The 45,674-nt window shown below is 41.7% G+C and carries 56 protein-coding genes; 19 read left to right on the top strand and 37 right to left on the bottom strand.

Features of this window, described 5'->3' with window-relative positions; genetic code table 11:
* The 4 genes from ACWIUE_RS09515 to pflB form a co-directional block, all read left to right on the top strand.
* Positions 1-235 (top strand): hypothetical protein (locus ACWIUE_RS09515; RefSeq protein WP_454136509.1); only part of this gene is annotated, 235 nt, incomplete at its 5' end.
* Positions 236-412: 177 nt separating this feature from the next.
* Positions 413-964, top strand: a complete 552-nt coding sequence (locus ACWIUE_RS09520) for an ankyrin repeat domain-containing protein (RefSeq protein ID WP_454136510.1) — start codon at positions 413-415, stop codon at positions 962-964.
* Positions 965-1,000: 36 nt separating this feature from the next.
* Positions 1,001-1,168, top strand: coding sequence for a hypothetical protein (locus ACWIUE_RS09525; protein ID WP_454136511.1), 168 nt, complete (start codon positions 1,001-1,003; stop codon positions 1,166-1,168).
* A 223-nt stretch (positions 1,169-1,391) separates the two neighbouring features.
* Positions 1,392-3,641 (top strand): formate C-acetyltransferase, encoded by a 2,250-nt coding sequence (gene pflB / locus ACWIUE_RS09530; RefSeq protein ID WP_454136512.1) that lies wholly within the window; start codon positions 1,392-1,394, stop codon positions 3,639-3,641.
* Positions 3,642-3,717: 76 nt separating this feature from the next.
* Here pflB and ACWIUE_RS09535 read toward each other — a convergent pair whose 3' ends face one another.
* From ACWIUE_RS09535 to ACWIUE_RS09625, 19 genes are all read right to left on the bottom strand, one after another.
* Entirely contained in the window at positions 3,718-3,909 is a 192-nt protein-coding gene (locus ACWIUE_RS09535; protein WP_454136513.1) for a hypothetical protein, read from the bottom strand.
* Positions 3,910-3,950: 41 nt separating this feature from the next.
* Positions 3,951-4,160, bottom strand: a complete 210-nt coding sequence (locus ACWIUE_RS09540; RefSeq protein WP_454136514.1) for a hypothetical protein — start codon at positions 4,158-4,160, stop codon at positions 3,951-3,953.
* Between the two features lie 180 nt (positions 4,161-4,340).
* On the bottom strand, positions 4,341-4,964 hold the full coding sequence (locus ACWIUE_RS09545; RefSeq protein WP_454136515.1) for a hypothetical protein: 624 nt from the start codon (positions 4,962-4,964) through the stop codon (positions 4,341-4,343).
* Positions 4,961-6,568 carry a restriction endonuclease subunit S gene (locus ACWIUE_RS09550; RefSeq protein ID WP_454136516.1) on the bottom strand — a complete coding sequence of 536 codons (1,608 nt, stop codon included), beginning with the start codon at positions 6,566-6,568 and terminating at the stop codon, positions 4,961-4,963. Before ACWIUE_RS09550 ends, ACWIUE_RS09545 begins: the two co-directional genes overlap by 4 nt.
* Before the next feature lie 133 nt (positions 6,569-6,701).
* Positions 6,702-7,217 (bottom strand): hypothetical protein, encoded by a 516-nt coding sequence (locus ACWIUE_RS09555; RefSeq protein WP_454136517.1) that lies wholly within the window; start codon positions 7,215-7,217, stop codon positions 6,702-6,704.
* A 3-nt stretch (positions 7,218-7,220) separates the two neighbouring features.
* Positions 7,221-7,952, bottom strand: coding sequence for a DUF3800 domain-containing protein (locus tag ACWIUE_RS09560; protein ID WP_454136518.1), 732 nt, complete (start codon positions 7,950-7,952; stop codon positions 7,221-7,223).
* 60 nt (positions 7,953-8,012) lie between these two features.
* Complete coding sequence (locus ACWIUE_RS09565) at positions 8,013-10,019, bottom strand: N-6 DNA methylase (protein WP_454136519.1); 2,007 nt, start codon at positions 10,017-10,019, stop codon at positions 8,013-8,015.
* A gap of 43 nt (positions 10,020-10,062) precedes the next feature.
* Positions 10,063-10,290 carry a hypothetical protein gene (locus ACWIUE_RS09570; RefSeq protein WP_454136520.1) on the bottom strand — a complete coding sequence of 76 codons (228 nt, stop codon included), beginning with the start codon at positions 10,288-10,290 and terminating at the stop codon, positions 10,063-10,065.
* 19 nt (positions 10,291-10,309) lie between these two features.
* The gene (locus ACWIUE_RS09575) at positions 10,310-10,522 is read right to left on the bottom strand and encodes a hypothetical protein (RefSeq protein WP_454136521.1); all 213 of its coding nucleotides are present in this window, start codon (positions 10,520-10,522) and stop codon (positions 10,310-10,312) included.
* A gap of 30 nt (positions 10,523-10,552) precedes the next feature.
* Positions 10,553-10,795, bottom strand: a complete 243-nt coding sequence (locus tag ACWIUE_RS09580; protein ID WP_454136522.1) for a hypothetical protein — start codon at positions 10,793-10,795, stop codon at positions 10,553-10,555.
* A gap of 23 nt (positions 10,796-10,818) precedes the next feature.
* Positions 10,819-12,336 (bottom strand): 2-isopropylmalate synthase, encoded by a 1,518-nt coding sequence (locus ACWIUE_RS09585; protein ID WP_454136524.1) that lies wholly within the window; start codon positions 12,334-12,336, stop codon positions 10,819-10,821.
* Positions 12,333-13,052: a CDP-diacylglycerol--serine O-phosphatidyltransferase gene (gene pssA / locus ACWIUE_RS09590; RefSeq protein WP_454136525.1), complete on the bottom strand. Its 720-nt coding sequence runs from the start codon at positions 13,050-13,052 to the stop codon at positions 12,333-12,335. Before pssA ends, ACWIUE_RS09585 begins: the two co-directional genes overlap by 4 nt.
* A 32-nt stretch (positions 13,053-13,084) precedes the next feature.
* The gene (locus tag ACWIUE_RS09595; protein ID WP_454136526.1) at positions 13,085-13,972 is read right to left on the bottom strand and encodes a hypothetical protein; all 888 of its coding nucleotides are present in this window, start codon (positions 13,970-13,972) and stop codon (positions 13,085-13,087) included.
* Between the two features lie 21 nt (positions 13,973-13,993).
* Positions 13,994-15,904, bottom strand: a complete 1,911-nt coding sequence (ftsH, locus tag ACWIUE_RS09600; protein ID WP_454136527.1) for an ATP-dependent zinc metalloprotease FtsH — start codon at positions 15,902-15,904, stop codon at positions 13,994-13,996.
* A gap of 78 nt (positions 15,905-15,982) precedes the next feature.
* Positions 15,983-17,827: a 50S ribosomal protein L11 methyltransferase gene (locus ACWIUE_RS09605; RefSeq protein WP_454136528.1), complete on the bottom strand. Its 1,845-nt coding sequence runs from the start codon at positions 17,825-17,827 to the stop codon at positions 15,983-15,985.
* Positions 17,814-18,194 (bottom strand): chemotaxis response regulator CheY, encoded by a 381-nt coding sequence (locus tag ACWIUE_RS09610; RefSeq protein WP_454136529.1) that lies wholly within the window; start codon positions 18,192-18,194, stop codon positions 17,814-17,816. The genes ACWIUE_RS09605 and ACWIUE_RS09610 overlap by 14 nt, the downstream gene beginning before the upstream one ends.
* 40 nt (positions 18,195-18,234) lie before the next feature.
* Entirely contained in the window at positions 18,235-18,948 is a 714-nt protein-coding gene (gene hisA, locus ACWIUE_RS09615; protein WP_454136566.1) for a 1-(5-phosphoribosyl)-5-[(5-phosphoribosylamino)methylideneamino]imidazole-4-carboxamide isomerase, read from the bottom strand.
* A gap of 21 nt (positions 18,949-18,969) precedes the next feature.
* Positions 18,970-19,578 carry an imidazole glycerol phosphate synthase subunit HisH gene (hisH, locus tag ACWIUE_RS09620; protein WP_454136530.1) on the bottom strand — a complete coding sequence of 203 codons (609 nt, stop codon included), beginning with the start codon at positions 19,576-19,578 and terminating at the stop codon, positions 18,970-18,972.
* A 42-nt stretch (positions 19,579-19,620) separates the two neighbouring features.
* A complete protein-coding gene (locus ACWIUE_RS09625; RefSeq protein WP_454136531.1) occupies positions 19,621-20,529 on the bottom strand; it encodes a 3'-5' exonuclease in 909 nt (302 codons plus the stop codon).
* A 77-nt stretch (positions 20,530-20,606) separates the two neighbouring features.
* Here ACWIUE_RS09625 and ACWIUE_RS09630 point away from each other — a divergent pair, with 77 nt between their 5' ends.
* Positions 20,607-21,116, top strand: a complete 510-nt coding sequence (locus ACWIUE_RS09630) for a hypothetical protein (protein ID WP_454136532.1) — start codon at positions 20,607-20,609, stop codon at positions 21,114-21,116.
* 295 nt (positions 21,117-21,411) lie between these two features.
* Here ACWIUE_RS09630 and ACWIUE_RS09635 read toward each other — a convergent pair whose 3' ends face one another.
* The 4 genes from ACWIUE_RS09635 to fumC form a co-directional block, all read right to left on the bottom strand.
* A complete protein-coding gene (locus ACWIUE_RS09635) occupies positions 21,412-21,561 on the bottom strand; it encodes a hypothetical protein (protein WP_454136533.1) in 150 nt (49 codons plus the stop codon).
* 58 nt (positions 21,562-21,619) lie between these two features.
* Positions 21,620-22,423 carry a hypothetical protein gene (locus ACWIUE_RS09640; protein ID WP_454136534.1) on the bottom strand — a complete coding sequence of 268 codons (804 nt, stop codon included), beginning with the start codon at positions 22,421-22,423 and terminating at the stop codon, positions 21,620-21,622.
* An 86-nt stretch (positions 22,424-22,509) separates the two neighbouring features.
* Positions 22,510-22,677 (bottom strand): hypothetical protein, encoded by a 168-nt coding sequence (locus ACWIUE_RS09645; protein ID WP_454136535.1) that lies wholly within the window; start codon positions 22,675-22,677, stop codon positions 22,510-22,512.
* 151 nt (positions 22,678-22,828) lie between these two features.
* Entirely contained in the window at positions 22,829-24,229 is a 1,401-nt protein-coding gene (gene fumC / locus ACWIUE_RS09650) for a class II fumarate hydratase (protein ID WP_454136536.1), read from the bottom strand.
* 307 nt (positions 24,230-24,536) lie between these two features.
* Here fumC and ACWIUE_RS09655 point away from each other — a divergent pair, with 307 nt between their 5' ends.
* Complete coding sequence (locus tag ACWIUE_RS09655; protein WP_454136537.1) at positions 24,537-24,788, top strand: hypothetical protein; 252 nt, start codon at positions 24,537-24,539, stop codon at positions 24,786-24,788.
* Positions 24,789-24,882: 94 nt separating this feature from the next.
* Here the strand turns inward: ACWIUE_RS09655 and ACWIUE_RS09660 are convergent, their stop codons facing one another.
* Both ACWIUE_RS09660 and ACWIUE_RS09665 read right to left on the bottom strand, forming a co-directional pair.
* Positions 24,883-25,092: a hypothetical protein gene (locus ACWIUE_RS09660; protein ID WP_454136538.1), complete on the bottom strand. Its 210-nt coding sequence runs from the start codon at positions 25,090-25,092 to the stop codon at positions 24,883-24,885.
* Between the two features lies 1 nt (position 25,093).
* Positions 25,094-25,264, bottom strand: coding sequence for a hypothetical protein (locus ACWIUE_RS09665; protein WP_454136539.1), 171 nt, complete (start codon positions 25,262-25,264; stop codon positions 25,094-25,096).
* A 139-nt stretch (positions 25,265-25,403) separates the two neighbouring features.
* On the opposite strand from ACWIUE_RS09665, the gene ACWIUE_RS09670 reads away from it, so the two are divergent.
* Positions 25,404-25,556: a hypothetical protein gene (locus tag ACWIUE_RS09670; protein ID WP_454136540.1), complete on the top strand. Its 153-nt coding sequence runs from the start codon at positions 25,404-25,406 to the stop codon at positions 25,554-25,556.
* On the opposite strand, the gene ACWIUE_RS09675 is transcribed toward ACWIUE_RS09670, so the two are convergent.
* The 3 genes from ACWIUE_RS09675 to ACWIUE_RS09685 form a co-directional block, all read right to left on the bottom strand.
* Positions 25,550-27,925 (bottom strand): ribonucleoside-diphosphate reductase subunit alpha, encoded by a 2,376-nt coding sequence (locus ACWIUE_RS09675; protein WP_454136542.1) that lies wholly within the window; start codon positions 27,923-27,925, stop codon positions 25,550-25,552. The genes ACWIUE_RS09670 and ACWIUE_RS09675 overlap by 7 nt on opposite strands.
* An 11-nt stretch (positions 27,926-27,936) precedes the next feature.
* Complete coding sequence (locus tag ACWIUE_RS09680; protein WP_454136543.1) at positions 27,937-28,560, bottom strand: NAD(P)H-dependent oxidoreductase; 624 nt, start codon at positions 28,558-28,560, stop codon at positions 27,937-27,939.
* 88 nt (positions 28,561-28,648) lie between these two features.
* The gene (locus ACWIUE_RS09685) at positions 28,649-28,783 is read right to left on the bottom strand and encodes a hypothetical protein (RefSeq protein ID WP_454136544.1); all 135 of its coding nucleotides are present in this window, start codon (positions 28,781-28,783) and stop codon (positions 28,649-28,651) included.
* A 107-nt stretch (positions 28,784-28,890) separates the two neighbouring features.
* Here ACWIUE_RS09685 and ACWIUE_RS09690 point away from each other — a divergent pair, with 107 nt between their 5' ends.
* Entirely contained in the window at positions 28,891-29,064 is a 174-nt protein-coding gene (locus ACWIUE_RS09690) for a hypothetical protein (RefSeq protein WP_454136545.1), read from the top strand.
* On the opposite strand, the gene ACWIUE_RS09695 is transcribed toward ACWIUE_RS09690, so the two are convergent.
* The 4 genes from ACWIUE_RS09695 to ACWIUE_RS09710 form a co-directional block, all read right to left on the bottom strand.
* Positions 29,033-30,055, bottom strand: a complete 1,023-nt coding sequence (locus tag ACWIUE_RS09695; RefSeq protein WP_454136567.1) for a cytochrome-c peroxidase — start codon at positions 30,053-30,055, stop codon at positions 29,033-29,035. The genes ACWIUE_RS09690 and ACWIUE_RS09695 overlap by 32 nt on opposite strands.
* Positions 30,056-30,446: 391 nt before the next feature.
* On the bottom strand, positions 30,447-32,729 hold the full coding sequence (locus ACWIUE_RS09700; protein ID WP_454136547.1) for a heavy metal translocating P-type ATPase: 2,283 nt from the start codon (positions 32,727-32,729) through the stop codon (positions 30,447-30,449).
* Between the two features lie 12 nt (positions 32,730-32,741).
* The gene (locus ACWIUE_RS09705) at positions 32,742-33,518 is read right to left on the bottom strand and encodes a hypothetical protein (protein ID WP_454136548.1); all 777 of its coding nucleotides are present in this window, start codon (positions 33,516-33,518) and stop codon (positions 32,742-32,744) included.
* A 6-nt stretch (positions 33,519-33,524) separates the two neighbouring features.
* On the bottom strand, positions 33,525-34,361 hold the full coding sequence (locus tag ACWIUE_RS09710) for a pilus assembly FimT family protein (RefSeq protein WP_454136549.1): 837 nt from the start codon (positions 34,359-34,361) through the stop codon (positions 33,525-33,527).
* Positions 34,362-34,471: 110 nt separating this feature from the next.
* On the opposite strand from ACWIUE_RS09710, the gene lysA reads away from it, so the two are divergent.
* From lysA to ACWIUE_RS09725, 3 genes are read left to right on the top strand one after another with little or no spacing between them, the layout of a single operon-like run.
* The gene (gene lysA / locus ACWIUE_RS09715) at positions 34,472-35,761 is read left to right on the top strand and encodes a diaminopimelate decarboxylase (protein ID WP_454136550.1); all 1,290 of its coding nucleotides are present in this window, start codon (positions 34,472-34,474) and stop codon (positions 35,759-35,761) included.
* On the top strand, positions 35,745-36,830 hold the full coding sequence (locus ACWIUE_RS09720) for a bifunctional chorismate mutase/prephenate dehydratase (RefSeq protein ID WP_454136551.1): 1,086 nt from the start codon (positions 35,745-35,747) through the stop codon (positions 36,828-36,830). The genes lysA and ACWIUE_RS09720 overlap by 17 nt, the downstream gene beginning before the upstream one ends.
* Positions 36,811-36,939, top strand: a complete 129-nt coding sequence (locus ACWIUE_RS09725; protein WP_454136552.1) for a hypothetical protein — start codon at positions 36,811-36,813, stop codon at positions 36,937-36,939. Before ACWIUE_RS09720 ends, ACWIUE_RS09725 begins: the two co-directional genes overlap by 20 nt.
* A gap of 72 nt (positions 36,940-37,011) precedes the next feature.
* Here ACWIUE_RS09725 and ACWIUE_RS09730 read toward each other — a convergent pair whose 3' ends face one another.
* The 3 genes from ACWIUE_RS09730 to ACWIUE_RS09740 form a co-directional block, all read right to left on the bottom strand.
* Complete coding sequence (locus ACWIUE_RS09730; RefSeq protein WP_454136553.1) at positions 37,012-37,551, bottom strand: DUF502 domain-containing protein; 540 nt, start codon at positions 37,549-37,551, stop codon at positions 37,012-37,014.
* A gap of 133 nt (positions 37,552-37,684) precedes the next feature.
* Positions 37,685-38,197: a class I SAM-dependent methyltransferase gene (locus ACWIUE_RS09735; RefSeq protein ID WP_454136554.1), complete on the bottom strand. Its 513-nt coding sequence runs from the start codon at positions 38,195-38,197 to the stop codon at positions 37,685-37,687.
* Positions 38,136-38,591 carry a hypothetical protein gene (locus ACWIUE_RS09740; protein ID WP_454136555.1) on the bottom strand — a complete coding sequence of 152 codons (456 nt, stop codon included), beginning with the start codon at positions 38,589-38,591 and terminating at the stop codon, positions 38,136-38,138. Before ACWIUE_RS09740 ends, ACWIUE_RS09735 begins: the two co-directional genes overlap by 62 nt.
* Before the next feature lie 90 nt (positions 38,592-38,681).
* On the opposite strand from ACWIUE_RS09740, the gene mqnP reads away from it, so the two are divergent.
* The 8 genes from mqnP (at position 38,682) to ACWIUE_RS09780 (ending at position 44,148) form a co-directional block, all read left to right on the top strand.
* Positions 38,682-39,575, top strand: coding sequence for a menaquinone biosynthesis prenyltransferase MqnP (mqnP, locus tag ACWIUE_RS09745; RefSeq protein WP_454136556.1), 894 nt, complete (start codon positions 38,682-38,684; stop codon positions 39,573-39,575).
* Positions 39,572-40,093, top strand: a complete 522-nt coding sequence (locus tag ACWIUE_RS09750) for a hypothetical protein (protein ID WP_454136557.1) — start codon at positions 39,572-39,574, stop codon at positions 40,091-40,093. The genes mqnP and ACWIUE_RS09750 overlap by 4 nt, the downstream gene beginning before the upstream one ends.
* The gene (locus tag ACWIUE_RS09755; RefSeq protein WP_454136558.1) at positions 40,090-40,905 is read left to right on the top strand and encodes a hypothetical protein; all 816 of its coding nucleotides are present in this window, start codon (positions 40,090-40,092) and stop codon (positions 40,903-40,905) included. Before ACWIUE_RS09750 ends, ACWIUE_RS09755 begins: the two co-directional genes overlap by 4 nt.
* A 15-nt stretch (positions 40,906-40,920) precedes the next feature.
* Complete coding sequence (locus tag ACWIUE_RS09760; protein ID WP_454136559.1) at positions 40,921-41,850, top strand: hypothetical protein; 930 nt, start codon at positions 40,921-40,923, stop codon at positions 41,848-41,850.
* Positions 41,851-41,871: 21 nt separating this feature from the next.
* Entirely contained in the window at positions 41,872-42,324 is a 453-nt protein-coding gene (locus ACWIUE_RS09765; protein WP_454136560.1) for a hypothetical protein, read from the top strand.
* A gap of 82 nt (positions 42,325-42,406) precedes the next feature.
* Positions 42,407-42,583 (top strand): hypothetical protein, encoded by a 177-nt coding sequence (locus ACWIUE_RS09770; RefSeq protein ID WP_454136561.1) that lies wholly within the window; start codon positions 42,407-42,409, stop codon positions 42,581-42,583.
* On the top strand, positions 42,571-43,110 hold the full coding sequence (locus ACWIUE_RS09775; protein ID WP_454136562.1) for a queuosine precursor transporter: 540 nt from the start codon (positions 42,571-42,573) through the stop codon (positions 43,108-43,110). Before ACWIUE_RS09770 ends, ACWIUE_RS09775 begins: the two co-directional genes overlap by 13 nt.
* Before the next feature lie 39 nt (positions 43,111-43,149).
* A complete protein-coding gene (locus ACWIUE_RS09780) occupies positions 43,150-44,148 on the top strand; it encodes a methionine ABC transporter ATP-binding protein (protein WP_454136563.1) in 999 nt (332 codons plus the stop codon).
* A gap of 67 nt (positions 44,149-44,215) precedes the next feature.
* On the opposite strand, the gene ACWIUE_RS09785 is transcribed toward ACWIUE_RS09780, so the two are convergent.
* Complete coding sequence (locus tag ACWIUE_RS09785) at positions 44,216-44,353, bottom strand: hypothetical protein (RefSeq protein ID WP_454136564.1); 138 nt, start codon at positions 44,351-44,353, stop codon at positions 44,216-44,218.
* A 12-nt stretch (positions 44,354-44,365) separates the two neighbouring features.
* Positions 44,366-45,595, bottom strand: a complete 1,230-nt coding sequence (locus ACWIUE_RS09790; protein WP_454136565.1) for an ABC transporter permease — start codon at positions 45,593-45,595, stop codon at positions 44,366-44,368.
* Positions 45,596-45,674: the final 79 nt, after the last annotated feature.

The raw sequence follows: 45,674 nt of genomic DNA on the forward strand, positions 1-45,674 counted from the left end.
CTATAAAGATGAGGAATATTGCCAAACGCCACATTACAGCTTTTATGGATTTAGAGATGATTTAGATTACAGCTTTGGGTATTTTATATCAAATCTATTAGAGTTTTTAAAGATAAGGCGGACGGGCAAGGAATTTGACGATGATGAAATAAGGCGATTTTACCCCATCAGTGGCGGTGGTAAGGAAATATACAGAATTGAATCTTGCGAGATTGGTTTGGGAAATGGGAGGTAAGAGATGTATGTTTTACTTAATGCTATAAACGACAACAACTTAGATGAGGTTAAGCGTATGTTGAAAAGTGATAGATGTGTTAATACTACTATTGACTCTACAAATATAGTTCTCGATTACGACAATAATAAGTGGTTAGTAAAATGGATATTTAAATCTGAAGTTGTTACGAGAGATATGGGCTTTATCCTTTTATCGTTTGCTTGTTTTACGGAGCATATTGAGATTGCTAAATATTTATTAGACAATTTAAAAATAGACTTTGACTATGCCATTGTAAAAGAAATGGCAGTGCGTGGCAAGTTTGAGGCACTAAAATTTTTAATAGAATATGCTGGTGCAGAAATTACTCGTGTTTTTGGTTTAGATACAATAAACGGCAGTTATAATTTAAACTTGATATTCGATGATTGTATGAGGAAATATGTAATAATTAAAAATAAAGAGTGCGAAATGCTAAAATGTATTAGCTCTAATAATGACGATTCTATCAATAAAGTCAGAGAATACATTACAAACGGCATAAGTCCAAACGCCCATCTAGCACACATAACAGCTTTAATGAGAGCCTGCAAAAGTGGCAATTTTGAAGTGGTATTAACCCTAATCTCCGCAGGGGCAGATATAAACGCCAAAGATAAAAACGGCAAATCAGTGCTAAACTACGCCGCAGAGGGTGGCAATACAAAGATTATGGAGCTACTTTTAGCACAAGGCGCAAAGGGGTAATGCAAAGGGCACATAGATTTACAAAAACGCATAAAATTGCATTTAGATTCTGCGAATTTTGCGCGAAAAACGCAGAATCTGCTTTTATTTTTTCATAGATTCTGCACTTTTGGCAAATTTTCGTTGCCTTTCGCAGAATCTAAAACGAAAAAATCGCAGAATCTCGCACATTTGTTTGCTAAAAAAATCGCAGAATCTTGCTAATTTTTGGCGTTTAAAATAGCATAATTTTATTTTCTTAAAAGTCAATAAATTTTCGCCAAATTTCGCAGAATCTACCAAAAATTTTCATAATTTTAAGTTTTAGTTAAGAATTTACACAATTTTTGCAAAAATTTTCAAAAATCTTACATTTTTAAGCATTTTTTAAGCAACATAAAATTTGCAATATTCTATAATTACGATACTTTAACATTAAGGAGTAAAAATGAGCAATGTAGAAAGTAGTAAAATCGCCTTTGGTAGCGAGTTTGAAGATGGATTGTGGAGTGATGAAATCAATGTCCGTGATTTCATCGTGAAAAATTACACGCCCTATGATGGCGATAGTAGCTTTTTGAGCGAACCTACAAGCGCGACAAAGGCACTTTGGCAAAAGGTGTGCGATTTGATGAAAGTCGAGCGCGAGAGAGGCGGTGTGTATGATGTTAGCACGGATATCATCTCTACGATTACCGCGCACAAGGCGGGTTATATCGATAAGGATTTGGAGGCGATAGTGGGGCTTCAAACTGATGAGCCGCTAAAACGCTCCATTATGCCATTTGGCGGATATCGAATGGTGAAAACTTCGCTAAAAGCCTACAACAAGGCGGAGGATGCAAATGTGGCAAATGTCTTTAAATACCGCAAGACGCATAATGATGGCGTTTTTGACGCATATACCGATGAAATGCTTTTGGCGCGAAAGGTAGGCATTATCACAGGACTGCCCGATGCTTATGGACGGGGGCGAATCATCGGCGATTATCGCCGTGTGGCACTCTATGGCGTGGATAAGCTAATTGAGATGAAAACAAAAGCAAAAAAAGAAATGATACCTGATGTGATGGATTCACACACAATACGCGCACGAGAGGAGTTAAGCGAACAAATCAAGGCACTAAATGAGCTAAAAACTATGGCGCAAAGCTATGGATTTGACATTTCACGCCCTGCGGTAGATGTCAAAGAGGCGATTCAGTGGCTTTACTTCGCGTATTTGGCAGCGACAAAAGAGCAAAACGGCGCAGCGATGAGTATCGGGCGAATCTCGACATTTTTGGATATTTACGCGGAGCGCGATTTAGAGCGTGGCAAATACAGCGAGGCGCAGATTCAAGAGATGATAGACCATTTTGTGATGAAACTGCGAATGATTCGCTTTCTCCGCACACCTGAATATGATGAGCTTTTCAGCGGGGACCCCACTTGGGTGACTGAGTGTATCGGCGGAATGTGCCTTGATGGACGGCATTTGGTGACTAAAATGAGCTATCGCTTTTTGCATACGCTTTATAATCTAGGACCTGCGCCAGAGCCGAATATGACGATTTTGTGGAATACGAGATTACCCGAAAACTTCAAAAGATTCTGCGCTGAGGTGAGTATCAAAACTTCATCGGTGCAATATGAAAGCGATGAGATTATGCTAGAAGAGTTTGGCGATGACTATGCGATTGCGTGCTGTGTGAGCCCGATGAAAGTCGGCAAGCAAATGCAATTTTTTGGTGCGCGGTGCAACTTGGCAAAGGCACTACTTTATGCGATAAATGAGGGTAAAGATGAAAATAGCGGATTGCAAGTGGGACCAAATATTGCCGCAGTGGAGGGCGAATATTTAGACTATGATGAAGTGCGCGAAAAGCTAGATATCGTGCTAGATTGGCTTGCGCGACTTTACATAAATACGCTAAATGTGATTCATTATATGCACGATAAATACTGCTATGAGCGCATTCAAATGGCATTGCACGATGAAAAAGTAATGCGAACGATGGCAGGTGGTATCGCTGGGCTTAGCGTGATTGCCGATTCGCTATCAGCCATAAAATATGCCAAAGTTAAGCCAATCCGCAACGAAGCGGGGCTGATTGTGGATTTTGAAATAAAAGGCGAGTATCCAAAATACGGCAACAACGATGAGCGCGTAGATGAAATCGCCGTAGAGCTCGTCAAAAGCTTCTCGCAACGGCTAAATTTGCACGACACCTACCGCGAATCTGTGCCTACGATGAGCGTTTTGACAATCACTTCAAATGTCGTCTATGGCAAGAAAACAGGCACTACACCCGATGGACGCAAGGCAGGCGAGCCCTTTGCACCGGGCGCAAATCCTATGCACGGGCGCGATACAAGCGGGTGCGTGGCGAGCTTCTGCTCTGTGGCAAAAATCCCGTTTCAATACTCAAAAGACGGCATTTCAAATACATTCTCAATCGTGCCTAGCGCGTTAGGTAGCGATGATGGCGCACAAAAGGGCAATTTGGTGCAACTTATGGATGGATATTTCGCTGATAATGGCTATCATTTGAATGTCAATGTGTTGCAACGCGAAATGCTAAAAGACGCAATGGAGAACCCTGAAAAATACCCACAGCTAACGATTCGCGTAAGTGGCTATGCGGTGAATTTCATAAAACTCACAAAAGAACAGCAATTAGATGTCATATCCCGCACATTTCACGAGAAAATGTAAGGTAGCGTTTGTGAAAATGGGGTAGATTTTGTGAAAATATCCACATTCTCCCCCTCCCTTGCAAAGGCGATTTTTCTCATTCTCTCCCCCTCCCTTGCGGAGGGGGATTAAGGGGGTGGGTTAAAAGCGCAAAAAAATAGTGGCGCAAATTTTCAAATAGTGAATCTACCCCCCCTAGCCCCCTCCGCAAGGGAGGGGGGATAAAATGCAAATCCTGCGGATTGAGCGTAGCGAAATATCTCAAAAACAAAAGAGATTTTTCGCTCATTTTATTCGCTCAAAATGACAAAGTTATGGATTGCCACGATTTTACTTCGTAAAATCTCGCAATGACGAAGAAAGAGTGGATTGCTTCGTTGCACTCGTTTCGCTTCGTGCGTCTCGCAATGACGAGAATTTTACCCACCCCCTGCGCCACCCTAGCGCAAGGGAGGGGGGATAAGTTGATTCGGCCTCCGCAAGGGAGGAGGGATAAAAGGCAAATTCTGTGAAATTTTTGTTAGATTCTGTGAATCGCAAAATCTAAAAATACTTGTCATATTGAGCGTAGCGAAATATCTCAAAAACAAAAGAGATTTTTCGCTCATTTTATTCGCTCAAAATGACAAAACTATGGATTGCCACGATTTTACTTCGTAAAATCTCGCAATGACAAAAAACATACGAGATTCAGCGAATCGTAGAATCTAGCAAGAATTTTCACACTGCGGGGAGAATGTAGAGTGGTTCGCATTTGGTGCTAAAAATGCTTGAATCTAGCACTTTTGGCAATGAAAATGAATTTGGCATTTTTGATTCAAGTGTGATTGTGCGAATCTCGCCTTGATTTAAACCCAAATTCACACCTTGATTCACGCAAAATTTGCCTTGTTTTAAACCTTGATTCACACCTTGAATCCCGCAATTTTCATTTTGATTCACGCCCAAATTCGCCCCAAAATTCACGCCTAAATTCTCCCCCACAATCCCGCCGTAGTCCTTATAAAAGTGCATTTTCCCATACGCATTTATAAACTCACTATCGCTAAAAGCAAAGGCGTCCGTGCAAAAAAGGCGTATTTTGCGCGTATTTGTCGCATTTAGCGCGATTACAAGCGATTGCAAAAAAATGTGCGTGAGCTTTATCGCGCTAAAATTGCCCGGTCCATTTGCGTAGTAAATATCAAAATGCGCGTTTGATTCACCGCGCAAAATCTCGCCAAAAAGTTCAGGCAAAACATCGCTAAATTTCCCCGCCTTGCAAACATCGCGCACAAGCCTTTTGCCCCTATAAATCCCAAGCAACACAGGCGAATCCACGCTAATTAGTAGCAAATCCATCATTTTACGCCCCCATCTATCGCGCTCTCGACTTTGATTTTGGCGGATTCTAGCAAGGATTTTGATTTTGCACGCAGGGCGAAACTTTTTTGGATTTTGGAGGCGATTTGCTCTTGCGTGGCGGTGGCTATCTTTGGGATTAGGATATTTTGCAATTCATCTTTTGAAATCGCCGTTAAAATCGTGCCACTTGAAAATTTGCGCAAATACTCTTGAAAAAATGCGCATTTAAACAAAACTAGCAAAGTTTCGCTGTTTAATTTCACCGAATCTAACACATAAAAGCCCGTTGAAACAAGGCAATTATCAAATTCAGGCGTGATTATCGCGCAACTTGCCAAACTCCCTTCGATTGACGACATTATGAAATCGCCCGTTTTTACCTTGCGCCTCGCCCTCGTGGGTAGATTTTCGCCTAAATCCTCCAAAGGCTCGCTTATGTTGCCGTTGTTGCCTATGTTTGCAAGCTCGATATAGCGGTATTTTTCTTGCGCTTTTGGTGTGAAGTTAGAATCCTTTATTTCGCTAGATTGCAACCGAAAATACCCGCCTTGATAGCCCCGAATTTTGCGCTCGATGGCATCATATTTGGTTTGATAGTATTCGCTATCAAGGCGTCCGCTTATGCCGTAGCTTTGCGATAGTGTGCGGATAGAAATATTTAAATGCGGGTATTTGCACGCTATGTTGTCATTCTGAGCGAGTGAAACGAGCGAAGAATCCAAATCGCTAGACATTGAATCGCCTGAATCGCAATGTTTTAAATGTGAATTTAATTTATTGATTCGCTTTTCTATCATTGATTCGTTTTGCCTTTTAGATTCGCGTGTTTTGGATACTTCGCTACGCTCAGTATGACAAAATAAAGATTCAAGCGGATTGTGCGAATCTAACCCCAAAGATTCATATAAAAGATTCTCCGCTTCTTTGTAAAGAGCCTTTGAATCCTCCAACGCCTTATGCGAATCTTGGACTAAATTTTGGATTTCTAATTGAAAATCTTGCGAAAATTTGGGGATTTGACATTTAAAAATATCGCTATCAATTACCGCTGGATAAAGTGAAGCGGTGTTTGCTCTCATCATTTTTGTAATAAAAAACTTTGTTTTGCAAAATATGTATAAAACTTCGGGCAAAATCTCACTTGTTTCTTTGAGTCGCAACACGCAAAAACCACTTGTGCCAACAAGCCTTTTAGAATCTTTGATTAAAGCCACAGCATTTCGGTTTGGGCGCACGGTGGATACGCAAATGTCGTTATGTTGCAAGATATAAGTTGCTCTATCTGGTATTTGAGCGAAATCTGTTTCTGTCGTTGTGTATTCAAGTCCGTTATTTGTGTCAATATCGCTAATTTGTAAATAAGCAAAATTCTTATTTAGATTCAGTGTTTTAATGTTTTTGATTCTAGATTCAAGAAAATCTTTGATTTTGGTTTGTGAAATGATGATTTTTTCATTTTCCAAATACTCTTTTTTGAAATACTCGCTATCAATGCGCTTAGATTCATTATCCTTTTGCACTTGGGAGAGCGAAAGGACGGATAACTCCAAATGCGGATATTTGGCTTGCAAGGATTCGTTTAGATTGAGTGTTTGTTTTTGCATTTTTTACATAATTTATTTCAATTTTGTCGATTTAAGCTAAATATTAGGTTGTTTGAATTAAAATAACTGCGCTCAACTACCGATGGTAGAAAGAGGTGGCTTTGGAGTTGCCGTAACACTCCACCAAATCTTGCTAAAACCATTCACAACCCCCTAACCTTAAATCTACTTTGTTTATATAGTCGCTATATTTGTGCGCAAATGATTGCCTTTTTCTATCATTGTCTATGTAAAAACTTGTAACAATAAAAGCTGTGTTATTTTTTGTGATAATTTTTTCTAAAATAACGACAAAGTCGTGGGCATATAGCCACAGATAAAGTCTTATTTTGCCGTCAGTTTCATAAAAATAAAACATTTTAATATGTGGCTTGTCATAATCGTTTATAATGCACTTTACCCATTGGATTCTTTTTGCTCTTTGCTCATCAAAAAGCCTTAAATTGCCATTTTTTCTACTTATGATATGCCAAAACGATTCTTCTATTTCTAAATTTTCTTTTTGTAATTTGTTATGACACTTTGGGTCAATTAAGATTGTATTTAAAAAGCATTGAGATTGTATAAAATCTTGGCAAAAAATTTCATAAGCAAGGGCTATTTTATCTTTTTGGCAGGTGCATTGTGCAAAATCTAGGCAGGGATACATCGGCTATTTTCCTTTGCCTAATTCTATTTTAAAGATGTTAAATTTGCTTTCCCAAGGTGGCGTGCTTAATTTAAGGCTTTTATTATATAGCTTTGATTCAAGGGTATTGACTATATAATTTTTGATTTCACTTTTATGCTCCAAGTCCTCTCTTGCTTGATATGCGATAGCCCCTATCAATAAATCAACAAGTTGAATAATGTTTGATTCGTGTGATTTGGCTGTAAAGACTTCCACATTTAAGTTATCTTTATATTTGCTTTGTAGAACTTCTTTTAATTGTTGCATTCTTGCACCACATCTTGAATCTTTGTAGTCTAAATAAATTTTTGCGTCAATTTTCTCGCCTACATTGACTTCTGCTTCAAATAAATTTCTAAAAACATAATAAAACATTTTGTAATAAAACAAATCTGCGCTTCCGTCATTATAAATATCGTGCTTTAAATTCTTTTTGCTTGGTATTAAAAGGGCTTGAAACTTTAAGCATACTTCGCTAAAAAAGAAATCTAATAAGTCATCATAAAAGGGCTTTTGAGAAATATTTAATTTTGTCCATTTTAATTCTTTGTGGTAGTTATGTTTATGCTTTAAATATTTTATATGTTTGTTGATTTGCTCTACTTCTACTTCTGCTATACGAATCGCACCTAAAACCATAATATTAGATTTTAGCGTGGGATTATCTTTGTAGTTCAAATGGTTGCTTTCATCGCAAAAGATTTTATATTTCATTATTCACTCCAAAAAAGCATTTAGCACACAATTTTACCTAAAATTCTCTTGTATTTGATTTTATTTTGATTCTCTCCAAAAGCTTAGATTCTCAGCTTTTGCAAAGTCGATAAAGGCTTCGGCGATGCCGTCATTTGTCAGTCCATCGTGGTTAAATAAATCGTGGTCAATGATTTTATGCCCGTGCGAGTCAAGCAAAAATCCGCCCTGCGCGTCTTTTAGGTAGATTTTCTCACCTGAATTATCCTTGCTAGGTTTGCTCATTGTGGCAAAGAAAATGTTGTAATCGCTAGTTTTGGGGCAAATTTCGTTGCCATTTTCATCTACCCCGCCCCATTTTTGCAAAAGTAGCACGCTTGTTTTTGTGCCTGTGTGAGGTTTGAATACATTGTTATGAAGCCCTATCACAGCTAAAATCCGCGCTTTGTCCGCGATAAATTCTCGTATATATTTATCGCTAGAATTATTAAACCTGCCTTGTGGTAGCACAATAGCCATTCGCCCGCCATCTTTTAGCATATTTAGATTTCGCTCGATAAATAAAATATCCCTCCCCACTTTGCTTTGTGCCTTGCCATTTGCGTTTTTGCCTAGCTCGTAGCGCGCTAAAATCCTGCTCTCTTTAATGTCCCCTGCAAAAGGCGGATTTGCCATCAAAATATCAAAGTTAAAATCTCTATTGGCGTCCTTTTCGGTGCGAAGTTGTCTTAGTCGTTTCCAGCCATCGTGATAAATATCCCCCCATTCCTCGTTTTTTGTCCATTCCTCCCAATGCTCATAATCGATAGAATTTAAATACAGCACATTTGTGTGCCCATCGCCTGCGATTAAGTTTAGCATTTTTGAGACGCGCACGGATTTGTCATCAAAGTCGATTCCAAAGATTTTTTCTTTGACATAGTCGGTGCATTCGGGGATTTTAGCCTCTGCGGTGAAAAGGTGGCTTGGCTCTAAGCCTTTGTCCCTATAAAGTCGCTCCCACACATAAAAGCAAGTGTGAATGGGAAATCCACAGCTCCCGCTTGCAGGGTCTATCATTGATTCGCTTGGCTTTGGGTTTAGCATTTTCACGCACATATCGATGACATAGCGCGGGGTGAAATACTGCCCTTTTTCGCCTTTGGCGGATTTATTTACTAAGTATTCAAAGGCTTCATCGATGACTTCTAAGTTTGAGTTAAAGAGTTTGACATTTTCTAGTGAGCCTACGCATACGCTTAAATGCGATGGGGAGAGCTTGATTTTATCATCTTTACTAAATACGCCATCCCATTTGTCCTTTGCCTTGCTAAAAATCTTTTCGATTTTGGCTTTTAGCTCAGAATCTGATTCGCCGTAGTTTTTAAATTCTAAATTCCTGCTAGGATTTCGCGCACTTTCTAGCTCATCATAAAGTTTGATAAAAATGAGCTTAAAAACTTCTTCAAACACATCTACGCCCGCATTTGCTAGCACTTCATCTTCCATATCTAAAATGATATTTTTTAGGCTTGTTTTTTGCGTGCGGAGAATGTCCTTTTCTCTCAAATCGCTAAATCTAAAATCCTCTTGCAAAATGTCTTTTAGGCTTTTTTCCTGTGTGGGGATATTTGGGATTGGCTCAAAATAATTTGGGTCTTTGCGGTGGTAGTAGCTGATAGCAGAGCCATTGCACCATACCGCCATAGTCGCGCCTGTGGCGTTGCAATAGCTTTTTAGCTGCTCTTTGCCCTCTTTTAACTTTGGCTTTTTAACCTCGATAATGATATATGGCGTGGTAGTTTGGAGCTTATCCATAATGATAATATCTGCGCGCTTAACCTCGCGCCCAAAATGCACGGAGTATTCGACTTGAATGCGCGATTTTGGGTAGTTGTATTCGTTTATGAGTTTGTCTAAATAAAGCTGGCGGATAATCTCTTCTGGGGTTAGCTTAATCTCTTTTTGGCGAATTAAACAAGTGGCATAATAATTTGGCGCGGTTTTGCCTTCTTTTGTGCTAATCCTTGCTTCTAAATTTGCGATAGAATCCTCGCTAAAAAGCTCTAATCTATACTCGCTATCTTTTAAAATCTCAGTAATTTTCATAGTAATTTCCTCTAAATCGCGCTTACGATGATGACGAAGTTTATTAATTGTGGGAGTTTTGTGCGCTGCAAAAATGTCCTTTGTAAAAAAATAAAGGCGCATTATAGCAAAAAATTAGATTCTGCGAAAAATGAGACGGCAGATTCTGCGAAAAATGCGTAAAATTGCAGAATCTAGCGCAGAATCTGCCTTTTTTCACGCACGAGATTCTGCGATTTTGCAGAATCTGCGCTAGATTCGTCATTGCGAGGCGCGTGAGTGAAACGAACACAACGAAGCAATCCATAGATTTAAATATATATTGCCACGATTTTGCGAATCGCAAAATCTCGCAATGACGAAGAAAGAGTGGATTGCTTCGTTGCACTCGCTTCGCTTCGTGCATCTTGCAATGACGGATTATTTTTTATTTTACCCACCCCCTTAATCCCCCTCCGCAAGGGAGTGGGAGAAGTTTGGAGATTTTTCGCTCGTTTCACTCGCTCAAAATGACAAATAAGCACACTAGATTCTGCGATTCGTAGAATCTAAATTTAAATTGCTTCGGCGAATCTACGATTCGCCTCGCAATGACGGATTATTCTATTTTTGATTCGCGACAGCGAATCACAATCCGCAGGATTTGCGAGCGAAGCGAAGCAACCATCGAAGTAGTTGCGGTGGAGGTTTTGTGGTTTTTTAGGATTTTTCAAAGAAACTTCGTTTTGAGAGACGAAGCTAGACTTGGAGTCTGTGAGCCTCCCAAAAATCCCAAAATCCGCGAAAAATGCACCCAAATACAAATTGCCAAACCGCCAAACTACAAAAACTCCCGCATACTCAAATAGTTATTTAACGCACTAATATACGCCTTCGCTGTCGCGCTCATCGTGTCAATATCCAACCCGTGCCCAATTAGCACACTTTTGTCAAACTCCACTTTTACGATGACTTTTGCAAGGGCGTCTTTGCCACTCGTTACGCTCTCCACGCGGTATTCTTTGAGATTGCCCTTAATCCCGCTAATCCTATCCACGCTTTTTAGCACACTATCCACCGCGCCATTGCCTAGCGCAGAGTCGCTAATCTCCGCGCCGTCCTTTGTCATACTCATCGCAGCGCAAAACTGCCCCGCACTACACGCGCTAACTTGAAGCATATTTAGGCTAAAAATCTGCGGGATTCCGCGCCCTTGTTCGCCCAAAATCGCGCGTAAATCATCATCAAAAATCTCTTTTTTGCTATCGCAAAGCACCTTAAACTTCGCAAACGCCGCTTCAATCTCGCTATCTTGCAGGTTGAATCCCAAAGCCTTTGCCTTATTTTTAAAGGCAGCGCGCCCAGAGTGTTTGCCTAGCACCAAATTTGAATCCAAATCCACGCCTATATCAGCGGGATTTATGATTTCATAAGTCTCTCTATGCTTCAAAATGCCATCTTGGTGGATTCCGCTTTCGTGCGCAAAGGCGTTTTTGCCGACAATAGCTTTGTTTGGCTGTGGGCGAATCCCCGTAATATCGGCGATTAGCTTACTTGTGGGGTAAATCTCTTTTGTGTTGATATTGCTTTTTAGCCCCTTAAATAAGTCGCCACGCGTTTTTATAATCATCGCAATTTCTTCTAGCGCGGTGTTTCCTGCGCGTTCGCCCAAACCATTTACCGCGCATTCCACTTGCCTTGCGCCATTTTTGATGGCTTCGATAGAATTTGCCACCGCAAGTCCCAAATCATTATGACAATGCACTGATAAAATGGCGCGATTCGCGGTGATTTTGTGAATTTCGCTAAAAATCTCCGCGATTTCGCTAGGCAATCGGTAGCCCACGGTATCTGGGATATTGATTGTCCCTGCGCCCACTTCTAGCACCGCGCTAATGATTTCTTTTAAAAAGCCAATGTCGCTTCGACAGGCATCTTCGCAAGAAAATTCCACATCGCTTACCAAACTTTTGGCATAGCTGACAGATTCGACAGCGCGTTTTATGACAGATTCGGGTTTCATTTTTAGCTTGTATTCCATATGAATGGGGCTAGTTGCGATAAAAGTGTGAATGCGCTTGATTTTGGCGGGTTTGATTGCCTCAAAGGCTGCTTTTATATCGCCATCCAATGCCCTTGCAAGTGAGCAAACGCAGGATTTTTTGATGCTTTGTGCGATTTTGTGAATCGCCTCAAAATCCCCCGGACTACTTGCCGCAAATCCCGCTTCGATAATATCTACGCCTAGTTTTTCAAGTTGCAAGGCAATGCGAATCTTTTCCTCAATATTCATCGATGCGCCCGGGCTTTGCTCCCCGTCTCGCAATGTTGTATCAAAAATTTTTATCGTTTCACTCATTTTGTGCCTCCATTTTTGCGTTTAAAAATTACCCTTGCGATGATTAAATAAAAATATCGCAGAATCCCATACAAAATATACGCGCTAATTGCGCTAAAAATGCCCTCAATAGGGCGAATAAATAGCACGGAGAGTAGCACGATTAAGGTTATCATCTTAAAGAGATTCCACCGAATGTGCTTAAAATTTGGGTAGCGGATATTGCTAACCATTAGGATTCCTACGATAAAAGTAAAAATTAGCAACCAAAAATTGTGCGTGGATAGCACATTGTATCGCTTTTCTAAAATCAGCATAGTTACCACAAATATCGCAGCAGAGGGGATTGGCAAACCGATAAAAAAGTGGCTAGTTTCATTGCCTGTGATAATGTTAAATCTTGCCAAGCGAATCGCCCCAAACACCACAAAAAGACAGCTCACAACAAGCCCAAATCGCCCAAAATTATGCCCAAACGCCACATAAATCAAAATCGCAGGGGCGCACCCAAACGCCACCAAATCGCATAGCGAATCAAACTCCACGCCAAACTTACTCGCCGTATTTGTGATTCGCGCCACGCGCCCATCTAATCCGTCCAAAATCATTGAGATGATGACTAGCCAGCACGCAAATTCAATACGCCCATTTATCGCGTAAATAATGCTTGAAACGCCCAAAAACGCACTTGCTGCGGTGAAAAGATTTGGCACGATATAAAGTGGATTTATTTTCATAGCTCCGCCCTTTTGTTTAAAATTACGGGATTTTAGTATAAATTTGCTTGAAATTTGCCGATTAAACTCTCCCCCGCAAAAAGATTGTCGCCCCTTTGGGCTAATAACTTGCAAGGCGCGTGAATTTCAAGCAATAAATATCCGTATTTCATAAAACCTAATCTATCGCCGATGAAAATGGTAGAGTGGGTGGAGTTTGCGGTAGATTCGGTGCTTTTGTCTTTTTTGTCATTGCGAGATTCTGCGATTTTTGTGCGATTCGCAGAATCTGTATTTGAATCAATTATAGTATTTGCGGTAGTGCTTGTGGAGTTTTTGCGAAATTTTGGGGCTGAGACTAGACTAGCGGTCTGCGAAGCCCCGAAATTTTGCAAATCTACGCAATGATTACCCAAAGACGAATTGCGCGACTCCAAAGACGAATTGCTTACAGAATAAATATTTGCCTTATTCCACGCTTCTGGTAGTAGCGTGATTGTAAAAATCTGCGAATCGCCACAAAACCCGCTAACCTTATGCTTTGTGTTTAAAATACTTTGCAGATTTTTATCGCTTTTTATAAAAAGCCCAAATCGAAACGCGCTTTTTATTCGCGTGATATAGGCTGGGACGCGAAAGATTCCGCTATCAAAAATATTTATCTTAAACAAAATCGCAGTCGTTGAACCGCTCAAAGAAATATCCTTGATAATCCCATCGCAAGGGGCGATTATCGCATCATTGCCACGATATTGTGCGATTCGCTCGGTGTTGCGAAAGATAAAGGCGCAAAAAATAGCGCAAATCAGCGCGAAAATCGCCAAAAATTCAAAGTGCAAAAATATAAAAAGTAGCATTAGCGCAACGCAAACGCCCACAGGCTTAAAGCCCTCCCGCGCGATAATTTGCGTGGTGGTTTGCAACTCTTTTGGCTTATTCATAATGTTTTTGCGCCCAAATGCTTACGAATCTTCTTCGCTTTTGCGCTGAACTAGGCGCGAATCTAGCCCATTTTCTTTTTCAAAATTTGTCAAAATCTCTCTTACCCGCGCCCCATCAATCACTTCTTTTTCAAAAAGTTCTTTTACCATAACTTCGATTGCGTCCTTGTAGTCGGTAAGGATTTGTTTTACGGCGTTGTAGCGCGAATCAAGCGTAGATTTGATATGATTATCCATTGCCTCTGCGGTTTTTTCGCTAAACTCACGCGCAGAGCCAAATCCACCGCCTAAAAACGCGTTGCGTGGCTTTTCTAACACCATTAGTCCGCTAACTTCGCTCATTCCATAATAGCTAATCATCGCCTTTAAAATGTCCGTAGCGCGTTCTAAATCGTTGCTAGCACCTGTGGATATTTCGCCCAAAAAGACTTCCTCTGCCGCTCTACCGCCTAGCAAGGTATCGACTTCCGCCATAAGCTCGTGTTTTTGCATAAGGTAGCGGTTTTCTTCGGGCGTGTGTAGTGTGTAGCCAAGTGCCGCCATTCCGCGTGGGATAATGGAGACTTTGCTTACAGGGTGCGAACCCTCTGTCATTTCGGCGATTACGGCGTGTCCGCTCTCGTGGTAGGCTACGATTTTTTTCTCTTTGGGTGAGATTCGGCGCGATTTTTTCTCCAATCCCGCAATACTTCGCTCCACAGCCTCTCTAAAATGGCTTTGCGCCACTTCTTGCTTGTTTGCGCGTCCTGCCAAAAGGGCGGCTTCGTTTATGATATTTGCCAAATCCGCTCCAGCAAGCCCCGCAGTTAGCTTTGCAATCTCTTGCAAATCCACATCGCGCGCTAATTTTACGCTTTTGATATGCACTTTTAAAATCTCAACGCGCCCATTGAAGTCGGGTTTATCCACCAAAACCTGCCTATCAAATCGACCGGGTCGCAAAAGCGCAGGGTCAAGCACTTCGGGGCGGTTTGTCGCCGCTAGGACAATCACAGGCGAAGCATCAGAGCTAAATCCATCCATTTCGGCTAGTAGCTGATTTAGCGTTTGCTCTCTCTCATCATTGCCACCTACCATACTTCCTGCGGCACGGGATTTGCCTATCGCATCGATTTCATCGATAAATATTATGCTAGGCGCATCTTTCTTTGCCATCTCAAACAAATCCCTCACTCGACTTGCACCAAGCCCCACAAACATTTCAATAAAGCTACTTCCGCTCATCGAAAAAAACGGCACATTTGCTTCACCAGCCACTGCCTTTGCAAGTAGCGTTTTTCCCGTGCCGGGCGGTCCTACCAAAAGCACACCTTTTGGGATTTTCGCGCCCACCGCAGAATATCTATCGGGATATTTTAAAAAATCCACGATTTCGACAACTTCCTCTTTTGCCTCTTTATTCCCTGCCATATCATCGAATCGCACTTTGGGTTTTTCGGCATTTACAAGGCGTTTGGAGCTTCCCATTCCAAAGATTCCATTGCCCATATTGCGCTGCATTCGCCCCGCGATAAACATCCAAAGCCCCAAAATGATAAACACAGGGAGTAGCCACCCTAGCAAGTCGGTGAACCAATTTGATTCGCTAAAACCAGAATATGGGATTTTGTTTGTATCCAAAAGCGGGACAAGTGAGTTGTCGGCGACTTTGCGGACATTATAAGTTACGCGCTGTCCGTTTTGCTCGGCTATGGCGCGAATCATCGTCTGCCCTATGCTAACTTGGCTAATTTCCTTTGCTTCGATTTTTTGTTTTAGCTCATAATAGCTAATTGTTTGAATGCTACTATTGCCAAAAACGCCCTCGCTACCGCCATTTGAGAGTGCTTTAAAAAGCAAAATCGCAGCGATTGTAAAAATCGCAAAAATTAGCAGTGGATTGCCACCCATCGGGCTATTTGGCTTTGGTTGATTGGGGTTGTTTTGATTCATCATTTTTCCTTTTTTAAAATGAAAATTTTTGCTTTTAGATTCGCGCCAAAATAAACTCGCAAATTTACTATAAATTTGTTAAAATTTCCGCAACATTATGCAAATCCACTCATCTTTTTGGGCGATATTTAGCACTTCAAAGTCGCCAAATCGCGCCAAAACTTCATCTTTGTAAATATCTAAAATGCCAGAGAGAATGGCAATCCCCCCGTATTTTAGGGCAGAAGCGATATTTTCTTTTTGCTCTACCAACACAGAAGCGATAATATTTGCGGTGATAATGTCGTATTTTGCGCTCTTTTGCGCTATGTCGCCTTTGGATTCGCGGTGGATTTCGCCCTGCCAAATGTGCGAAATGGTGGCGTTATTGTTGCGAAAATTTTTCTTTGATTCGGCTATGGCAAGTTCGTCAATGTCGCACAAATCGACTTTTGCGCCAAGTTTGTAGGCGCAGAGTGCAAGGATTCCGCTACCGCAACCAAAATCTAAAAGCATTTTGTTTTTTAAATCGCCATTTTCGCCAAGCGATTCGATGGCTTGAATACACATAAAAGTCGATGAATGATGCCCTGTGCCGAAGGCAAGAGACGGCTCTAAAATGATATTTATCAATTTTGCATCTTGCAATTCGCTCTTGGGTGCACCTTTCGCACTTGTAAAAAATTTTGGGGTATTCGCGGACTCTAGTCCAGTCTCAACCCCAAAATTTTTTACAAATACAAAACAAGGCAAAGCCGAAGTTTCTTTATCCAAATTTCCACCGCAATCCCTTCGATTGTTTGATTGCAAATTGTGCGCTGTGTGAGATTCTGCGTTTAGATTCTGCAAAATTAAATTAGATTCTGCGATTTTTATGCGATTTGCAGAATCTGCCTTTTGTTCCACCACCCTTGCGCGTAGCGATACCACAGATTCCCCCTCCATTGCGGAGGGGGCTAGGGGGTGGGTATTTTTTGTATTAGATTCTGCGCTTGTTTTGTCATTGCGAGAATTGCGAAACAATTCGTGGCAATCCATAGGATTTGTGAGCGAAGCGAAACAACCATCTAAATTTAGATTCTGCGATTCTATGTTAGATTCTGCGTTTTTCGCGCGAATCGCAGAATCTGCGATATTTTCGCCATTTTTTGGATTTGATTCGCTAGTTTTTTTTCGCAAAAAGGGCTGCACCCCCCGCCCCGCTCCCCCTACGCGCCAAAAAGCAGCCGCTTTTTCGCTTTTAGGGGGAGAGCCTCGCTTTTCCGCTTCTAGCAAAAAATCGGCACTCGCACTACTGCTCGCTTGCTCCCGATTTTTTGCACCACGAAGCGGGCGAGTTTTGGGTGCTTCGCACGGATTTAATTTTTTTGTAGATTGCCACGAAAATTCGCTACGCTCATTTTCTCGCAATGACGAATCTGTTGTAGATTCTGCGATTTTCGCAGAATCTACAACAGAAGGAATCGCAGTAGTGCTTTCGTAGTTTTTGGCAAATCGACACAAGGATAGCGGACTTTGCGTCCTGTGCGCTTTAAGGCGATTTGCCAAATCTGCGGAATGATTACCCGAGAGCGAATTGCGCGACTCCAAAGACGAATTGCCCTCACACCACGGTGGGCAAATGTAGAATCTCCCGCACCGAATCGCTTGAATCCCTTTTTTATATTCCTCTATCCAATCCCTATTTTGCTTTTTTTCTATGCTGTGAGAAAATGTAACATTTTTTTGCCAAATCGCTTTAAGATTCGCGCCAAAATCGCTCAAATGCACCAAAAGCGCGTTTATAAAATCCCTATCCTTGCTTGTGCGAACGATGATTTTATTGTCCGCTATCTCCACCGCCTCGCCACAAAAATCCATAATTTCGCTTGTAAAAATCTCGCTAAATTCAGCCGAATCTAACGCAATGCAAACTTCAAAGTAATGTCCATTACGCTCCGTCATTTACGCCTAAAACCACTTCTAATTTCTCTTTTAGCACCTGTGGCGTGAAAGGTTTTACGATATAGTTATTCACACCAGCCTTTAACGCGGTTATAACCTCTGCTTTTCCGCCCTCTGTGGTTACCATAATGATAGGGATATCTACAAATCTCCCATCAGCGCGGACTTTTTTCACCAAATCCAATCCATTCATTTCAGGCATATTCCAATCCGTGATAAGCACTTTTATCCCTTCAACTGAATCCATAATTTCCCACGCTTGAAGCCCGTGTTCAGCCTCTAAAATGTCCTCATAACCGAGCCGTTGGAGTGTATTTTTGATGATTCGGCGCATAGTGGAGCTATCATCAACGACAAGCAATTTCAAACTATTCTCCTTTTACAAGCAAATAAAATATGAAATAATATCATAATTTTTTCCTGTATTTTTTAAAAGTTTGCTCTAAATCGATTTTTCCTTCATAAAATGCCTTGCCAACGATAACTCCGCTGATGCCTTTTTGTGATAGGATTTCGATTTCGCTATTAGATTCAAACCCGCCACTTGCAATGGTTGGGATTCCGCAAATATCGGCAATTTCTGCGCTAAAATTTATATTTACACCTTGCAATGTCCCATCGCGCGAAATATCCGTGCATATTATTGCTTGAATCGCGCTATCTTTGAATTGCGCAGCAAAATCCACCGCATTTACCGCACTATCCTCCGCCCAGCCATTTACGCTAATTTTGCCATTTTTTGCGTCAATGCCAATTGCGATAGGATAAATTTGTGCCATTTCAAGCGCAAATGTTGGATTTTTCAGCGCGATTGAGCCTAAAATCACACGCGAAATGCCCAAATCCACATATTTTTTGATAGTAACTTCATCGCGAATCCCACCGCCTAGCTGGATTTTTAAGCCACAAGATTCGCGGATTTGTTTAATTTGCGCCAAATTTTTTGGACTTCCAGCAAACGCGCCATCCAAATCCACGATATGAAGCCACTCCGCGCCCATTTTTTCAAACTCACGCGCAAAATCAACCGATTCGCCATAAATCTTGCATTTTTGCATATCGCCTTTGGTTAAGCGCACCGCCTTGCCGTCCTTTAAATCAATCGCGGGGATTATTTGAATCGCATTCATTTTAAAACTCCGTTATTTTAAATTTATGAAATTTTCTAATATTTTTAAGCCTGTATCCGCGCTTTTTTCGGGGTGTGGTTGAATGCCAAAAATATTATCTTTTTGCAAAATCGCACTAAAATTTATGCCATAATCGCAACTTGCCACAATGTCAGCAGATTCTGCGTTTTTCACATAAAAACTATGCACAAAATACAAATACGATTGATTTTGGACACCGCGAATCAAAGGCGATTCGCGCAAAATATGGATTTGATTCCACCCAATTTGTGGGATTTTTAGGGATTCGCACTTAAATTTTACCACTTCGCCTTTGATTAGCCCAAGCCCCGCAAACTCGCCAAATTCGTAGCTTTTATCCATCAAAAGTTGCATTCCTAGACAGATTCCAAGCAAATATTTGCCGCGTTTGGCGAAATCTTTTATCGCTTCGCTCATACCGCTTTGATTTAGGTGTGCTATCGCATCGCCAAATGCGCCCACGCCGGGCAAAATGAGCTTGTCAAATCTAGCCACTTCATCGGCATTGCGAATGACTTTGCAATCCGCACCAAGCGCATTTAGCGCGTTTTGAATGCTTGATAGATTGCCAGCGTTGTAATTCAAAATTGCGATTTTCAAACTTCCTCCAATTTCATTTTTTCGCCCTAAAAAGCGCAGAATCTAGCGCAGATTCTGCGTTATTTTCTCCATCTCCGCCCTTAATGCACTCTCAAAAATCTCGCTATAATCCCTATCCTTTGGCAGTTTTTCTGCCAAAATATTTAGCAAGCTCACATAGTCTTCGCGCGCTATTTTACCCTGCAACAGCTGATATTTCAAGTATAGCCAATAAGTATTTAGCACATCGCTTTGGCAGTAATGCGCGATTTTTTGGTATTCGCCCTCAAAGTAAAGTCGCCACACATCATCGCCACTCGTGTCAAACTTCCCCACAATCCCCGCCATTTTGCAAAGCACATCTAGTTTCAATCCCCGCACCGCGCCGTGCGAACTCATCGCATCCATCAAATCGATATGAAAATTTTCGCTAAATTTCGAGCGATAATTCTCCCATTTGTTTTTATTATGCGCTGCATTGTCCGTCTCAAAGTAAGATTCTGCGCTTAGATGATACTTCATCGCACGAAGCATAATCGCGGGTAAGTCGAAATTTCGCCCATTGAAACTCACTAATTTTGGTTGCTGTTTGTTTAAATAATACAAAAATCGCTCCAAAATCTTGCCCTCATTTGGCATCGCAGAATCTGCCTCATCATACCCAAAATTGCCAATCCGCTTGAAATATCCGCCATCATCGCACTCCAAAACCGAAATCATTATGATTTTATGAAACGGCAGGGGCAAAAACTCGCTCCCGCTGAACTCTTTTTGCTTTGCAAATGCCATTTTACACACCAACAAATCATCGCCACTATATCCATAAACTTCCCGCAACAACGCAGAATCTGGCACACTCTCGCAGTCAAATACGCACAGCATTTCGCCCCCTAAAAATTTTGTGATTTTTGTGATTTGCGATTGTAGTGAAAAAATGCTAAATTCGCAGAATCTGCTAAAATTTTCACGCAAAATGCGGGATTTTAAGAAAATTTAAGTTTTTTTTAATTAAAATTAAGATTTATTTTCAATTTAAAGGATGGTAATTTATGAGAAAAATATTTGTAAGCGGGATTATTGGGATTTTGGCGGTATGTGCGCCACTTTCGGCACATTGCGATGGTAAATGCGCGGGGCACACGCACGAGCATAAAAATATCGCGGATAAAAGCACGGGCGATTCTGCGCTAGATGCGATAAAAAGCGAGATTACAAAAGTGCAAAAAAGTAGCGTAGCAAAGATTTTTAGCGAGAATATCGCGATAAGCGACACGCCCCAAAATCACAAAAATTGGGGCGAGTGGATTATCGCTGAAAATACGATGGATAGGGCAAAATGGCGCGCTGTGAAAATCAAAGGCACGAGTATGTGGGGCATTTCGCCAATCATCGATGGCAAAAATGACTGCGGTGCGGTGCTTTGGATTTGTCAGCATAGTAAAAAGATATTTTTCAACGCTGAAAAGTTCGCCAAAAACGGCAAATGCGGCGACTTGCGCGAATCCTACAAAGATAGTGAGGGCAATTACAAAAAAGTCGTAGTGCCTTTGGAGTTTTAAAAATATTGGCGTTTTAATGTGGTAGATTTTGGGGATTTTGAGTGAATTTCGCAGAATCTCGCGAATTTTTGGTAGATTCTGCGATTTGCGCGAAATACAAAACCGCAGAATCTACGCTATTTTCGTCATTGCGAAGCGTGTGAATTTTTGTAGATTCGCGCTACAACTTCGTCATTGCGAGGCAGTTTGAGCGATAGCGAAAACAACGAAGCAATCCACTAATGCGACTTGTGAATCACTTGCAAATCTCTTACTTTGGGCGAATCTAAATGCAATTTATTGATTCAATTTTAAGTCATTGATTCGTTTTGCCTTTTAGATTCGCGTGATTTGGATGGTTGCTTCGCTTCACTCGCGCGAGAATGACAAATTTAGGGTAGATTCTGCGATTCGTGTGAATTCTCACAAAATAGCAGAATCTAGCACGAAAAAATACATAATCCACTTTTGTAACCCACAATCGCCTGTTGCGCGGAAGCTAATCGCTTCTATTGTTTATTTTATTATTTGTATATTTCCGCTACTCTCGCAAATATAATCACAGCGAAAACTATTAGCAAACCTACTATTACAACTTTATCTAAGACTTCATCATCGCTAGTTTCGTTAGATTTAAGCGAAGTTGCGTTTGCTTTTATCGTTTGTTGCGTTTCTGCGACTTGTTGCAAACTGCTATTGATATTTTCACTAGCGATTTTTTGGCTATTATTTTGTATTTCATTTTTTGGCGCTGTTTTGTTGTATTCATCGGCACTCATTGATTGCTGTATTTCTCTCACACCTATCCAAGCGATGATATAAATTATAAGTGCGATGGGTAGCAAGATTATCGTTGCGCCACACCAAAAGGCAACTATAAATAATGGCTGATTTGTGACAAAAGCGACTTCTTTGTAGATTTGATAGCGCAAGTAGATATTACAAATCAAACATACTATCCATACTATAGCCAATATAGCCCTACCAGCATTTCTATCGTAATTCTCACCATTTGCAATCAATGCCATTATAAACAATGATAAAAAGCCAAAAAATAAAGTCGCTAAATAGGCATTAAAATTATCCCTTAAAATCGCACTTTTTGCCTTTTTCCATATAGTATTCATTGATGAGTATAGAAATGAATATGCAACAAAACACGCGACTAATCCACATAACGCGACTAAGCCACATAAAAAGAAAAGTCCGCCTACGCTAGAGCTCCCCTGTAAAAATCCAGCACCAAGCGCAATAAGTATATTTCCTATAACATATATTGCGATAAAACTAAAAACTTCGGTTTTAATATCTTTAATCTCTTGCGGCACGGGCGCAAGATTTGGCTTTGCTAAATTTGAGAGAAAATTGCTTTGCGGTTTGATAGACTTAAAATCCGTGATATAAATATCTACGGCTATTCCCCCCCCCCATCTGCGCGAATCTCGAAATCCACTTCATTGCCGACTAAATCGCTGATATTTTTGGCGTTTTGAATCTCGCTTACATTAAACGCATAGCGATTGCCATCATTTGCGCGAATCACGCCTTTATCTTGCTCAACACCTAAAATTTTGCCTGTCATAATTTATCCTTTGTAAAATAAAATTTAAAATGCGCTAGATTCTGCGAATTTGCGTGATTTTCGCAGAATCTTGGCGCAGAATCTTGACAAATCCCCGCATTAGATTCTACGATTCACACAAAACACACAAAATCGCAGAATCTCGCATTTTTTATTTCGCGCCTAGCGGGTGAATCATATCCTTTGGCACGACAAATTTATCATAGTCGCTTTCACTCACTAGCCCAAGCTCCATCGCAGAATCTTTTAGCGAAATGCCTTTTTTATGCGCGTTTTTAGCGATTTTGGCGGCGTTTTCATAGCCGATATGCGGATTTAGCGCGGTTACAAGCATTAGCGAGTTATGCAAATAATACTCGATTTTCTCCCTATTCGCGCTAATGCCAACCGCGCAGTGCGCGTTAAACGAGCGCATAGAGTCCGCTAGTAAATCCAAACTTTGCAAGAAGTTATAAATAATCACAGGTTTAAAGACATTCAGCTCAAAATTACCCTGCGATGCGCCGATACCGATTGCCGTGTCATTACCCATCACCTGCACGGCGACCATTGTGATTGCCTCGCACTGCGTGGGATTGACTTTGCCGGGCATTATGGAGCTACCGGGCTCATTTTCAGGGATATTTAGCTCGCCAAGCCCGCATCTAGGACCGCTTGCAAGCCACCTGATATCATTTGCGATTTTCATCAAATTTGCCGCTAGTCCCTTCATCGCGCCGTGCGTGAATACAATCGCATCGTGGCTAGTTAGCGCGTGAAATTTATTTGGACTTGCGATGAATTTCACGCCGACAAGTTTGCTTAACTCATCGCTTACCTCATCGCTAAAATTTGCAGGGGCGTTTAGTCCCGTGCCTACCGCTGTCCCGCCGATTGCAAGTTCGCGCAAAGTCGGTAGGGAGGCGATAATTTGCTCTTTGCTGTGTTTTAGCATTGAGAGATATCCGCTAAATTCTTGCCCCAAAGTGAGCGGTGTAGCGTCTTGTAGGTGCGTTCGCCCACTTTTGATTATGCCGTCAAACTCTTTTGTTTTGCGCTCAAAAGTCGCTATTAGCTCATCTAGCGCGGGGAGTAGTTTTTTCTCAACTTGCGCCACCGCAACCACGCTCATCGCCGTAGGGAAGGTGTCATTTGAGCTTTGTCCGCGATTCACGTGGTCGTTTGGATGGACGAATTTCTCAACGCGAAAGTCCTTACCCAAAATCTCAGTTGCTCGATTTGCCACCACTTCATTTACATTCATATTGCTTTGCGTCCCGCTGCCCGTTTGCCAAATCGCAAGGGGGAAGTTATCATCAAACTTACCGCTTAAAATCTCATCACACGCCTTGATAATGCCATCTCTTCGCACTTCATCAAGTCCGTTATTTAGGCGGTGATTCACAATCGCACACGCCTTTTTAAGATTTGCAAACGCATAAATCAGCTCGCGTGGCATTTTCTCAACGCCGATTTTAAAGTTCTCAAAACTCCGCTCCGTCTGCGCTCCCCAATACTTATCATCGGGCACTTTTACCTCGCCCATCGTGTCTTTTTCGATTCGAAATGCCATTTTTGCTCCTTTAAAAATAAAATGCAGGTAATTTTTACATAATTTTCATTGCATTTTGATTAAAATCGCAGAATCTAGTGCAGATTCTGCGCTAAAACACATATCCACTCACAATCCGCAAAGAAAAAAATACACTTTTTGTAGAAATATCAGTGGAGGTTTATAGCAAAAAGGAAAGCGGACAAGATACGCAAAGTGAGATTTTGATGGGTGAGTAGATTTTACGCTACGCATTTGCCACCTTAAATAAATTTTAAAAACACATTTTCGCTATAATCGCACGATAAATTTTTAATGGAGCGATAAAATGACTTTGATTGTGAAAAATGCGAATGTGGAGACTTTGCGAGTGATTGAGAGCTTGAAGGGGCTTAATAAAGATTTAGTTATCACCACAAACGACAGCGAATGCCCCATTTGCAAGGCGCATAATTACACGCCAAAAATGACAAAAGAGATGAGAGAAGCACTAAAAGAGAGCGAGGATATCGCCAAAAATCCGCATAAATATCCTAGCTACAAAAACGCCAAAGAATTATTGGCGAACTGCCTAAAATGACTTACATAATCAAGCGAAGCGAAATATCTCAAAAAAATAGAGATTCTTCGCTCGTTTCACTCGCCAAGAATGACAAAATGAGGTGCAAATCGCACTAGATTCTGCGAAATTTTGCGTAAAACGCAGAATCTAATGGATTGCCACGACTTGCTTTCGCAAGTCTCGCAATAACGAGTTTTTTTAAATTTGATTCGTGCAACAAATCACAATTCGCAGAATCTCGCAATGACGGAGTGGGGATTCGCACTTGATTCGTGGATTGCCACGAAAATGCTACGCATTTTCTCGCAATGACAAAAAACACACTAGATTCTGCGAATTTTTGCGTAAAACGCAGAATCTAAAATAATTTTACCCACCCCCTTAATCCCCTCCGCAAGGGAGGGGGAGGGCAAAGAAAACCCCTCCCCCTGCGGGAGGGGTTTGGGGTGGGGTAGATTCTGCAAATACTTTAACTTGTCATATTGAGTTTTCAAAAAGAAAACGAAATATCTCAAAAAAATAAAAGAGATTCTTCGCTACGCTCAGAATGACAAAAAATCGCAGAATCCAATGAATTTTAGGGTAGATTCTGCGATTCGCCTCGCAATGACGGATTATTTTGCGCTTTGATTCGTGCAACGAATCACAATCGAAGTAGTTGCGGTGTGGCTTTGCACGAAGTTTGTCGCCTTGCTAGGCGATAGAACTAATGGTTCATCGACGACGCAAGGACGGCAAACTTCGTGTGAATTGCACACCCAAATACAAATTGTCGCACATCATTGACAATTAAAGCACTCCACGCTTCTATCCATCACTCCCTGCGTTTGTTTCTCTGCATCGGGGCTTTGGGAGCGCAAATAATATGTGCTTTTTAGCCCTAGCCTCCACGCAAGCGTGTAAATGTCATTTAGATATTTGCCACTTGCCTTTGATAAATCCATAAAGATATTTACGCTCTGCCCTTGGTCTATCCACTTTTGGCGAATCGCAGCGGCTTTGATGATATTCATTTGGTCGATTTCATAGGCGTTTTTGTAGAAGTTAAACGAATCAAGCGTAAGATTCGGCACGACATTTGGAATCATTCCGCTTAAATTTTCCTCAAACCACTTTTTGCGATAAATCGGCTCAATAGTCTGCGTAGTGCCTACCAAAATGCTTATAGAGCTTGTCGGCGCAATCGCCATAAGGTAGCCATTGCGAATGCCCTGCTCTTTGACTTTTGAGCGAAGCAATTCCCAATCGCACATATCTAGCAAAGTGCGTTCAGTTAGCTTCAACGCCTCCACATTTGCCAAATCAATGGGGAAAACGCCCTTGCTCCAATTACTGCCACTAAACTCCGCGTATTTGCCCTTCTCCACTGCCAAATCCGCACTCGCACTTATCGCATTAAAGCTAATTAGCTCCATAATCTTATCGATTTTTGCGAAATGCTCATCGCTACCCCACTCGATTTGATTTGTGGCTAGCATTTCTGCCTCGCCCATCACGCCAAGCCCGATTGCGCGGTTTTTTAGATTCGTAACCCGCACTTTTCGCGTGGGGTAGAAGTTTAAGTCGATAACATTATCTAACATTCGCACGGCTATGGGGACTACGCGCTCGATATTTTCTTTTGTGTTAATCTTGCTAAGATTCACACTTGCCAAATTGCAAACCGCCGTATCGCCACCAAATCCCACGCGCTCCGTCATAAAAACCGCCTTGCCATTTATGCTATCAAGCGAAGTGATTTTATTTGCCTTTTTGGTTACGCCTGAATCTAACTTCACCTCATCGCTTTCCTCATATAGCTCAAAGCTCCCGTCCTCAAACTCTACACGCGCCTTGTAGTGTGTGGGATTTGTGTTTTGAAAAATCTCCGTGCAGAGATTGGAGCTACGAATGATTCCAGCGTGAATGTTTGGATTCACGCGATTTGCATTATCTTTAAAGCACAAAAATGGCATTCCCGCTTCAAAATAATTTGTCAAAATCTTTTTCCACAATTCTTTTGCGTTTATGACTTCTTTGATAATGTCCTCACGCGCTTCTAACTCCAAATATTTGCGCTCAAATTCCTCGCCATAGCACTCGCTTAACTCGCCACATTCATAGGGGTCAAATAGCGTCCAAAGCGCGTTTGCTTCCACGCGCTTCATAAACAAATCACAAATCCAAAGCGCGGGGAACAAATCGTGCGCCCGTCTGCGCTCTTCGCCACTATTTTTACGCAAATCGATAAAATCAATCACATCAATATGCCACACCTCCAAATAAGTCGCAATCGCGCCTTTTCGTGTGCCTAGCTGGTCAACTGCCACCGCCACATCGTTAGTAATTTTTAAGAACGGCACAACGCCACCAGCGGCATTTTTATGCGCATCGATGAAACTGCCCAACGCACGAATCTTGCTAAAATCCCAGCCGATTCCACCGCCATATTTGCTAAGTAACGCCATTTCTTTATACGAATCAAAAATGCCCTCAATATTATCAGGCATACTTCCCACATAGCACGAACTTAATTGATGGCGGGTGCTTCTAGCATTTGCCAAAGTCGGCGTAGCGCACATTACTTCAAATTTGGAGATGACATCATAAAACTTCGCCGCCCATTCGTTTGGCTCTTTTTCTCTATGCGCTAAAAACATTGCGATTGCCATAAACATATGCTGTGGCAACTCAATGGGTTTATTGTCCCTATCCTTTATCAAATACCTATCATAAAGCGTTTTAATGCCCAAATAATTAAACTGCAAGTCGCGATTTGGCACGATTTTGCTATTTAGAAAATCCAAGTCGAATCGCTCGGTGAATCCCTTTAAGATTTTGCCCTCATCTTGCCCTTTTTTTAGATAATCGCGCAAGTGCTTATAGCCCGTAAATGCGCTAACTTTGTGATACAAATCATACAAAAATAGCCTTGCAGCCACAAAGCTCCAATTTGGCGTATCCAAGTCGATTTTATCAACTGCCGTTTTTATCAGCGTGATTTGGATTTCTTCGGTTGTGATTCTATCGCGGAAGTGGATTTTGGCATCGACTTCTAACTCGCTTTGGCTAACCCCGCTCAAACCATTCACAGCGGAGCTTGTGTATTTTTGGATTTTGGTAATGTCTAGTGGCTCGATTCGCCCGTTTCGTTTGATTACATTTAAACCGCTCATTTTTCCACGCCTCACTTATATTCTACAATTTCATCTAAACTTAATCGATAACGCTTTTGTTGCTCTTTTATGCGATAGCCAAAGGTCAAAATCATACTCACACATTCCTTAAATGTGTCGATTCCTAGCGCGTCATTTAGCGCATCTATCTCAAAGCCCTCAATCGCACACGAATCAATGCCTAAATACGCCGCATAATTCATCATCGTGCTACCAGCGATATAGCTTTGTTTCTCTACCCAATGACGAATCGAAATGCCGTGCGCAACTTTGCGCTCTAACATTCCTTTATACATTTCAACCCATTTTTCGCGCTCCGCGTCTGTTTTGCCACGCCGAAATGACATAAAATTTATATAATTTGATGGCGGGATAATGGGCTGAAGTAGGCATTTTAGCACCACAACTTCACTTGCACTCGTTAGCTGAATCTGCCCCCAGCACGCCTCTTTTAGCCTTTGGCGCAAATCTTTATCGCGCACCACAAGAAATCGCGTGGGTTCTACGCCCATAGAGCTGGGACTCATTCGCCCAGCATCAAGTATTTCGCTAAATTGTTCGCTTGGAATCGCCTTTGTCTCATCAAAAATTTTACACGCGTGGCGGAATTGCAAAGCCTTTTGAAAGTCATTCATATTTTGTCCTTTGAGTGTTTTAAATGATTGTTTTAAAAAAGTCGAAATTTTATAAATTTCTTGCTTAAATTTCTACAAATCGCAGAATCTAATTTAAATCTACCCACCCCCTTTGTCCCCCTCCGCACGGGAGGGGGAGAAAATGCAAAATCTCCGCAAGGGAGGGGGAGATAGAGAAAGCCCCTCCCCTTGCGGGAGGGGTTTGGGGTGGGGTATTTATCACAAGGGAGGGGGAGAGTTTTTAAGATTCTTCGCTCGTTTCACTCGCGCGAGAATGACAATTTTTGCTAGATTGCCACGAAGTCGCCCTTAAACGCGCGACTTCTCGCAATGACGGCGCACAAACTCCACAGAATCTCACAGCAACAAAAAAAACAACGCACTAGATTCTACGATTTCCTTATTAAATTCTGCTACTTTCGCGCTAGATTCTGCGATTCACGCAAAATTTCGCAGAATCTAGGCGCAGAATCTATAACTGCGGTTTTGGAGTTTTTTCCGTAGAAATCGGCAGTTGCGGATACTTAATCTTTGGCTTTTCGCCACTTAAAGCGTGCAAAAATATCTCAATGCTTTTTGCTTCCGCATCGCTAATGTCGATGCCTAGCTGAATGCTCCCCATTTCCTTAATCGCATCGCGCAAACTCCAAATCGCGCCGTTGTGAAAATATGGCGCAGTTTCGGCGACATTGCGCAAGGTGGGCGTTTTTACCATACCATTTTTATCGCCTTTAAAGTCGCCTAAATTGGCAAATTTATATTTCCCAGCCACTTCAAATGCCTGCATAGTTCCGCCCAAATTCACGCCACTATGGCAAGATGCACAGCCTTTGTCTAAAAAGGTTTTTAGCCCCGCTTGTTCGTCTTTACTTAATGCGCGCTCATCGCCATTTAGAAACTTATCAAAGCGCGATGGTGTGATGAGTGTGCGCTCAAAGTTTGCAATCGCATCGGCAATATTGTCAAAATTTACCTTGCCATAGAGCTTTTTAAACTCTGCGACATATTCAGGCAACGAAGCGATTTTCTCAACCGCGAGTTTTGCGGGAGTTGCCATCTCAGGCTCTGCTTCAATCGGTCCTTTGGCTTGGTCGGCTAAATGCCCCGCTCTCCCATCCCAAAACTGCGAAGTGTTAAAGACGGAGTTAAACACGGTGGGCGAGTTTAGGTGATGCGGATTTGCACTCCATCTATGCCCCACAGCCGCGCTTATGCCATCCGTCCCACCAAGCCCCAAATTGTGGCAGGTGTTGCACGAAATAATCCCACTTTTACTAAGGCGTGGCTCAAAATATAGCTTTTTGCCTAGCTCCGCTTTTGCCGTGCTAAACGAACTTGCCTTAATGCCATTTGCCTTCAAATAAGCATCGATTTCGCTCTGTGTGCTTGGCAGTGGCAAAAGTCCAAAATCTTTTGCCTCTTGGGCGAGATTCGCCGCATTTAAACTGATTGCAACGCTAACCATTGATGATAAAAGTAGCTTTTTCATCGAAATTTCCTTTATGTTGAATTTTGCAAAAAATGCAAGGCACAATGTTAGCATAGTTTTTGATAAAAATTATTATCTTTTGTTAATATCTTAAAAGTCAATAATTTTTTGCTATAAATCGCAGAATCTCCCCGCAGATTCTGCGCTTTTCGTGCGAATCGCAGAATCTAAATGAGTTTCTTCGCTTCACACTTCGTGCTTCACGCAAGAATGACAATTTTTTTGGATTGCTTCGATTCGCTATGCGAATCTCGCAATGACTAAATTTTCACACTTTGATTTGTGCAACGAATCACAATCGAAGTAATGGCGGTGGTTTTAAAAAACAAAAAACATTCGCGCGGAAGTATCGTGAGTGGAGTTCGTGGGTTTTCAAGCGCGAAAACGCGAGATAGAACTAATGGTTCATCGAGCGTTTGAGAGCGCAGAATCCCGCGAAATCCGCCACGAGACAACGCGCTTCAAGTCGCAAGGCGTTCATCACCACACTTATCGATGACAACCCCATCGCCACCCCAGCAACCATCGGATTTAGCGCGATATTAAATCCCAAAATCTGCGGTATCCCCACAGCCAGCGGTATCGCACACACATTATACACAAACGCAAAGCCCAAATTTTCCTTTATGTTGCGAATCGTCCGCCGACTTAGCGCAATCGCCTCCGCAATGCTCCCCAAGTCGCCATTTAGCAGAATTATGTCGCTTTGTTTGATTGCAATATCACTAGCCGAATTTAGCGCAACGCCGATATTTGCGCGTGTAATGGCAAGTGCGTCATTTATGCCATCGCCCACAAAGCCCACGATTTCGCCACGCTCTTGCACCCTTGTGATGAAGTCTAGCTTATCTTGGGGCAGTTGCGAGTGATAAAACTCATCGATTGCGCAAAGATTCGCCACTGATTGCACACTTTTTGCGTTATCGCCACTTAAAATTATGCTTTTTATGCCTTGTGCGCGGAGATTTGCCACCAAATTTTTGGCATTTGGGCGCAAATCATCGGCGATAACAAAAAAGCCCACGCACTGCGAATCCACGCTCACAAAGCAAGTCGTATGTGGGATTTGCGTGGATTTTGCTAAAAGATGCGAATCTATTGCACAAGATTTACCATTATGTGTTTCGCCCACAAAATCCGCTGTGCCGATTTTTACGCGTCTATCATTTATATGTCCGCTAATGCCTTTTCCCGTGATTGTTTGGATTTCGGCGATTGTTTGCACTTCGGCGATTTTTTCACTTAAATCCACGCCCAAATTCGCGCTAGATTCGCGGATATAGCGCAAAATTGCCTTTGCGATTAAATGTTCGCTTTGGGATTCAATTGCATAGATTAGCGAGAAAATATCGCTTTTATTCGCACTAGATTGGCGCGAATCTATCCACTCCACCACGCGCAAATCCCCGCTTGTGAGCGTCCCTGTCTTATCAAAAATCATCGTGGTGATTTTAGCGCACACCTCCAAACTCTCCGCATTTTTGAAGTAAAATGCGCGTTTTGCGGCGATACTTGTGGCAACCATTATGCTTAAAGGCGTGGCAAGTCCCAGCGCACAGGGGCAAGAGATTAGCAATGTCGAGCTAAATACGATAAATGCCTTGTGAAAGTCGCCACTTGCCACGCCCCACGCTATCCCAGCGCACAAAGCCACTGCGATTACGCAAGGCACGAAATACGCGGATATTGTGTCTGCGATTCGCGCAATGGGGGCTTTTTTGACATTTTGCGCTAATGCAATGATTTTACTAATCATCGAATCACTTGCCACATTTTTCACGCGCACACGCACCATTTCCCCGCAATTCACGCTCCCGCTGTAAATCAAATCGCCCTTTGCTTTGCGTTTGTGTTTTGATTCGCCACTGATTACGCTTTCATCAACTTCGCAAGATTCGCCCAAAAGCTCACAATCCACGCCAAACGCCGCACCTTTTGGGACAGCGAGTATGTCGCCGATTTGAAGCGATTCTACGCGCACTTCAAGCGTTTCGCCAGATTTGCCCTGCACTTTTAGCGCGGTTTTTGGGGCTAAATTTATAAGCGATTCAATCCCGCTTTTTGCGTTGCTAGTGGCGAGATTTTCGAGCCTTTTGCCTAGCATAATCACAGCGATAATCACCCCAGCACTCTCAAAGTAGAGATTGTGAAGCAGGTGCGGAGATTCAAAGCCTAGTCGCGCCACCATATACGCACTAAACGCAATCGCGCTCCCACTCCCCAAAAACACAAGCGAATCCATATTTGGCACGAATTTAATAAGCGCGTTGAAGCCCTTTGCATAGATTTTGCGCCCAGCGTATAGGATTGGCAGTAGCAGTGCGATTTCGATAGCGCAGATTAGGGTTTGATTTGTAGTGAGCGAATCGCTCCAAATCATTGCCCCCATACTCACGCAAAATAGCGGGATTGCAAAGATTATGGCGATGAGATAGTCGCTATTTTGTGCCTTTTGCGTGGCTTTTTGGCTAAAAATCTCCGCGCCATAGCCTAGCTTTTTAATCAAAGCGATTATGGTTTTTATGTCAGTGCGCGATTCATCAAAGGCGACATTTGCGCACTCGCTGATTAAATCAACTTCGATGCTTTTAATAAAATCCTTGCGCTTCAAACTTCGCTCAATAGATGCAGAACACGCCGCACAGCTCATTTTGCTAATCTTTAATTTGATATTTTTCAATTATGATTTTCCTTAAAATCGATAATTCCATCCAAGTAAAATATCGATATTGTGGCGTAAGAGCGCAGAATCGGGTAGAAAATAAAACGGCACACGGACGCCAAGCTCGATTTGATGATTGCCTATGCGCCTTGAAATGCCCGTGTTTAGCAAGGTTCCGTGCTTTAAAAGTCCGCTTGTGAAATACTCGCCGCCATATCCCACGCCTAAAAATAAATCAAAATAAAATACATTGATTAAAAAATCGATATTTCCGCCAAATCCGACATTCCAAGAAAGTGCCTTGCTTGTGGGAATGCTCGTGCCAAAGTGCGCGTAAATTCGCAAGGCGTGTGAGTTTGCATCGCGTGTGAAAAAATACAAATATCCAAATTTCCCCATAATCTCCACGCCGATGAGTTTTTTCGCAGAATCTGCGCTAGATTCTGCGCTGAAAATATCCACCCCGCCATTTAGTCCAATCATCAAAAAGTGCTGTGGCGGGTAGGGCGGAAATCCGTAGCGTATTCTTGCGGGTTCATTCTCCAAAACGCTCAAACGAGAGCCATCAAAATCCCTCGCATTTACCGCGCGAGTTGAAGTTTTGGGAGGCTCTATGCGCTTATTGCTTTGCTTTTTTGGTGGGCGGGGAGTGCGATTTTGCGCGTTGTGCGATTTTAGTGCCTTGCCCTTTTGGATTATCGGGGCGTCATTTAGCAAATTATATTCGGCATCAAATCCCTGCAATCGATACGCAGAATCTGCCACCACACACGAAAAAACGCACGATAAAATTAAAAAATATCGCATAAATCGCTAAATATCTTTGCACGCATCATTTTCCACAGGAATGCCGCGATTTCTGCCGTCCTTGTCTTTTACCGGATTGCCATTTTTATCCACAGGTATGCCTTTATCGATAATTCCGCCTTTTGTGATGCAAATATAGGCAGTCTCTTTTTTGCGCTTTAATTTAATCGTTACGGATTTTGTAAGGCGTGTGGGGAGATTCTGCGTTCTAGTGCATTGATTTTGCCCGACTTTGCAATATGGCATTCCCTCGCCGTCAAATACTATGCTAAAAGTCGAGTTTTTCTTATACGCACAGGCATTTTCAGCAGTTACGATAGTATCTAACTCCACGCCATAGGTATCGCCAAAGCGCACTTCGGGGGAGAAGTTATCTTCGCATTCTTTCAAATTATTTTCATTATATCCGCTCATACACGCCTTTGTCATCGGGTCTCGCGCGATTATATCGCCATCCATAGGCTTTCCATCAAAGCTTTTCGCTCCGGAGCCCGCACTATCGGCAAAAATGCTGTAAGTATTTGTCGTGGTGGCGTCCTGCTTCCCTGCTGATTGATGAAACTGAAACTGCCACATTCCGCATTGATAGTTTTCAATCTGCTTTAATGCCGCCTCATTTTTATCTGCAATGCCATTTATTTTATCAAAATAACTCACATCCTTCGTCGCAAAAAATCTATCATCTAACTGCGCTAGTGATTTTGTATATTTTAGGTTGTTTATCATAGATTCGGCGGCTTGTTTTAGCTCCGTGCGGGGCATACTCCAAATCGCCACCACCGATAAAATGCTTAATATCACGATAATAAATACAATCTCAACCATTGTAAATGCTTTTCTCATCTCGTGCCTCCATAATTCTCTAATATCGCACAATTTTAGCAGAATCTTTATTTATTCAAACAATCATTATGGTAAAATTCGCACAAAATTTCACTTTAAAAGGCACAATTTTGCAAAATCTCTACCCATATTTAGCCCAAAAATACGGCACTCCCGCATATATCTATGACTTTGATAAAATCACTCAAAATGTAAATGCTTTTAAAGGCGCATTTAACGCACGAAAATCGCTTCTTTGCTACGCGCTTAAAGCAAATGCGAATCTATCGCTTTTAAAGCATTTGGCACATTTAGACTGCGGGGCGGATTGCGTATCGATAAATGAAGTCAAACGCGCCCTGTTAGCGGGAATCCCAAAGTATAAAATCATTTATAGTGGCGTGGGAAAAAGCGATGATGATTTGCGCGAAGCGTTGCAAAATGACATTTTGTTTATCAATGTGGAGAGCGCGGAAGAGCTTTTGCGCGTGGAGCAAATCGCAAGCGATTCAAAGCAAGTGGCGCGAATCAGCATTCGCGTGAATCCAAACATTGACGCAAAAACGCACCCTTACATTTCAACGGGACTGCGGGAAAATAAATTTGGCGTGGATATTGAATGCGCAAAAAAAATGTTTATCTACGCCAAAAAATCTACGCACTTACAGCCAATCGCGGCGCATTTTCATATCGGCTCTCAACTTTTGGATTTAGAGCCAATCACACAAAGCGCGGAAAAAATCGTGGCTTTGATTCGCGCTTTACTTGCGCTAAAAATCGATTTAAAATTCATCGATGTGGGCGGTGGGCTAGGAATCGCGTATAATGATGAAAAAATCATTGATTTAAACGACTACGCGCAAGGGATTTTGGGTGCGTTAAAGGGAGTGGATTTGACGATTATCTGTGAGTTAGGTAGGCGAATCGTGGGGGATTGTGGCGTTTTATTAGCGCGAATCTTATATGAAAAGCAAAATGAATTTAAGCGATTTTGCATTGTTGATGCAGCGATGAATGATTTGATTCGCCCTGCGCTTTATGGCGCAAAGCATAGGGTTTGCTATGTCCCGCAAGATTCGCCTAAATCCACCGAAATCCCCGAGATTCTGCGAGATTCTGCGATTTTGGAGAAATGCGATATTGTGGGACCGATTTGCGAATCAAGCGATTATTTGGCAAAGGATATTGCGCTCCCACGCACGAATCGTGGCGATATTATTGCGATTTTGGATTGCGGGGCGTATGGTTTTAGTATGGCAAGTAGTTACAATTCACGCCTAAAATGCGCCGAAGTGGCGGTTGAAAATGGCGCGGATTTTTTGATTCGCGCACGGGAAACATTCGCAGAATCTACCGAAAACGAGCTAAAATGCCTAAAATCGCAGAATCTAAAAAGGACAATCGATGAAAAAGCCAAATGACACAGCCAAAAAACTAGCACCCTTGCGCCAAAAAATCGATAAAATCGACAATGAAATTTTGGAGCTTTTGGATAAGCGAATGCAAATCGTGCGCGAAATAGGCGCAGTGAAGCTAAAAGAAAAAGCATTTATTTATCACCCAAAAAGGGAGCGCGAGATTGTGGAGCGACTTAACGCTCTAAACCCGCGATTCATCACGCCAAGCGCAATCGATGCCATTTATAGTGAGATTTTTGCGACAAGTAGGCATTTGGAGTTGCCCGAACGCATTGCGTATTTAGGACCTATGGGGAGTTTTACGCACCAAGTGGCAATTAGTCGCTTTGGGAAAATCAGCGAATATATCTCTGCGACAAACATTGAGAGTATTTTTAAACTTGTGGAAAATAAAAGCGTGAAATACGGCGTCCTCCCCATCGAAAACAATAGCAACGGCATTGTGGGCGAGAGTTTAGACTTTCTCTCAAAATACAATGTCAAAATCATCGCTGAGGCAAGTTTGGCGATTCACCACAGCCTTGCTTCAAATGAAAAGTTGCTTAAAAATATCAAAAAAATTTACTCAAAAGATGTCGCATTTGGGCAATGCAGGGAGTTTTTGAAAAATTATTCGCTTCAAAATGCCGAGCTAATCCCGCTTGATTCAACCGCAAAAGCCGCCCAAATCGCTAGGGGCGAGAAAAATAGCGCGGCGATTTGCTCCAAAGTCGCGGCAGATTGCTTTGGACTGCCTATAATGTTTGAAAATATCCAAGATAGCGTTGAAAATATCACGCGCTTTTTTATCATAAGCGACTTCAAACTGCCAAAAAGTGGCGCGGATAAGACTTCGTTTTGCGCGTTTATAAATGACTCAAATAAGCCCGGCACTTTGGCAAAATTACTGAATGAATTTAATAGCGCAAAGATAAATTTGGTAAAGTTAGAATCCCGCCCCGTGCGGAAGTCAAAGGATTTTAGCTTTTGGTTTTATATGGAGTTGGAGGGGCATATCGATGATTCGTGCGTGAGTGAGATTTTCACCAAACAAGGGGAGGTGCTAAAATGGCTTGGGAGCTATCCAAAGTAGATTCTGCGATTTAAAAGTCCGCGAGATTCTGCGAAATTTGGCGGTAGATTCTGCGAATCGCAAAAAAACGCAGAATCTTTCTAAAAATAGCGTAGATTCTGCGTTTTAAAAAATCCACAAGATTCTGCGAAAATCTAATGCAAAATCCCACAAAAACGCAGAATCTAGATTCTGCGAAATCTCACTTTATCCCAAGCGATACGAGTTTTTTAAATCCATTTGCCACGCTTAAATCGCTTTTTTCAACCTCGTCTTTTTTGACTTTTAAAAGGAAGCCAGAAGTCGGATTTGGCGTGGTGGGGATGAATACGAAATATTCGTCCTCCATCTCTTTTGTGATAAATCCCATCACTTTGTAATCGCCGATTTTCACCCACACCACGCCTAAATAGTTGTCCGTGCCCTTTGCGCTAAATAAATTTACGATTTCCTTAATCGTGGCGTAGATGGTGGAGATTAGCGGGATTTTGCCGATGATTAAATCCGCTGCTTTTAGGAAAATCGCCTCTTTGTTTCGCTCCACCACAAATCCCAAAATTAGGAAAAATAACAGCATAAGCACGCAAATAGCGATGGTTGAGATGAGACTTCTTTGCGTTAGGAAAAAAATGGAATCCACAATATTTGCGAAAAATCCGTAAATGATTTTTAAAATCCAAAGCAAAATAATGATAGGCAAAACCGCCACAATCCCCTTAAACACGAGATGAAAAACCTTCATAAAAATCCTTTTTGCGAGTTTTAAAATGATTTTTTAAAACGATAATTTTAACATAAATTTAAGATTTGCAATTTCGCAGAATCTACCAAAAATTTTCGTAGAATCTACCAAAAAACCGAGCCAGATTCTGCGATTATTTGACTTTTTTAATCCAAATGCTCCCGCCTGTATTTTTTTGACTTAATGGCAGAGTTTTTGCAAATAAATCTTTGTAAAAATAATTTAGATAAGTGTTGAAAAACGCAATCTCAAAGCTCTCATTATATTGCAAAAATGCCCGCAGGATGTAAGTTTCATTCCACGAAATCTTATTTTCTAACCAATCTTTTGGATAAGTAAATGGATAAAAAATATCGTGAAAATGCACAAAAACGCCCTTTTTTAGGCAGGGCAGAATCTCAAAAAAGATTTTATTCACATCGGAGTTAATCTTACTAATATGCGTAGAATCGATAAACAAAATATCATTTGCCTCTAAACTTTCAAACATTGAAAGCGGGATTTCTTGGAGGCGTTTTTGGTGGAGATTTAGCATTTTGAAATCGTGCGGAGAGAAAAGCTGCGATAAGACTTTTGGATATGGCTCAATATGTGTTATGCAAATCGATTCTGCCCCCCCCCCCCTTATCGCCAAAAAACTTATCATTTACATCGTGCATCAATGCGGAGCTAAACCCGCTTCCAACCTCAATAATCCGCTTTGGACGCAAATATCTCATCATCGCATAAAGGCAAATCCCATCACTGTGGCAATATGCGCCATTTTCAAAGTAGTAGCGGAGATTTGCTTTCTTTGTCTCGCCAAAAGGCATCGTTTCGTAGAATCTGCCAAAAATTTCAAGCATTTTTAATTGCTCTTTTAGTCGCAAATTCACTCCCGCCACGCTTTTATAATCCAAATTTGCAATGCCCTCTTTTATCTCAAAATCATTTGCGATGGGCGAGTAAAAATGCCCACTTGGCACGAAATCCACTTGCGAAAAAATCTGCCGAAGTTTGCGATATGGTTTTCTTAAAATGTCTTTGATTTGCTTTTTCATTTGGCGTCCTTTTTGTGAAAAAATTTTGTTAGCGTAGCATAATTTTTCTAATTTAATGATAGAATTTTGAAAATTTTTCAAAGGATGTAAATGCTTCAAAAACTGCTTCAAAAGCTAAAAAATTTCGGCGAATTAGTCGTTTTTAAGCACACGATTTTTTCATCTACATTTTTGCTAGTGGCGGTAATCGTGGCATTTTGGCAGATTCGCACCACGATAAATGCGTCATTTGTGGTAAAAACGCTAATTTTTTGCGCCCTAGCACTCATCTTTGCGCGAAATTTTGCGATGGCATTCAATCGCTTTTGCGACACAAAATTTGACGCGCTAAATCCCCGCACAAGCTCCCGCCCTAGCGTTGATGGGCGCATATCGCCCCGTGCGGTTTTGTTTTTTACTATCGCAAACGCGCTTGGATTTATCATCACTTCATTTTGCATAAATGCCCTTGCGTTCGCGCTCTCCGTGCCATTTTTGCTAATCATCGGCGCGTATTCGTATTTCAAGCGATTTAGCGCACTCGCGCATTTTGTGCTTGGCATTTGCCTTGCACTTGCGCCCATTGCGGGAGTTGTGGCGGTTTTGGGTGCGATTCCTTTGTGGAGCGTGTTTTTATCGCTTGGCGTGGCGTTTTGGGTGGCGGGATTTGATTTGCTCTACTCTTTGCAAGATATTGAGTTTGATAAGGCAAATGGATTGTTTTCGATTCCATCGCGCTACGGGCTAAAAGCTACGATTTTTATCTCGCGATTCGCACATATAATGGCTGTGATTTTTTGGGTGCTTTTTGTGGTGGATTCGCAAGGCGGAGTCTTCGCGTATTTGGGCGTTTTGAGCGCGTTTGCAATGCTAATCTATGAGCATTATTTAGTCGCCAAAGATTTGCTAAATATCCCCAAAGCATTTTTTCAAACAAACGGCTATTTGGGCGTGATATTTTTGGCATTTATCGCGGTGGATTGCATAGCGGGGGGATTTTTGTGAGAATTATTAGTGCGCCTTTGAAAATTGACTTTGGCAAGATTAGCGCGGAAAATGAGGCGATTTTTAGGGCGGAGTTTGATAGACTAAGCGAAAATAACGATGACCCGATTTCGGCGTGGATTCGCGCTACACGGGCGCGTGGGCGTGTGGTGGATGAAAATGAGCCGATTTTGCAACTCTTAATCGAACTGCACCGCAAGATTGACGCGCTAAGCGCGCAAATAAACAACGAATCTAAAAATTACATATCGCTTGAATCTAATGCGGTGCTTGAAGCAATCGGGCATAATCTCTTAATTTTTGGCAAGGATTTGGCAGACGAACTTGAAGTGGGCGCGAAATACTACGGACGGCTTGATATTGCCGTGTTTCCACCGCGCAAAATCCCGCTTTTTTTTATCGCAAAGGACGCCAAACGCGCCGAAATTTGCCTAATGCACGGCAGAGACGAAGTGGATTTTGATAGCTATATCGCCGCAAGAGAACGAAGTATCATAAGGGAAAGCAAAAAGCAATGAAAAATACGAAAAATTCGCAGAATCTCGCGCAAAATTCGCCATATTCGCAGAATCTACGAAATTTTACCCACCCCCTTGCCCCCTCCGCAAGGGAGGGGGAATTTTCTAAATTTATTTCGCAGAATCTAGCGCACGATTTACCAAAAACGCAGAATCTAGCGCAAGATTCGCAGAATCTTTATAAATCCCCCCCCCAATCACAACGCACACAACATTATAAACGCCAAATTATCATCGCTTTAAGCGTTATTGTTTTTACTATCGTGCTATTTTTGCGAGTGGGATTTGCCTATCAAAAAAGTGGATTTCATATCGATGAGAGTGCTTCTATCGCCATTAGCACAGGCTCTGGAATATTGCAATTTGAAAATGGCGAATACTTCGCAAAAGAGCTAAAAGAGCGCATGTATTTTGATGATAATTCCATAAACGATTTGTGGCACGACTTAAAAGAGCTGTGGAAAAATAATTACGGCGATGGCGCGGCGCACCCAAATTTATATTACACGCTACTTCGTGCGTGGAGTTTCGATGTCAAAAGTGGCGATTTTGGATGGCTAAAAGCGCGTGGAATCGGGCTAAATTTAGTATTTTTCACACTTGGATTCTGCGCTAGTTTTATTTTGATGACAAAGATTTTTTCACGGACAAATTTTTTTGTCCCGCTATTTTTGGCATTTGCGTTTTTAAATTCCGCGAGTGTGAGCAATACGATTTTTATCCGCCCTTATGCTTTGCAAGAAATGCTTTTGATGGTTTTTGTGCTAAATTGTTTTGTGTTTTATAATTTAGATTCTGCGAATTTGGTGTGAAAAAATAAGGGATTTTTGGCGTGGTTTATCTTTGCCACCGCGCTTTTGTGCTTGTCGCATTATTTTTCGCTATTTTTTATCGCATTTGCGTTTACGTTTTTGTGCTACCATAAAAAACGCAAAAATTTCGCCCCACTCATCGTTGTGGCAATTAGCAGTCTTTTAATCGCGCAAATTTTTTATAAAGGATATTTTGATTTTTTGGGTGGGTATCGCGCAAAAGAAAGTATGGATAAATTATTTTTAAGCGAGTTTTCGCAGAATCTAGTGCTATCTTTTGGTGTGCTGATGGAGATTATAAAGGCGCATTTTTGTAATATTTATGGGTTTATTTTGCTTTGTGTGGCGAGTTTGATTGGTATGCGAAATTTAGCAAAAGCAAAATTTGGTGGATTTTTGGTGGGATTTTTTGCGGTGGCGATTTTGTGGTGTTGCTTTGTGCTATTTGTCGCGCCATATAAAGAATTGCGCTATGTTATGAGCGTTTTTCCTATTTTATATTTTGGCGTGATTTTGGTGCTAAATGCGATTAAAGTGCCGATTTTGCGCTGGATTTTTGGCGTGTGCTTTGTGGCGAGTTTGATTGCAAACTACAATGTAGAATTTTTATACAAAAAGCCATTTTTATTTACGCAAAATCCAAATTTGCCCGTGTTAGTGCATTTGCCCTCATCGCCTTTTGCGCAGGGATATTTTTTGTTTGCATTTGATGATATGCAAAAAATTATTATTGAGCGAAATTATACGCATTTATGGGAGAAAACGCAGAATCTAAATGCTTTTTATGTCATTAGCGAATATCCGCTTAAAGCACCCAAAGGATTTAGCCAAAGTGCCTTGCACACGCAATCTTATGGATATTTTTATTTGTTTGAGAGTAAAAAAATCATAAATCCGCAAACACTAAAAAATAATGCGAATTTTTTGCTAAAATTACAATTTTAATCTGCAATCAAAGGCTAAATTATGGATGAAATGCTTCTCATAAATATCGGTATCATCGTGCTTTTCGTGCTGATAATTGTATTTTTTTATATCAAAGATAGCGACACGCAAAAGCGATTATTGCGAGTGGAAAGGGCACTTGATGAGCTAAACAAAGATATTTTTAAACTACAAAAGACGCTAAAAAATGGTCCAAAAATCGACACCACCGAGATAAAGTTAGACTTCCGCAAGTCGCTTGATGATATTTATGCCATCATCGAAAAGGACAGAGAATATGTCGATAGCAAATTTAGCATTTTTGAGGATAGATTGAAGGAAAGTTTTTACCCAAATGCGAGTGCGGGAAATGTCGATGAGCGGCGGATAATCGCACTTTTTAAGGATGGATGGAGTATCGAAAATATCGCGCGGGAACTTATGGTTACCAAAAGTGAAGTGGAATTCACGCTAAAACTCGCAGATATAAAGTAGATTCTGCGAAATTATGGGCTAGATTCTGCGTTTTTGTGGAAAATTGTAGATTCTGCGTTTTTTTAGATTTTCGCAGAATCTAATGAATTTTTCGCTAGATTCTGCGATTTTGTTGATTGTTTCGCAGAATCTAATGAATTTTTCACTAGATTCTGCGTTTTTGCGGGAAATCGCAGAATCTGCCCTGATTTTCGCAGAATCTCGTGCATTTTTCGCAGAATCTATCTCATTTTTAAGGACTTCACTTTGCAGATTTTGATTTTTTCTGCCATTTTTGCCTTGCTAGTCATCCTCTCAAACTTCGCCGTGCAGTTTCAAATCGGCGCAAGTTACCTAACTTACGGCGCACTTATTTATCCGCTGTCATTTTTACTACTTGATATTTTAAGCGAGAAAAACTCCAAAAAAGAAGTCCTAAAAATCCTGCGCTACGGGCTAATCATCGCATTCATCCCATCGCTTTTTATAAGCGAGCCACGCATCGCAATCGCCTCAATTTGCGCATTTATCATCGCTCAACCACTCGATGTGCATTTATTTTTCTTTTTTAAAAAAACCTTCCCGCGCCTTTGGTGGTTACGAAACAACGCATCCACCATCATCGCGCAGTTTTTTGATACGATGATATTTTTTCACATTGCATTTTTGGGTGAAAAAAGTTTTGCGATTTGCACTTTGATGGCACTTTTTGACTTTTTTATCAAAGTGCTTTTAAGTGCGCTAAACACGCCGTTTTTCTACATTTTGGCAATCAAAATGCGCACTTTTATTTTTAAACTCAAATAATCTGCTAACATTTTGCCTTTAAATTTCAAAAGGCAAAATATGGTTGAGCTAAAAAACATTCAAAAAATCTATCCAAACGGATTTCACGCACTAAAAAATATCAATTTAAAGGTAAATGAAGGCGAGATTTACGGCATTATCGGGTTTAGTGGCGCGGGGAAAAGCACTCTTATTCGCATCATAAATTTACTCGAAACGCCAAGCAGTGGCGAAGTCATCGTAAATGGCAAGGATTTGCGGAGGTTATCGCCCAAAGATTTGCGTATAGAGCGACAAAAAATCGGTATGATTTTTCAGCACTTTCATTTGCTAACTTCAAAAAGCGTGTTTGAAAATGTCGCCTTTGCATTAGAGATTGCAAAGTGGGAGAAAAGCGCGATAAAGTCCCGCGCACTTGAACTTTTGGCACTTGTGGGGTTGAGCGATAAGGCGCACTCTTATCCAAGTCAGCTTAGTGGCGGGCAAAAACAGCGCGTGGCAATCGCCCGTGCGCTCGCAAATCACCCGCATTTACTGCTTTGCGATGAGGCGACAAGTGCGCTTGATACGAAAACGACAGCATCGATTTTAACGCTGCTTAGGGACATTCAAACGCGCCTAAATCTCACAATCATCCTAATCACGCATCAAATCGATGTCGTCCGCTCCATTTGCGATAAAATGTGCGTGTTAAGCAACGGGCAAATCGTAGAATCTGGGCGCGTGGGCGAGATTTTCATAAATCCGCAAAATGAAATCACAAGGGAACTCATCGCATTTCTCCCGCCCACGAAGGACGAAAATTTGGTGGAGTTGCTTGATGATAGAAGCGATGTGTATCGCGTCATTTTCACGGGCACAAAGGCGCATAATCCGCTCATTAGTCAGATGATTAGGGAGTTTGGCGTGGATGTGAATATTTTAAGCGGAAATATCGATGAGGTGCAAAGCACGGAGTTTGGGCACTTGGTGGTGAAAATTTTGGGTAATGTGGCGCAAAAAGAAAGGGCGATAGTTTGGCTAAAATCACAAGGGGTTGAAGTGCAAAATTTGGGGTAGATTCTGCGAATTTGGGGCAGAATTTATGGTAGATTCTGCGATTTTGGGGCAAAATTTAGGATAGAATTTATGGCAGATTCTGCGAATCGCAGAATCTCACACGAAAAATCCACAATTTTCGCAGAATCTGATTTTGGATTGCTTCGATTTGCTTTCGCAAATCTCGCAATGACAGAGATATTTCGCTTCGCTCAATATGACACAAATCTCGCAGAATCTATTCGTGCCGTAATGCGTCTATTGGATTTAGCTTTGAAGCGCGGCGGGCGGGGAGATATCCAAACAGTACTCCCAAAAAGCACGAAAACAAAAACGCCAAAATCGCAATGCCCGTGCTAAAAACAAATGGTATATCCATCGCTATTGACAATCCTAGCGCGATAAAAAACGCCAAAATTATGCCAATAATCCCGCCTAGCGCGGATAGGACGACAGATTCGATTAAAAATTGTAGCAAAACTTCGCCTTCCAAAGCACCGATTGCAAGGCGTGTGCCGATTTCTTTTGTGCGCTCAGTAACGGAGACTAGCATAATATTCATAATGCCAATGCCCCCGACAATGAGACTAACCCCCGCAATAGAGCCGATAAAAAGCGTCAGCATCGCCATCGTGCTAGTCATCGCCTCTTCAAACTGCTTTGTATCGCGAATCTCAAAATTATCCACCTTCCCACTTTTATCAATACCACGAATCTCGCGCAATAGCGACTTTATCTCGCTTGTCTTTTGCTTTGAATCTACGCCATCTTTTAGCGAAATCAGCACTTGATTGATATTATTTATCGAGCTTTTTTCACGCCCCAAAGTCCGCAAATACGATTTTAGCGGAAAAAGCACGATTTCATCTTGGTTTGAGTGCCCCACCTGCCCCTTGCCTTTTAGCGTGGCGATGACTTCGCAAATCAGTGCGCCGTGCCGATTGCCAATTTTTAGCTTCGCGCCTAGCGGAGATTCTGCGCCAAAAAGCTCATTTTGCACGGTAGCACCGATGATACAGACATTTGCGCCACTTTTATATTCATTTTCGCTAAACTCCCGTCCACTCTCAATCTCCCAATTTGCCACGATAAAATATTCGCTCTCCACGCCCAAAGTCTCGCTCTCACGGGCATTTTGATTATACTGCACGAGCGAGTTGCCCTGCCCTACGCTACTTAACGCATTTATGCCTACAATACGATTGCGAATCATCTCCACTTCTTGCTCATTAAAATACCGCCTAAGGCTCTGCCCTGCGGTGTCAAGCCCGTGCGCGGGGGTTAGCATAATGAGATTATTGCCAAGCTGCGAAATATTTTCTTTTACCTGCGCACTCATTCCATTGCCTAGCGTAATCATCACAATGACGCTCCCCGTGCCGATGATAATGCCTAGCATTGTGAGAAATGCCCGAAGTGCGTTTCTTTGAATCTGCCGAAATGCCAACATAAATGCGTTTAAAATCATTGGGAGTCCTTTTTGTGAAGCGCAGAATCTGCGATATTTTCGCCGTTTTTTAGATTAGATTCGCTAGTTTTTTTTCGCA

The sequence above is a fragment of the Helicobacter sp. 23-1045 genome, from assembly GCF_053654655.1.

Bases quoted from the DNA above. Each gene is read 5' to 3' on its own strand.
- ACWIUE_RS09520 (WP_454136510.1), top strand. From the start codon at position 413: ATGGGCTTTATCCTTTTATCGTTTGCTTGTTTTACGGAGCATATTGAG.
- pflB (WP_454136512.1), top strand. From the start codon at position 1,392: ATGAGCAATGTAGAAAGTAGTAAAATCGCCTTTGGTAGCGAGTTTGAA.
- ACWIUE_RS09535 (WP_454136513.1), bottom strand. From the start codon at position 3,909: ATGAGCGAAAAATCTCTTTTGTTTTTGAGATATTTCGCTACGCTCAAT.
- ACWIUE_RS09545 (WP_454136515.1), bottom strand. From the start codon at position 4,964: ATGATGGATTTGCTACTAATTAGCGTGGATTCGCCTGTGTTGCTTGGG.
- ACWIUE_RS09550 (WP_454136516.1), bottom strand. From the start codon at position 6,568: ATGCAAAAACAAACACTCAATCTAAACGAATCCTTGCAAGCCAAATAT.
- ACWIUE_RS09555 (WP_454136517.1), bottom strand. From the start codon at position 7,217: ATGTATCCCTGCCTAGATTTTGCACAATGCACCTGCCAAAAAGATAAA.
- ACWIUE_RS09560 (WP_454136518.1), bottom strand. From the start codon at position 7,952: ATGAAATATAAAATCTTTTGCGATGAAAGCAACCATTTGAACTACAAA.
- ACWIUE_RS09565 (WP_454136519.1), bottom strand. From the start codon at position 10,019: ATGAAAATTACTGAGATTTTAAAAGATAGCGAGTATAGATTAGAGCTT.
- ACWIUE_RS09585 (WP_454136524.1), bottom strand. From the start codon at position 12,336: ATGAGTGAAACGATAAAAATTTTTGATACAACATTGCGAGACGGGGAG.
- pssA (WP_454136525.1), bottom strand. From the start codon at position 13,052: ATGAAAATAAATCCACTTTATATCGTGCCAAATCTTTTCACCGCAGCA.
- ACWIUE_RS09595 (WP_454136526.1), bottom strand. From the start codon at position 13,972: ATGAATAAGCCAAAAGAGTTGCAAACCACCACGCAAATTATCGCGCGG.
- ftsH (WP_454136527.1), bottom strand. From the start codon at position 15,904: ATGAATCAAAACAACCCCAATCAACCAAAGCCAAATAGCCCGATGGGT.
- ACWIUE_RS09605 (WP_454136528.1), bottom strand. From the start codon at position 17,827: ATGACGGAGCGTAATGGACATTACTTTGAAGTTTGCATTGCGTTAGAT.
- ACWIUE_RS09630 (WP_454136532.1), top strand. From the start codon at position 20,607: ATGAGAAAAATATTTGTAAGCGGGATTATTGGGATTTTGGCGGTATGT.
- ACWIUE_RS09645 (WP_454136535.1), bottom strand. From the start codon at position 22,677: ATGACAGGCAAAATTTTAGGTGTTGAGCAAGATAAAGGCGTGATTCGC.
- fumC (WP_454136536.1), bottom strand. From the start codon at position 24,229: ATGGCATTTCGAATCGAAAAAGACACGATGGGCGAGGTAAAAGTGCCC.
- ACWIUE_RS09655 (WP_454136537.1), top strand. From the start codon at position 24,537: ATGACTTTGATTGTGAAAAATGCGAATGTGGAGACTTTGCGAGTGATT.
- ACWIUE_RS09675 (WP_454136542.1), bottom strand. From the start codon at position 27,925: ATGAGCGGTTTAAATGTAATCAAACGAAACGGGCGAATCGAGCCACTA.
- ACWIUE_RS09680 (WP_454136543.1), bottom strand. From the start codon at position 28,560: ATGAATGACTTTCAAAAGGCTTTGCAATTCCGCCACGCGTGTAAAATT.
- ACWIUE_RS09690 (WP_454136545.1), top strand. From the start codon at position 28,891: ATGACGGCGCACAAACTCCACAGAATCTCACAGCAACAAAAAAAACAA.
- ACWIUE_RS09705 (WP_454136548.1), bottom strand. From the start codon at position 33,518: ATGCGATATTTTTTAATTTTATCGTGCGTTTTTTCGTGTGTGGTGGCA.
- ACWIUE_RS09710 (WP_454136549.1), bottom strand. From the start codon at position 34,361: ATGAGAAAAGCATTTACAATGGTTGAGATTGTATTTATTATCGTGATA.
- ACWIUE_RS09720 (WP_454136551.1), top strand. From the start codon at position 35,745: ATGAAAAAGCCAAATGACACAGCCAAAAAACTAGCACCCTTGCGCCAA.
- ACWIUE_RS09730 (WP_454136553.1), bottom strand. From the start codon at position 37,551: ATGAAGGTTTTTCATCTCGTGTTTAAGGGGATTGTGGCGGTTTTGCCT.
- ACWIUE_RS09735 (WP_454136554.1), bottom strand. From the start codon at position 38,197: ATGATAAGTTTTTTGGCGATAAGGGGGGGGGGGGCAGAATCGATTTGC.
- ACWIUE_RS09740 (WP_454136555.1), bottom strand. From the start codon at position 38,591: ATGAAAAAGCAAATCAAAGACATTTTAAGAAAACCATATCGCAAACTT.
- mqnP (WP_454136556.1), top strand. From the start codon at position 38,682: ATGCTTCAAAAACTGCTTCAAAAGCTAAAAAATTTCGGCGAATTAGTC.
- ACWIUE_RS09755 (WP_454136558.1), top strand. From the start codon at position 40,090: ATGAAAAATACGAAAAATTCGCAGAATCTCGCGCAAAATTCGCCATAT.
- ACWIUE_RS09765 (WP_454136560.1), top strand. From the start codon at position 41,872: ATGGATGAAATGCTTCTCATAAATATCGGTATCATCGTGCTTTTCGTG.
- ACWIUE_RS09770 (WP_454136561.1), top strand. From the start codon at position 42,407: ATGAATTTTTCGCTAGATTCTGCGATTTTGTTGATTGTTTCGCAGAAT.
- ACWIUE_RS09780 (WP_454136563.1), top strand. From the start codon at position 43,150: ATGGTTGAGCTAAAAAACATTCAAAAAATCTATCCAAACGGATTTCAC.
- ACWIUE_RS09790 (WP_454136565.1), bottom strand. From the start codon at position 45,595: ATGATTTTAAACGCATTTATGTTGGCATTTCGGCAGATTCAAAGAAAC.